This window comes from uncultured Algoriphagus sp., from assembly GCF_963974835.1.
Taxonomy (GTDB): Bacteria; Bacteroidota; Bacteroidia; order Cytophagales; family Cyclobacteriaceae; genus Algoriphagus.
In genome coordinates, this window is the sequence record NZ_CAXBET010000018.1 from 1 (window position 1) to 57,671 (window position 57,671).

Here is a 57,671-nt window from a genome sequence, read left to right on the forward strand (position 1 = left end):
TTTTTTTGACATCATGAAGAAAAATTCCAGAATAACTTTCCTACACTTACAGACTTAATGGGATACTACCTTTTTTCGAAATTGAATTGATTTTAACGATTATGAATAGCTTTTCACCACCCTATAATTCGTAAGGCAAGTAAGTTACGATCTGGACAGATGTAGGAATTTAGCAGTATGTCTTCAATAAAATTACAAAGCCAGCAAGTCGTCAAAACAATTTTTATCGCAATTCATTCCCTGTCATTTTTGTCATCTCAATCCACAGTAGCTTGATTCATCTCCCCAATTAGAAACCCGGCTGGAAAATTCTTACTGAAATTCCTCATCCAGTCCATCATGGCCTCATCGGCAGCTGTAATCTGAATAACCGTCTGTTTGATATGATTCAGGGAATCCTGATTTCCCATAGTTTCCATCTTGGAAACCAACTTCGATTTGAGCTTGCTTAATTGGCCCATCTTTGCCATCGCATCATCATGAACTCTGATAACTTCGGCTTTTAATTCGGCCATTTTCATCTCATCTTCAGATTTCTCAGTATGACAGGAGAAGCTAACAGTAACAATTGCCACAAAAAGAGGGACTAGCAGATTGAGTGATGGTTTATTTTTCATAAGATTTAAAATTCAAAAACTTCGGATTTCATTTTTTCTTTTTTCTTCAGATTAAAGGAAACGTGCGTCATCAGACGATTTCCTGCAAAAGCACGGTCATTTGCCAGGTTTTGGCTCATGGGCATTTGATAGTTTGCTCCAATGGAAAACTGGCCCATGTTGATCTCAACACCCAGTACATTGCTAAGAAGATTTCCCCCGGATTGATAGACATCGTATTGGTTGTATAATTTATCCTGAGGCTGGGTCTCATACAGGAGCCCCACATTGGGCGCTATGCGGATTTTCTCCTGGACATTGAATTTGTAATACACCAGTAAATTGCCGGTTAATTTATTTCCATAGCGGTAATCATACTGGTTTTCTGTATTGATTTTATAGCTTGTATTGAGATTAAGCCCTACATCCATCAATCGGACATCATAGGCAGCATTGACCATAAAATCTGTACTTCCTGATCCCAACTGAAAGTTATTGGGGGAATCCGGCATAAGTTGCTCCCCATCCTCATATTTACCGGTGGGAGCTTTAACTCCGGCCCCCAGCCACAGCGAGTGTGCCAAAAACTTGGAATCAGCTGTTGTGATCCTATTTTCAAAGAGCTTATAATTCAGCATAGCCAAGGCATCCCCCATACCTTCTTTCTTCCCAGTCACCTCCCCCTGCTCCAGTTCCCTGATATTGAAATTATAGGGTAAAATGGTCATGATTCTCCATCTGTTCCCAAAATTCCAGGCTCCCCAGACTTCTATACTTTGGTACGTCTCATCCGATGTCAAGGGTGTTCGGTTCCCAATTGGACCTAAGTGCGTGGTCAGTGATTTGGACTGATACCGGATACCGACGAACTTATCGCTGAAGTCGGGTAAAATCCCCAGATAATAACTGCCCACTCCGCAGCCACAGATATCACAAGCCCAAGAAACTGCAGGAATCAGCGCGAGCAATAAAATCGTTACTAATTTTTTCATTTTGTGTAAGAACTATTGATGATCGGCTCGGCCAGCAATGGATCGCTGACGAAGTCACTGTCGTTCAAAGTTTTCAGGAAGGCAATCAGATTTTCTTTTTCTTCCTCAGTCATTTTTACTCCTATTGTCCCATCCTCATTCCTGAAAACCGGGTCCAACGTTTCCGAATCTAACATCCCATTCCTGTAATGCTCGATTACCCTATCTAAAGTCAGAAACCTTCCATCATGCATGTAGGGGCCAGTGTATTGCCAGTTTCTCAGGCTAGGCACTTTGAATTTGTAGCGGTCATCTTTATTCAAAGTCACATCAAATCTCCCCTGGTCATCCACATGATTGGGAGTCAGTCCATTATTGCGATAAGTTTTATCTGTCAAAAGTGGCTCTGCATGGCAACTGGAGCAGTTATTTTGAAAGAATTGATATCCGGCCAATTCCTCTTCGTTAAAGGAATGTCCTGCCTCTTTTCCACGGATTTTATCATATTCAGCATTGCCACTTACCGCCATCAACATGTACTGGGATAATGCTTTGAAAAACCGGGCATCGGTGATCTCCTCGCTACCAAAAGCCTTTTTAAACAAGGCAGGATATTCCGGGTGTTCTCTTAGCTTGCGTAGTACATTGGGCACATTTTCGTCCATTTCCACCGGACTGGTGATCGCATTGATCGCTGCAAGATCCAGATCAAACACTCCTCCATCCCAAAAGAACTCTTCATTCCAGGCCATATTCATGATCGGCATGGGATTACGGATCCCTAATTGGTCGTCAATACCATGACTCACATCGTGCCCATGATGGGTGAAAGCTGCCGTCTGGATATGACAACTGCCACAGGATATGATATTGTTTCTAGAAAGTCGTGGTTCAAAAAACAGCTTTTTCCCTAACTCAAACCCTTCTTGGGTGACTTCATTTCGCGAGAAATCATAGGATGTCTCAGGAAATCCATCAGGCTGAACAAAGCCCCTAAAAGGGGCAGGTTCACCCTCCTCAGAGTGACAGGCTGTAAACACTGCCAAGAAACCAATAGTAATGGGCAGAGTCGATCTGATGTACCTTATTTTATTTGGCAACTGCATTTACAATCCGTCCTCTCCTTTACTGAAATTCTCTGTGTGGTCATGGGTAAACATCTCCAGGAAATTGTTGGCGATATTTGAGCTGTAATCACTGAACATGACATTGGGGTGCTCATTAATACTAAAAGTATGCTGCCCGTCAAAAATCTTCATAATATCTACGAAGAGATGGACATTGCTTCTCAGGCCTTCCCGAACCTGGCAAATCCCTCCGGTATTTAGATCTAATGTGATTTCCTTGATGTTGTTCAAAGTGGGTGCGCTGTAACCTCCAAAACCGCCTATATGATATTTAAACTGCTTGTTTCCCGTGGGATCTCCTTGCTGGTCATCCGAGATCAGTCCACAGTTACCTTCGAATTTCAGGATAATATAACCGCTGTTCCATCCCCAATACATCCCTCCTCCTCCATGTCCCTGTGACGGGTCAAATGAAAGGACCCCCGGACGATCCTCCACAGGCATGGTATTTCTCAGACTATCTACTCCGAGTACAAAGGAAATCCTCGTATAATCTCCTTCCGGTACAGTTACTTTGGTAAATCTGGTGTCCCTATTCTCCGCCTGTATCAAAAAGTAGCTTTCCTCCTGTGGTACTACATACTCTTCCCCTGTCTCGGTATAAAGCCTGATGTTGCTAATAAAGTATTGAAGGATGCGAATGGAGAATTTTTCACCCTTTGAATTGGTGTATTCGCGGGGAGTTAAACCAAAGGTCTCCTCCCCTACAATATTGTCAAATTCAATGGAAAACTCACCGGTCTTTTGCAGGTCCGGTCCCGGGTCATCCTCTATACATGCACTTACCAAAATTACTATCAAGCCCATTAGGGCCCCTATTTTCAATTTGAGAAAATTAGATTTCATATTTTTCATATTTTAATATGAGACAGACCAAGCTTTTTCATGGATAAAATCATGATCTGTCAAACTGTGGATAAAGGCTGTGAAGGCAGCCTTGTCTGATTGGGAAAGGGGAATACTTGCTTTTCCTTCCTTTTTGTAAACTAAATCACTGGTCGTGGATACATTCTGAACTCCATCTGAGTAATGATCCAAAATCTCATCGATCGTACTAAATCGGTCATTATGCATGTAAGGAGCACTTAGCATCACATTCCCAAGGAGGTAGTTTGAAAGCCACCATTTCCTTCAGCTTGTAAAACGCAAACTCATCAAAGGAAACCCACTATTAAAAGCTAATTGAATGTCATTGTATAATAAATAACATTAGCTAATTTAAATAAGACATACTTATTCCATCTACATAAATTATATATTTATGTATGGTGTTTTCTCCTAGTAATCCAGAAATAAAGTATACCTATAGGATCAATAAATAGAAGTAAAGTTAATCTAAGAGCCTACATTTATACAATGAACAACTAACCTTTAGGCAGTAGTAGATAACTATTGCAGGAATGAAATAGGCATAGATCAATATAGGATAGAAATATTAGACCTTTGGTGGCTTGATCACTTCACGGATCAACTGAAAAATAAAAGGCTCGATGTAAAAGGAAATATGCCTCAAAACAATTGTTGAGGGCGAAATGTCTATCATTTCACAGCTTTTCATTGGAATATAAACCCCAAAATCTGCCGTGAATTTGTATGTAGAGTTGGTTTCTTGTTTTTCTTTTTGAGCTTTCAATTTCTCAGCCAGATAGCATTTACCATCACAGTTCATCATAGGCTTATCCTTATTGACACAAAAATTTTCAATAATATACGCCTTATTAAGCTCATAACTACCCTGAATCACAGAATACACCATGCTATTGAGCAGCAAAGTGAAACACATAAAAGTATGTATCAGGATTTTCATTTCGTCACAAAAATAAACAACGGAATCCCGATAACAAAAGAAAAATATATAAATAATAAGTTTATTATATAATTAGAGTTGCACTAAAACAATTTGGAACATAGTGTTATTGCCTCCTTATCAAATAAACTATTTTCAACCTGAGACAAACCAATATTTCCGGCAGCCAGGATCACTTCATAGTCAGGTCCCTCTTTGTCCAAATGAATTTTTACATGACCTGAAAAAGATTGTATTTTTTCATAAGTAAGCTCTGAACCGTCTGACAATTCACTCAAAATAGTCGTGCTTTTCAAACTGGCACTGTTGACAGGTTGAAGAACCAAAGCGATAGGTGTATCAGGAGAATTATAGGATCCAAAATGCAAGTGAGTCAAATATTCCGTTTGTCCGTTTCCTTTGGTACCATCCAGTTGAATTACAAACTCCAATAAGCCATCCGCAAGCTCGTTTACAGTCAACACGCCTGAAAAATCAAAATCACTGGCCTGATACAGCTCATAACTAATACTGTTCTTTGGGACTTCTGGGTTTTCTATAGTGCATCCAGAGAAATACATCAAAATGAAAAGTAAGGAAAGTGTGGATTTCATACGAAGAAGAATTAACTGAAATTTAATATACATTAATCAATTTGGGCAATCCGACCTGATGCATTTATGAAAGTTTTCACCTTTGGAAGAATCGAGTCCATCGATGATTTCACTTCATAAAATTTATCTGTAGTTTTACCAGTTAGAACATACTCTTCCATATTTTTACTTAGTCATAACGTCTATTTCAGCATAGCCCGCTGAATTGTTATTCTGGGTATTCTTTAATGCAGTAAGCTTAATATATCTAGCCTGTACAGGTGCGAATTCCTTGCTTTGCCAAAGCGGGTTGTTATTGATATTGGAAAATTCCCCCTGGCTCACACTCTTCCAATTTTTGCTGTCAAGAGATATGTAGAATTCATATTCAGTGATAATTCCACTGGACCATAGTCTTTGATCTGGCAGATACCTGAACCCGATAAGTTCTTCCTCTTTACCCAGGTCTATCACAATATCCACAGGTAGCTGTTTATCCTCTGCATGGTGCCAATAAGTATTTGGATCTCCATCGATGACCTGGGCTACATTCCCATCCAAATCACTTACTACTTTCCAGTCTTTTCTTGAAATATCGAAGCTTTCGGCTGTCACTGGACTGCTTTTCTGCGTAGTTGGATCATAGCTCATTGCAGCCACTTCCACTTTGCCTTCGCCTGTAGAAATCAAGCCTGTGTATGCCTGGGAATTTGTAGTGGGAACAGATCCGTCCAAGGTGTAGTAAATCGTGGATTCCTCATCTGCTGGAATGATTCGTATATCACCCGACTGTTCCCGGATAATACCCGGGAGACGTCAAAATCTGAGGCGCATTGAACACTCCAATGTTGGAAATAATGGGATTGCTTTTGGAATCTGTGATGGTAAATCGAAGCTGGGTAGCTTCTACGGTCGGGAACTGAAGGATTCTCTTATAGCCAATCGTAGTCTGGCTGTCCAATTCCTTCCATTCCCCACCCACCATCGCTTCTATGGTAAATGACTTGACGCGCTGACCCAGTGGAATGTATTCCTGGGCCATGAAGCGGTTAAATGTGGTCGGCTCATCAAAAGTAATTGTCAATGAAGCTGATTTTACCCCATCATCAGTAGCCCAATAAGTAAACTTATCCCCATCTAAAGCCTTGGAGGCATCATATTTATTACTTCCTCCTCTTACATTGGTCGCCTCAGCACTGGCATTTATGGCAAGGTCCTCGTCAAATACTTCCTTGACGGCCTGGGCAAAAGCCAGCACGTTTTTTTCGTCTGTCTCATGAATCAAACCGTTTGGCATGATCGCGAAATTGAGCAGCAAGGTGCCGTTTCTCCCGATGGAATTGTAATAAGTATCCATCAACTCAGGTAAAGTTTTCACTTTGGAATCCTCTCGGACATGATAAAACCACTCCGGACGGATGGAAGTATTGACTTCCCCTGGAACCCATGCATTACCGTTTTCCACCCCATGTCGCAACATTTCCTCAGGCACATCTCCGAGTGAGTCCAGCAAACTCCAGTTGGTCTCTCCTACATAACCTGATTCTGTACCTACCCAACGGAGATCGGCACGTTTTCCGCCATCATTCCAAATGACAATATTCGGCTGAAGCTCGCGTACCAGCTTATAGGTATTCCCCCAATCGTAATAAGTAGTCCTGTCTATTTTTCTGGTTTCATTTGCGCCTCCATAATAGCCAGAACCACCATTGGCCCCATCAAACCAAATCTCAAAAATATCCCCATAATTGGTAAGGAGCTCGGTCAGTTGGTTTCTGAAATAAGTGATGTATTCCGGCTTTCCATAATCTGCAAAATTTCTGTCCCAGGGAGAAAGGTAAACTCCGAATTTCAAGCCATACTCCTTACATGCATCTGCCAGTTCACGTACGATATCGCCTTTTCCGTCTTTGTACGGTGAGGCTGTCATATCATAATCGGTGTATTCAGATGGCCAAAGGCAAAAACCACTATGGTGCTTTGCCGTCAAAATCAATCCGCTCATTCCAGCCTCTTTTGCAATTCTTGCCCATTGGCGCACGTCCAGATTTTCCGGGTTGAAGATGGCGGGATCTTCATTGCCGAATCCCCATGACATATCGGTGTAAGTATTGACTGAAAAATGGATAAATCCATAATATTCCATCTCCTGCCAATTCATCTGGTTCTCGTTTGGTACCGGCCCATACGGCTCAGGAGCTTTAACCTCTTCACATGATGTAAAAATTATACTTAATACTACTAAAAGACTGAAAATTAATCGTTTGTTATACATTTTTACTAGTTGATTTGCTGTATTAAATTATCTCCTATGAACTGTAAAATTCAAATCATCACTTCAGTTAAACCACTTCCTGGAAACATGATTTTTATAATTACACCTATTTCTTAATTCCTGAAAAAAATGCATGAATTTCCTTTCCGTTAACCATTATATTTCCAATACTATAATTATTCATCTTCATAGATAAATCAAAAACAATATATTAAAAAAGACCTGATATAATCAGGGCAAACGTTTGACCACCAACAAAAACCAATGGGGATTTAATAGAAAATCCAATATTGAAATAGAGACTTAGCTATCAGCTTCATGGCAAAACGATTATATCTGAAGTCACACCTGTTTTTAGTATTCTTTATGAAGTTACACCTTGAAAAGGAAAGCTACGGGCATTAAGAATAGGGTCAAAACGAATTACCATCCAAAAACAGATCAAACTTTTCCCGGAATTGAGGAGCCACGGTAATCCTCTGATCTCCAAAAATAATCTGATGGCGTTCAACTTCCCGGATCATTTGGAGGTTGACAATAAAAGATCGATGGACCCTCATAAACATATCGGAGGGTAATTCTTCCTCCAGTTTTTTCAATGAAATCAAGGTAATGATTGGCAAAATCTTATCTACAAGATGAATTTTTACATAATCCTTCATCCCTTCGAAATACCTAATTTCATTCAGAAAAATACGGATGTGCTTATAATCAGATTTGACAAAAAGTGATAGTTCTTTGGAGACAAGAGGTTTTGAGTCCTCTTCAGCCGTTTTTTCCAATTTGTAGATTAGGTCTTTTGCTTTGGTTACGGCAGAAAGAAACTCAGAATAATTAAAAGGTTTCAGGAGATAATCAACCGCATTTACCTTATAACCTTCCAAAGCGTATTGCTCAAAAGCGGTAGTAAACACGATCCATATATTTTCAGGAAGAATTTTGGATAGATCAATTCCTGTCAATTCCGGCATTTGAATATCCAAAAACAAGATATCTACTTCCGGATCACTATGCAGAAAGTCAATTACCTCAAAGCCATTCTTACAGGACTTCTTGAGATTAAGAAATCCTGTCTTCTTAATGTACGACTCCAGCAGATTTAGCGCCATAGGCTCATCATCTACTATCAAACAGTTGATTGCTCTCATTGTTCCAAATCGATTTTCAGCATTAACCTGGCTACATACTGGTCGTTTTCAACTCCATTAAAGTAGGTAAAATGATCTCCATATAAGAGAAAAAGCCGCTTTCTTAGATTTTCAATTCCGATTCCCGATCCACTTAGATCCTGTTGGTTTTTCGCAAAATTGGAGTTTCTTGCTTCAAAAAAAACATGGCCATAGTCGATTTTCAGATCAAAAAAAATATAAGATTCAGCCTTGGCACTTACTCCATGTTTAAATGCATTTTCAACAATGGAAATAAACAATAGCGGAGGCAATTTGATGTCTGGAATGTCTGGTGGGAATGTGACTTGAACCTTCACATTCTCCTGCAGTCTGATCTCCATCAATTCAATATATTTTTCGAGAAAGTCTATTTCTCCTTTCAGTGAAACGAATTCCCTTTCACTGCTTTTCAATAAATAGCGCATCAACTTACTCAGGGAATGAATAGATTCTTTTGCTTTATCGGGATCCAAATCCACCAAGGAATAAATATTATTCAGTGAATTGAAAAAGAAATGTGGTTGCAGCTGGTATTTAAGATAATTCAAATCCGATTGAAGTTTGGTATTCATAGCTTCCTTCTCCAACAGCCTAACCTGTGCAACTTCCCTTGAGGAAAGTATACCTATGGCGAAAACTACAGGAACGATATTTATCAGAAAATCAATCAGTTTGACAAACTCCATTGGAGGTGCCTCTTTCGGAATGATCTCCATTGCTCTCTCAGGAAATAAAAAAGGCATCAAAACATCGAACTTTAATACCACTATAAAGCCTACCAAAAGTACATTCACTACCCAAAACTTGATTTTATAACCTTTGAAAAGCCATTGATCTACAAGTTTGAGATAATTTGTATAAAACAATCCCGCTAAAACCAGCAACTGCAGATGGTACCAAGGATTGATAAATAAATCTCGCCAACTCCACCCTGAATTTGAGAAAAAAACAGACGGCAATGCCAACAGGACTATCCAAATAAGGATATGTATAGAAACCTCGGATCTAAATGGCTTGATATTTTTACTCATATCTCAAGGAAACGATCGGGTCTGAAGCTGCAGCCTTTCTGGCAGGGTACCAGCCAAAAAACACTCCAGTTACCGTACAAACAACAAAGGAAATGATTAAGGAAAAGCTACTGATTTCTATTGGCCAGCCTAATGCATTTCCAACGAAGATGGAAGCTGAAATACCAAATAGAACCCCAAGCAATCCTCCTCCCACACTAATTAAAACTGATTCAATCAAAAATTGAAGCAGGATAAAGCGACTTTTGGCCCCGATTGCCATTCTAAGTCCAATTTCTTTTGTCCTTTCTTTTACTGACACATACATGATATTCATAATTCCGATTCCCCCTACCAATAAAGAAATTCCTGCAATGGCTACCAATAAAACCGTTAACATTTCACTGGTGGAACTGAAGGTATTCAACATTTCCTGCTGGGAGCTCACATTAAAGTCATTATCCTCTGTAAGCGGAATTTTATGTGTATTTTCCAGTATGCCTGTAATTTCATTTACTGCTTCATCAGCATCCTGCTCACTGATGGAGCTGGCCACAATCGACTGAAGGTAATCCTGAGCCAATATTCTTTTCTGAACTGTGGTGTAAGGGGCAAGGATAATATCATCCTGATCTTGCCCAAAGGTATTCTCACCTTTCTCTTTCAAGACACCAATTATCCGAAAGGGAATACTTTTAAACCGGATCATTTTCCCGATTGGATCTTCTCCATCCGGGAAAAGTTCTTTCTGGATGGTCTTACCAATCAATGCGACTTTTGCTGATGACCTTACCTCATCATCTGCAAACATTCCGCCATCCTCCAGATCCCAATCCCTAATGGAAAGGTATTCAGGAGATACCCCATAGATGGTAGTAGGCCAATTGTTTGCACCCGCAATCGCCTGACCTGATCCATTTACCAGGGGTGAAACATATTTCACTTTTTTTGCTTTTTGCGAAATAGCTTGAGCATCACTTAGCTTCAGAGACTGCATTTCGGACTGGTCCATAACACCTCCAAACATCTGAGAACCTGGCCTGATGTTGATCATATTAGCCCCCATGGATGAAATACTGTCCTGGATACTTTTTTTAGATCCTTCGCCGATTGCCAACATGGCAATGACAGAAGCCACACCAATAATTATCCCCAGCATGGTCAAAAGCGTTCTTGTTTTGTTTAACAAAACTGCCCTCCAGGCTACTTTCAACAAATTAGTTAAGCTCATACGATTTATATTTAATTCTCTACGGGAAGTAATTTCAACTCGTTAGAGGCAAACAATCTATCTATGACTGCTTCGTCTCTAATTATATTTCCATCCTTTAATTGAATGGTCCTTTTGCTAAATCTTGCTATATCATTTTCATGCGTTACAAAGCCTATAGTAATTCCTTTTTCATTGAGTGATTGAAAAAGCTCCATTACCTCATAGGAAGTTCTGGTATCCAAATTCCCTGTAGCCTCATCAGCCAAAAGTATCACTGGCTGATTGACCAAGGATCTTGCAATTGCAACACGTTGTTGTTGGCCTCCTGACAATTGACTGGGGACATGGTCCATTCTTGACTCCAAACCAACCATCCTTAATGCTTCAATTGCTCTTTCTTTTCTTTCCTTTGATGAAACTTTTGGATTATAAATAAGAGGCAATTCCACATTTTCCAATGCAGAAGTTCTTGCCAATAAATTGTAAGACTGAAATACAAACCCAATTTTCGTATTTCTGATATCTGCCAATTGGTCTTTGGACAAATCCCTTACCTGGCTTCCATCCAATTCATAAATACCCGATGATGGTTGATCCAAGCAGCCCAAAATATTCAAAAGGGTTGATTTTCCTGATCCACTGGTTCCCATTATTGTCACAAACTCGCCTTTTTTTATCTCCAAACTGACTCCTTTTAATGCTCTGACAACTTCCTCCCCCATTTTGAATTCGCGCTTGAGGTTTTTGATTTTTATAATTACATCATTCATGGCTGACTAATTTTAATTTGCCTTTTTGTTTTGTGAAGGTGGTTTAGGCATAAAAGGACTTCCTCCTTGACCTGAGGCATCCCTCTGCTCTTCCCTGCTCAAATCAGTAATGACTTCATCTCCCAAATCCAATCCACTAAGAATCTGAACATGGATTCCATCTGACATGCCAGTCTCAACTGTTTTGGGTTGTAGCAAACCATTTTTATCCCTAAGCCAGACTTTTTCCATATTGGGATTTTGATTTGGATCTGAACCGGAAGGCATGGAATTTTCTTCAGCTGTAATTTCTTCCTGAATATAATACTGCTCCAGAATCAAGAGATCCGGATCAAATGATAATGCCTTTACTTTAATACTGGTTGTATTGGGGAGCTCCTGGGTATAAATCGTAATAGTGGCAGTAAGCCCAGGTTTTAATTTGTTTGCAGAATTATCAGCTTCCACAATTACCGTATATGTCACTACATTTGAAGTAACAGTAGCGCCAAGTCTTACTTGTTTTACTATCCCGTCAAATTCCTCATTGGGATAGGCATCCACTGTAAAAGTAACCCGTTGTCCTACTGCCACACCACCAATATCCGCTTCATCCACGTCTGCTTCAACCAACATTTTTGTCAGATCTTTGGCAATGGTAAACAACGTTGGAGTGTTGAAACTGGCAGCAACTGTTTGGCCTTCTTTGACATCTTTAGTCAAGATTACTCCATCAATAGGAGAATATATAGTGGCATAGCTCAAATTGGTTTTTGCTTGTTTTAAAGCAGTTTCCCTTTGTTGGGATACAGATTTTGAATTGTTATACTGGTATTCTGCTTGCTCAAAATCCTGTTTACTGATGACGCCCTCATCAAACATTTGCTTTTGTCTGTTATAATTCTGGGTATAATATTGAAGTTCATTCAAACTTGCCGCATAGCTAGCCTGCGCACTTGTAACCGATTCGATCAAAAGTGTCTTATCCAACTCGGCAAGGAGCTGACCTTTTTTTACTTCAGAATTATAATCCACATAAATGGATTTGACCTGACCAGATACTTGGGTACCTACCTCAATCTCATCCAAAGGCTCAACGGTTCCTGTAGCGGTAACTACAGTGGCCAAGTGCTCGGAAGTTACAGCAGTAGTTTCCAGTTTGATTCTCGATGAAGAGGAAGATGACAGCGCATTAATCCCCCAGAAAGCAGCAGCTAAAGCCGCTAACGAAAATATTCCGATTTTTACTTTTTTATTCATGGTTTCAAATGTTCAAAGGTTGACCCTGGTAGAAGTCTAAGAGATAACTGTATAGGAGCAAGAGGTATTTAGATTGGAGGTATGACTCCTCAGCGGTGAGGTATTGATTTCGGCTGACTGCCAATTCTGTTGCTGTCAATCCTCCCAAATCATATTGTTTTTCAGCCAATTCAAAGGAAACCAAAGCATTGTCTCTTGCTATTTCAGCCGATTGTAACTGCGCTTTGTTTGCGGTGGCGTTTTGCCATGCTGTTTCAATTTTGGAAAACAGGTTTTTTTCGGCTCCGATTTTATCCAGTTCATTAGATTGCAACCTAATCCTTGCCTGGGCTACATTGGTCTTGTTTTGCTTTTTTGAAAATATTGGGACCGAAAGATTCACAGAAATCTGTCTACTGAAATTCCCATTGATCTGGTCCACATAATCAGATGACAATGTATTGGTATATCCCGTGCTCAATCTTCCTCCCAATGACAGTGATGGCAAGTAATTGGACTTCGCAATTTTGATATCGGTTTGAATGGCCTCCCCCTCTTTTTCCCAGATTTTCAAATCAGGTAGAAAGTAGGTGGCATTGGAAAAAACTTCATACTTATCAGGGATGGTTCTAGCTGTAGCATCTAAGGAAATTATTTTGATTTCAAAATCCACCATGGGGTCCAGTTCCAATAACTGCTTAAGAGCCAATACCTGCTGGGCATATTGGGACTGGGCACTCACCACCAGATAATTACTATTAGCCGCCTGGGTTTCAAGGTCCATCAACTCTTTTCTGGAAATGGCACCACTCTCAAATCTCTTTTTAGACTGCTCCACTTGAAATTGAAAAGACTCTAAATTTTTAATGGCTACTTCTATTCCCTCGTAATTGTATAATGCCCTCAAATAGGCTTCGATTACACTTAATTGTATGCTATTTTGTGATTCTTCCAGATACAACTGGCTTTGATCTTCCAGTATTTTACTTTTTTGAATTTGCAGATTCAATTCATTCCCTTGGTATAGAATCATTTCCATTGATAAACCCATACTATTGGAAAAAACATTCTGATTGACAAATTCACTTGTAATAGGGTCAATGGTCTGTCCATAAACACTACTTCCTGAAACAGTCCCAAATAAACTTGGGAGTTTATTGTTTTTGGATTGGGAGGTACTCAGTTGGTTGTTTTCCACATTGTATTTGGACTTACCAACATTGATATTATTGGCAACAGCATAATCAAGACATTGCTGAAGGTTCCATTTATCCGATGAGACATCCTGCCCAAAAACCTCCAAAGCTTGGCTTAAAAGCAATAAACTCAGAATTACTATTTGTCTTATGAATTTCATTTCGGTAGCTTTTTATTAATCGCTTACCCAAAACTTTGAAATCCAGACCCGCTTTAAAAATGAAATAGAAGAACCTACCGATAAATCGGACAAACGGGCTTGTTTTTCCGATGAACCAATATCAAATCTTGGCTCCTATTAAAAATATAATGTAGAAAAGGTTGATTTTAATAATTAATGATTGGACAGGAAGATCCCGGTTTTAATCGAATTAATCCCCTTACTTATAATTTCACCAAGTGATAATCTTGCCCAGAAATAGTTTTGAAGGTTATAACCCGGGAAAAGTCATCTCTATTTTGAGCTAAGTTACTACCATTCCCATCTATGATTTTCATACCTGAAGGAAGTAAAAAGTTACAGTACAAGCCCTTCAATGAGTGGATTTTTGCTTCAGAAACTTCTCCATCCTTCCAGCTATAATCTACCACAAATGCTCCTCTAGCATGCATTCCTCTAACTGACCCTTCCTGCCAACTTTCAGCGCTTGGCAAAGCAGGAATTAGCCTGATGACTTCATCCTCTCCATGACTTTGAAACAACATTTCTACTATTCCTGCTGTACCACCAAAATTCCCATCAATTTGAAATGGAGGGTGTGCACAAAATAGATTCCCATAAGTTCCACCATCACTCATCACAATCTTGGTTCCATCTCCTCCCACCGGCTGAAGCAATTTTTTAAATAGTACCAGAGCATGATCACCATCGCCTAGTCTAGCCCAAAAATTAATTTTCCATGCCCTACTCCAACCTGTACCATCATCCCCTCGCTGCTTCAGTGTTTCAGTCACCGCCGCTGCCAACTCAGGTGTCGACCAAGGAGTGATCTCGTCATAAGGATGGAGTCCATACAAATGTGAAACATGTCGGTGCTGGGGATCGCCGTCTTTCCAATCATCCAACCACTCATTTAGATCACCGTTTTCTCCAATTCTATTCGGAGCTAACTGAGCTCTTTTTTCAGCTAAAGTAGTGGCAAACTCTTGATCTATTCCCAAAATTTTTGCCGCAGCAATGGTGTTTCCAAAGAGCTCCCTACTTATCTGCATATCCATCGTAGGCCCCATACAGGTGTGCCCTTTATAACCGTTTGGTTTAATGTAAGAATGTTCAGGGGAATTGGATGGTGCCGTGACCAAATAATGATGCTCAAGCTCCTCAATAAGAATAGACGACAAAAACTCAGAGGCTCCTTTCAACACTGGATAATACGTCTTTAAAAAGGCAGTATCTTGGGTAAAGCGAAAATGTTCCCAAATGTGTTCAGTCATCCAGGCACCTCCAGTCATAGTAGAACCCCAGCTCGCTCCTTCTCCGGGAGAAGTAAAATACCATGGATTGCTAATTACATGCGCCACCCAGCCTGGAGCGTCGTAGTATGCTTTGGCTGTTTTTTGCCCATTTTCTACCAAACTGGAAGTGAATCGATGCATGGGTTCTGCCAGATCACCATAACCCAGAGGCTCTGCCAACCAATAGTTCATTTGAATATTGATATCCAAGTGATAATCACCATTCCATGGTGCCTGGTACTCTGGCCCCCAAATCCCCTGGAGGTTTGCCGGTAATTGTCCCGGCTGTGAGGAAGAGATTAGCAGGTATTTCCCAAAATTGTAATAAAGCACAGGCAGCTGAGCATCTTCATTTCCTTCTGAATAGCGTTTTAGTCTTTCTGGTGTAGATAGTTCAGAAATGGCTTTATCCTCAGCAACCAATTCGAAACTATTCCTGTAAAAAAACTCCTGAAAGGACTGGATATGTCTTTCTCTCGCTGTAGCTAAGGCTAAATCATTTATTGTTTTCGAAACTTCTTTTACAGGATCTCCAATAGGCTTTCCAGGATCATCAATGTTATAATCCGTAGCTGCAGCAATTACCACGTAACAGACATCAGCTCCTATCACTTCAATCTGTCCCCCGTAATTTTTGATTACCCCACCTTCATTAACAACTTTGAGCATCGTGGCGTACTTCATCCCAGCCAGCTTCTTATTTGGCAGTTGACCTTTCATAACCAACACATCATTTCCTTCCGAAACCACTGTGGCATATTCTTTTCTGTCCAAGCCAATATCAAAACTCAACTTACCTCTCCTGGACGCAGAAAACTTAATAACCATCACGTCATCCACAATGCTGGAGAATGCTTCCTGTGTGTATTCAACTCCATCCCTAACCCAACTGGTAGTAACAATAGCCTTCTGCAAATCCAATATTCTGGAATAATCCTTATAAGCAGTCAATGTATCCTGCCAAGTAATGAGAAGGTCTCCCAGTGTTTGGTAACTTCCGTAATGTTCATTGGCACCATTGCCATATCCAGAGCCTACTCCTTTACTGACAAAATGCTCCTGCAACAAAGACTCGGCTTCCTTGTTATTTCCATTTTGCAATAGCTTTTGAATTTCCTCTAGGTACTCGTATGCATCCTCACGATCTGCATCCTGAACACCCCCAGACCAAAGTGTCTTCTCATTAAGAATCACCCGGTCACGATTAGGATTTCCAAAAATCATTCCCCCAAGATGCCCATTACCAATTGGTAAAGATTCCAGATGGTTAACAGCAGGCTTTTTAAAATATAATGACTTGTCTGTTGTTTGTGCCCCGCAAAATTGGTTCGCAGTTACTAGGTATATCAATGAAACAAAACTGCACCTTTGAAGAAATTCCCTGATCATTGTTACTTACTTTTTCTGAATTAAAATTATTCGATAGCTCGTTTTATTAAATAGCATAGAGCTTTCATGCCTTTGTTAATTTACTACTGTCGAGATTTCAAAAGTTTCCCCATCGTCTTTACTTTCAAAAACTGAGACAAGCAGCTTTACTTTTTTTATTTTTTCGTCAACAAACATATTTTACAATTGAAACTTTACCTCCGGAGAATTAATTATTCTGGAATGAATTACAGTTTTTGTTCCAGCGGTTCCCTGCTTTTGTTCTCCATTCCCAAGTTTAGCTTCATCCCATTTTCATTACGGAGATACAACGTACGCGTAGGGAAAGCAATGGAAATCCCCAGCTCCTCAAACTTCTGGTAGATTTGCAAATTAAAATCCTGCTGTATATCCATATAGGTATTAAAATCAGCACTGTTGATGATATAAACAATTTCAAAGTCCAGGCTAGAATCACCAAATGCTTTGAAATGTGCCCGGTCAAAATCCACACGCTTTTCTGATTCAACAATTCCCTTTAATATGCCTGGAATCATTTTCACCTGCTCTAGTGGGGTTTCATAGGTAACACCAACCCCAAACACTATTCTTCGGCGTTGCATTTTCTTATAATTATGGATTCGCGAACTCGTCATATCGCTATTGGAAAAAACCAGTTGCTCCCCTGAAAGGGTCTTGATGCGCGTGGTCTTGATGCCAATTTTGTCCACGATGCCATTCTTATCTTCGATCACCAAAAAGTCACCGACTTCAAAGGGGCGGTCAAAAAAGATCACAAAATAATTAAAGAGATCGCCAATGATATTTTGGGCAGCCAATGCAATCGCAATACCTCCTATTCCCATTCCGGCAATAATTGCCGAAACATCATAACCCAGGTTACCTATCATAAAAACCAATCCAGTAATCCAGATAAGTATATTGATGATCAATATTACACCTCCCATCTGCTTGACCTTTTCTTCTCCTCCCTCCTGTTTTCTGATGTAAGTCTGGAGTAGCATCACGATAATACTGGACACAAGCCTAATGGAATAATAGGTTATGATGACCACAAAAATCACTTCGAGAATTTTAGAAATCCTCTCCGGCCAGACAAGTGATTTTAGCCCGGCATAAATAATTGTGAAGTATACCATTGGCAAAACATACAGCCCAACGCTCTCTACAATAAAATCATCTATAGTTGTAGATGTTCTTGATGCGGCCTTTCTGATTCGCTTGAGAACTACATTCTTGAAAAGCCTTACCAGGATAAGGCCAATAACGATAGCCCCAAATGCGATCAGGTATGCCTTTCCTGTGTTACCGTAATACTCTCTTGTAAGTAAATCTTCCATGGTAGTTAGTTAAGTTGGTATATTTTACTTTGCTAAAAATTAATACCTAATTGATACTTGAGGGATTTGTTATTAATATATAATCCAAAGTAGATACCATTCCCAAAAGGGTGGCAGTATTGATTTAACTTTTAAAAAAGTGAAAGTCCAGAAAAAATGTTCCACTAAATCCAAGTTATCTGAACCAGTCCGAGCATAAATCCATTCAACTCGGAACGTTAAAGGTTAAGTATTTTCAGGCTAACCTCTTATTTTAGTGTCCATAACTATTAAAAATTGGCCCAAGCAATAACTTTAGACTTAAAAACGTGAAAAGGGTTCAGCACATTCAATCTTCTTGAATAGTGCATATGCGATAAAGCCCAGAGCCTTTTACCCAATTCCCTATAAAAAAAGCCTAGCTTGTTGTTCCAACTTATCTGTAGGAATAAAAATTAGAAAACTTAATAAGTGGTCAACTTAATACTTTGTCCATTATTAAACCTTTACCCGCATAATCAAGAACAATTTTACTCTATTCCGAAATCATAATTTGCAAATCTTATTTCAGTTGCTTGAACGTCATCAAAAATTATATCGGGCAGTCACCAATAAAATCCGGGTTTCCCGCTTTGCCCTGAAGTCCTGTGAAAAGGTGTTCGTAAGTGTTTCTCCGGCAAATCTCTCTGTATTGAAAACGTCTCTCACACTGAGCAGAATGCTTGCCTTTTCACTCAAGAACGATTTCTGAATACTGCTGTCCACAGAATACCTGGCAAGATCCCTACCCTGAGCTTCCACTTCCGGTGAGTCGTAATTACCTACCAGCTGGAAGTTGATTCCAAAGGGAAGTTTGAAATCCTGTGTAAGCTTTGCATTCCAGGAAAATCCTGAATTCGTAAAATCCTCCCCGATGTTGGATCCATCCACAGCAATTCTGAAAAGGGTAAGTCCACCATTTAAAGAATACCAATCATTAACTTCTGAAACGCCGATAAATTCCAAACCATAAGATTGGGAGGACAATAAATTCGCTGGCTGGGAATAGGATATACCGTTTTCCACCACGGTAATGAAATCCAGTTGTCCGTTGACTTTTCTATAAAACAGGTTAGTGGTAAAACTTGATTTATTAAAGTTTGCCAGATGCCCCACTTCAAATGAGTTGATCATCTCGGGTTCAAGATCAGGGTTTCCCCTACGGATGTTCAGGGAATCTGTAATGTCAGGAAAAGGGTTTAGCCTCCATGCTGTAGGCCTGTCAATTCTTCTGGAATAGGTAAACTTGAGAGAGTGAATCTCATTTAAATTATACATTCCCTGTACACTGGGAAAGAGGTTGAAATAGCGCTGTTGATTCTGCTCATCGGTATTTCGGAGATAGGTGTCGACTTTGGTATATTCCCCCCGCAATCCCAGCGCATATTCAAATTTCTCCTTCGCTGAGGAGAATATAGCATATCCTGCATGTATCTGATCCTGATAGAGAAACTGGTTGCTGATGGCAGGAACTTCTATAAAAGAGCCCGAAGTCTCCTCATACCTAAGATAGCGGTAGTCATTGTCAAATTTTCTGATATTGGATTTGAGTCCTGCCTCAAACTGACCTGTTTCCCATTGCTTAATGTAATCTGCCTGTAGTACTGTAATATTTCTTACTTCATCGGTAAAAGCCCGTTCCTGACCTGTAAGATTCACTGGGCTGGGCTCCAGTGTATTGCCAAAAATCTCAATGTTCTGGGTTTTGAACTGATTTCTGTACGAATGGCTAGCTGTAACGCGGAGTAGATGCCCGTCTTCATCAAAATTGTGCTCAAAAACCAGGGCGTTGTCAAATCCTTCGTCTGTTTCATCCTCGTTGTTCCGCCGTACATAATCATACGTGTTTTCCATGCCAGCAGGATCAAGACTACTAAGCTGGGAATATAGGGTATTCGTCTGGAATTGATGACCATATTGGTACACCCCCTCATAACTCAGTATATTATCCCCAAAGTAATAATCCGCCCCCATGTTGAGGTTATGGTTTTTCTCCCGCTCAGAACCATTGGTGCTTTGCTCCAGTTTCTCCTGATCTTCAAAAATCTCCCTTATCGAGCTTCGCTTGCTTACACCTTTCCAGTTTCGGTAATTATATCCACCAAACACATTGAATGATCCTGTGCGGTGATTGATTCTTCCTCCTACATTCGATCTACCTCTGGTTCCATAGGTTCCTTCCACACCTCCATGTGTGCCCAAATCCTGCCCTTTTTTCAAAATAATATCGATCACACCACCTTCTGCGGCTGCATCATATCTCGCATTTGGATTGTTGATGACCTTTATTTCCTCTACTGCACTGGCAGGTAACTGGTTCAGATTTTGGGTCATGGAAGAATTTCTTCCATTGATAAGAATATTCGTACCACTACTTCCTCTTAAAGAAATCGAACCATCTTCGGATACCGAAATGGATGGGGTATTTCGCAAAACATCCAGCAGGGTACCCCCGGCATTTGCAAGATTATTTTCAGGAGAAATGGTAATTCCTTCCAAACTTGCCCTTACTGGCATTTTACTCGTCTGTACCACTACTTCCTCCAATTTCTCTGCGTCACTTTTCATTTTCAGTTCTCCAAGGGAGAGACTTCCGTCCACATTAACATCCTCCACAACCATATCTTGGTAACCAATAAAAAATGCCTTTAGGACATAATTTCCTCTTTTGACTTCAAGTGAAAATTTACCGTTTTCGTCAGTATCCGAAAATATCACAGGATCTGCTGATGTCGTGGATTTGAACAAAGCTACCTGAACAAAACCCAGGGGTTCATTGCTTTCTCCGTCCTTCAGAGTTCCTGTAAGCTGATATTCCTGAGTCAAGCCTAGTAAAGGGATACAAAAAAATAAAAGAAAGACGGGGATTTTTGCCAGTGGTTTCATCGGATACTTAGTTGGTTTTAGTATAAGACTAACAAAACAATCTATACCAATTTTGAAGTACCTATCTAAACCAAATTTTAATGGTATGGTTTGGTCTTTCAAAGGTATAAATCAGACTAAAGCCATAATTCTTACATATCTGGTGTACAATGGCAAGTCCAAGGCCAGCTGAATCCTGATTGTCCCCGTCCTTTTTAAAGCGTTCCAGCATATCTTTGGGATCAAAAGAGGGAATTCTACCGGTATTTTTGATCTGAAGCATATTGCTTTCCAATAAAATTTCTATTTGTCCGTTTTCCAGATTATGCCTGATAGAATTGCTTAGGAGATTATGTATTAGAATATCAGCCACATAGGGATGCATTGACAGAAACACGCCTGGTTGAATATGCTTCCTGAGTTGGATATCATGAATTTGGATTACTTCTTCCAATCGGCTTAGCACCTTTTCGAGTTCCTCACTGAAATCCATGGGGGCGGGAGATTCAAATTCATCATTTTCCAGCTTTGCAAGAATGGATAGGGATTTTACAATTCTGCGGATGCGCTCATTGCTATCGAAAGCGGACTGGATCAGATCCGCCTGCTGTTCGTTAATGGATTCATTCATCAACAGTTCCAGTTTACCTCGCACTACTGCTGAAGGCGTCTGTATTTCATGGGAAAGGTTTTCGGAAAACTCCTTGATCTTACGGTAGTCGGTTAGCAGTTTTGTGGACATTTTTGACAAGAAGCTATTTAGCAAGTCGAATTCAAACACGCCACTTTTGGTAAACGCCAGTGGCGTGTTTTTCTGAAGTGTAAACAACTGTAGCTGACTTAGGCTTTGGTGGAAAGGGCGGAATATTTTTTTAGAGATAGCCCATAGAAAGCAACCAATAAATAGCAACTGGGCAAAAAAAACAGTGAGCATCGAGATCACGATGGTCTCTGTAATATCATCCGCCTCTACAACCAGGTTATAATAGGAGATGCGGTAATGTTTTCCGTTGATCTTGAAAGAACGGCTACCTTTCAACTGGGTCTCATTTCTGTTCATGGGATCATGATAGGCCAAGGTATCCCTGAGCCATAGCTCCTCCAAAGGTCGGTCCATGGATATTTCCTGGATCTGGAGTTTATCATAGCGCAGTTTGTCTACCGGAGCCCCTTGTGCAATCCTATCGGCATAAGATTCAATCTGCCTGTCCAGCTCCATACCCAATTCAAAATCGATCTCAGATCCAAGCTTCTCATAGATGACGATAGTGCCGATGAGCAGGGCTGCCAAAGTAATCCCCAAAAACCAAAGACTGATAATATTGATCAGTTTCATATGGCAGTTGTATCAAATTTATATCCCAAGCCATAGACGGTTCGTATGTAGTCCCTGCCACCGGCGGCTGAGACTTTCTTCCGCAGGTTTTTGACGTGCTGATAGACGAAGTCAAAATTTGAGAGATCATCCGTGTAATCACCCCAGAGATGATGTGCAATGGCATTTTTTCCCACTACTCTATCCTTGTTGGTAAGAAAGAAAAGAAGGAGATCGTATTCTTTTTTGGTAAGATCAAGCAATTGATTTTGAACCACTACCTGGTAACAAGAATTTACCACTGTGATTTCATTGAATGTCAATTCATCAAATCCTTTCATCTTGGTTCTTCTATAAATGGCTTTTAATCTGGCTAGAAGCTCAGCCAGATGGAATGGCTTTGACAGATAGTCATCTGCTCCCAAGTCCAATCCGTATAATTTATCGTCCAGTGATCCTTTGGCAGAGATTATCAATACACTGACATCGATTTTTTTTGATTTTATAAACTGTAGTAGTACCAGTCCATTTCCGTCGGGGAGCATCAAATCCAGTAGCACACAGTCGTAATTATAACATAGAATTTTATCCTGGGCTTCGAATAAATTAATTGCACTTTCGCATACAATTCCCTGATTGAGCAAGTAATTTTTTATATTCTCTGTTAACTCCGGATTATCTTCTACTAATAATACTTTCATTGCTGAATTTTTGCTAAAAAGCTCTTCTGTAGACAAAATATAAGAATATTGAATTTCATCTTACGTTTTCTACGGTCTTAGGCGTCAAGTATATGGACTTCTACTATTGCTGGTTTTGGTGGTTCGAAGTTTTAAGCTAACACACTATCAAAGTCTCCTAGTTGTCCAATTAGCATATCACAAGGTATACTGCGCTCAAAAGTTAATACAGCCTTTTGAAGCAAATCTGAAGTTGCTTTCTTTATTTAATGCATCGCATGCTTTTAAAAATAAGAGCTTCAGTTTTAAAAGATAAGTTTTCCGGAAAAGTATCACTATTTAATACTCCGCTCGATCAACCCTCTGTTTGAACCTTACCGGATAAAGGCGAAGGAGGTACGGGAAATCTAGAAGTTTGAATACTCCATGATCCGGGAATTGCCCACCGAAACCCTGATCCTGCAACAGATCCGGATTGGGAATAGTGGAGATCAATAGGAAGCAGGAGGATTTGAAAAATTGATACAGGAAAAAACTACACTTAAATATCCGATCAAAAACATTAGAATAAGTTGAAATCAATACATCAAGCTACATCTTTGGAGCATATTAGTTACAGTATGAAAAGATTACGTATTCTTTATACAAGAAAAATATCCAAAGGAACATTTGCAGGAGATATCAGCCACATTGGAGGTGTAAACGGAGGGGAACTACTTGAAAAATATGGAGTTGAGCTATTTCCTGATTTACCAGAGGTTAGGTTTTATAATCAAAAAGACATCAGCGGATTTACTACTGACAATTTTGAGTTTGAAACAGAAATAAAATCCGGGTTTTCACATGGAAAGGCGGCTTGTCAGCGGGTGGACATTTACCTGCAAGGCAAAGAGGTTATTTTGATCCTGCCAATTTCAAGACCCGAATGCGTGGGTGAATTGTTTCTTGCAGCTTTTGGAGTAGGCGTATCCAGTCAATCTGAAGACCTGAGTGGATTTGGTAGTGATCTGAATGATTGGGTTACGGTAAAAGTGACCTGTATTGACAAACAAATCAGTTTTTTCACCAATGATAAGCTAACCTTTGAGACAGAAATCCCAAATAATCCTGTGGATATTGTGGGTGTGCAATATCGTTTTGAAGATCCTGGAGCTATTTGAAATACCCGATTGAAATCGGGAGAAAAGGAAGTACTTTTTAATTGATCTCTAGGTTTAGGGGTAGCATTTATTATACTTCAAATCGAATGAGACTTTTCTGCCAACCTATTTTTGAATTGGCACGTTGAAAAACTAAACCACTCAGACCTAATCAATTAATTTTCAGCAATCCACAACATGATTTTGACATGGGAAAATTTAAGCATTTAGTAATATTACCTCTTCTATCTACATTCTTTTTTATTGGCCAACATTCAACCGCACAGGGCTATAGTTACCCTTATGCCTACATTTCGATAACAGACAGAACATTTTCAGATAAGCTGAATGTAAAAGTTGATTTAGGCGACAGTTCAGATCAACTAATTGAAGGGAAAAGGCTTTCGGAATTTTTATCCGAAAAGACTTCCTATGCCTCCGTCTTAAATTATATGTCAGGTCTTGGGTTTGAACTTGTTGAAACAATATCGGAAACTCACCAGAAAGATGGCGACGGAGGCACTTCTGCCATTATTTTCATTATGAGAAAAAAAGGGTAGAAACCTGTCAAAAGATTAATTTTTCACTATCAATTTATGCTCAAGGTTTAGATTTTAAAGAATTGTTCAATTCAATTCCTTTCCAATTCTTCAATTAAAACTATGAGACTAATCTTTATACTGGCACTTTTCTTAGCCAATACCAGGCATTTTGGTGAAGTTGATTATCACCTCTAAAATTGTAATAAAGAGGTTAAACACTAATTAAAAACAGTAGGTAATTAGTAATGGATATTTCATTTTTTGTAATCCTTATATGATCTTGGAATCATTTTCCAATAAAGAATAAACCTCGATTAATAGGGTTTATTCCTGACCAAAATAAAATCTGATTAACCTATTAATACATGCTTATTTCAATCTAATGCACGCCTGATTTCCATACTAATTTCACAAAAATAATCCTTTGACTACTCCGATCTTAATGAATTAATAGGATTACTATGGGCAGTCCACAGTACACGAGCACTTACTGTAGCCAGGGCCAGTATACCTGCAAGTATGCCTGCTACTGCAAACATCCACCATTGAAGGGAAATTTTATAGGCAAAATCAAGGAGCCAGATATTCATCAAATACCCAGCAATAGGTGATGCTATCAGCAATGAAACCAGCACCAGTTTGAGATAGTCTATGGAAAATATTCGAACAATACTGGCTGCGGATGCACCTAAAACCTTCCTCACCCCTATTTCTTTCACCCGCTGCTCAGTCGCATGTACTACCAACCCAAAGACTCCCAAACTTGCCAAAAACAGCATAAGACCAGTGAAAATAGTAAACAGCTGAGCTTGTCGATGCTCTTTGTCATATTGCCTCTTCACCAAATCATCCACCCATTCAAATTTGAATGGTTTAACGTCATAAAACTCCTTCCAAATCGCCCCAATAGCATTGAGTGTTTGAGGTTCCGTGCCATCTTGGACTTTTATTAAAATCGAAGCATAATTAAATTCATTTTTTGCCATGATTACGGTTGGCTTGATAGGATCTCTCAAAGAAATACTGTGAAAATCATCTATTACTCCTATTGGAATTTCTTCCAAATTGGCTACTGCTCCTCCTAAATCATTTACTTCCAGAAGCTCCGCCGTATTTTGGGTCATTAGAATTACCGGGGAAATCTTATCAGTGACATCACTATCCTCCACAGAACGTAATGTGTTTTGAACGTTGTCCCTTTGCTCAAAACCCCTTCCCTCTTTAATTTCCATTCCCATGACTTTTGGCAGATCAATATCCCCAATAATGTAATGTACCGGGATGACTTGATCTGGATCTTTTGGATTTTGAATTCTTTTTGTCATAGATGCAGACCCTTTGGTAGGCACCCAGTTACTGAGACTCACTTCTTCTACACCAGCAATCTTTTGGATTTGCTGTTTTAGCTCAGCGGATTTTCCCTCTGTCGCAAAGGAAGAAATACTAAGTATGTGGGAAGGGTCGTACCCAAGATCCTTATTCTCCATAAAACGCATCTGAGACCAAACAGTCACTGTACCTATCAAAACCAGTATGGCAAAAACAAACTGGGTAGCCACCAAACCTTTTCGAACAAACGAGGTAGAGATACTCCCCTTCCTGCCAAAGCTGTTTTTCAAAGCATTACCTACCGGAAAACCAGCCACCATCCAGGCAGGATAAACTCCTGCCAAAATTCCCAATAGTATGACACAGGTAGCAAACCCCAGCAAAAGGGGGATATTTTCGAATAGTTTTATTTCCAGCTGGTGCCCTAGGAGTCTTTCCACCTGTACTAAGCCCAATGCATATAAGGTACTGGCCAAAATGGCTGCAATCAGGAAGAACAGCAGGCTTTCGTATAAAAACTGTGAAATCAATTGCCTCTTGCCAGCACCCAATACTTTTCTCACACCAATCTCCCTGAATCTCTTGATGGATCTGGCAGCACTGAGGTTGACAAAATTGATAAAGGCAATCGTCAGCAATAAAATGGCAACTCCGGAAAACAAATACACAGTGGAAGGGCTCCCTTTGATTTCCTGACTAGCAAAGTCTGATTTGAGATAAATATCCTCAAGCGGTTGAAATTCATAAGTATTTACACGCTGCTTAACATCCTCAGAGGCATCTGTAATGTAATCCTTATACCATTGATTCACTTTTTTTGTAAAAGCCGGAATAGAAGTCTGAGAGGAAACCAGAATCAGTTGTTCATCAAAATAGCCCCAACCCTCCCTGCTTAATGGCATATCCGAAGGTTTGGAAATCTGAATCCCGTCAGCTCTCAAATAGGTGTTTGAGGGTATGTCTGCGATAATACCTGTAATCAAAAATGGCCTGGAATCAGACAGATAAGGAGACACTAGCTGGATTTCTTTCCCTAAAGGCGATTCATTAGGAAAATGAGAATCCACAAATGATTGGGTTACCACCAAATTTCCAATTCCAGGCCTATAGCGTTCAGGGGCTCCCTGTAAAATATTAAAATCAAGCATCTCCCAAACATTTGTATCTGCAAGAATCAAGTCCATCTCAATTACATCCGTACTGTTTGCAGTCAAACGGAAATTGTAATTCCCTTTGGATATGCTCCCTGATGATTCGACTTCCGGGAAATTTTCTCGTAGTGTAGCCGCCAAGTTCACGAATGAGGACTCCGACTTGCCCTCCATCCCTTCTGAAGTTTCCACGGTCAGAATACGGTAAATTCGGTCCTTTTTTGCCCAGAAACTGTCATATGAAATTTCATCCAACACCACAGTTGCCACCAATAAGCAAGAAGTCAAGCCGATCGTCAACCCAAAAATATTGATGAAAGAATAAGTTTTGTCAACAACTAAATTCCGCCAGGCGATTTTGAGATAATTCCTCCACATCATAGTGTATGTTCTGTTTGAAATCGGGGTATAAAGTTCCCAGAAGACTATTCAAATTTCCATTTCTATGCCATCATAAATATCCTAATAACCACGATAGAGGTTCATTATTATAGGATGGATAAAAATTTAGCGAACAAAATTGTTCGCTTTTGGGCAATTAAATTGGCACAAACATCGAAACTACCAAGGTATAAGAAAACTAACTAAAATTTACATCAAATTTTGGATCCATTAAAAGTTAGTAATCACTACTTAATAAGAAGACTTAATTTGTAGGTCCGAACATGCGGTTCCATTGTTTCTGGCAATGGTAGGAATTTGTAATTGAACTTTTTATCCTAAGTAAGCCCCAATTGACTTTATGGGCTCACCTAGTCCCATAACCTTTACTTATTCAGTTCCGTCAAGTGCGCATTACTACTTTGGAGTAGCCGTATCATCCTATAGCAATGGAATCTCTCTTTCAATTTTAATTTGTTCCAAAAACGTTTCGTCGTGTGACACCACTATCAAAGTACCTTCATATTCATTAATAGCCGCAGTCAATATTTCAATATTCTGAATATCCAGATTATTGGTTGGTTCATCCAAGATTATGATATCAGGGGATGAGCTATATACAGTTATACCACATAGAAGTAAACGCATTCTTTCTCCCCCACTTAGCGCAAGACAGGGTTTGTCCCAATCTTCCTTTGTAAACAAAAATCTGTTCAGCCTACTTTTTATTTGATGCTCCTGTAGGGATGACTCATTGAATTGTTGGACCTGATTGTAAACATTCAACGAGTTATCGATTAGGGAATACTCTTGATCAATATAAACTGACTTATTCTCAGCATGGTAAACTGTTCCGGAAGTTGGCACTAGAACACCTAAAATCAAGTTGATTAGCGTTGTTTTTCCCGAGCCATTTTTACCTTTAATGGCTATACGCTCTCCACTAGTAACCTGGAATTTCAGATTTTTTTTCCAGAGTGGCTTAGTCCCATAATTGAAATTGATATCGGTTGCTGAAAAAAGAATCTTGCCTTTATGCAATTGCGAATTATCAAAACCAAAAGTCATTTTATCAATTCCAGGAACAGCTTCCCGCAAGGATTTTAGATCCTGAGAGATCCCTCCAATTTTCTCGGCATGGACACTTTTTAATTTGGAGGTACTATTTTCTGCTTTGTTCCTTAGGGTATTCATCATGATCCTGGATACCCCGGCTTTTTCCTGCTTCCCTTTTCCCCGGCTATCCAGTTTTTGTTGGCGTTCCGCAGTTTCCCTTTCTTTCTCTTTGGCTTTTCGCAGGGCCTTTTCTTTACTTTGGATATCAAGACTCAGTGCTTTCTTTTCAATCTGTTTTTGCTCTACATAAAAGTCATAATTCCCGCCATATAATTTTACCCCACTCCGACTCAATTCACCCACATTATCCAATAGATTTAACAATTTCCTGTCATGGCTGACGATGATCAGTGTGCTTCTAGTGGTGCTGATAAAATCGTAAAGCAATTCCCTGCCTGATAAATCCAAATGATTACTGGGTTCATCAAGAAGAATCAACTTAGATTCATGAATTGAAATACCGGCAAGAAAGACCTTCGTTTTTTGACCACCGCTGAGCGATTGAAGTGACATATTCAAATCCAGTTCACCAAGCCCCCAATGAGTCAATGCCTCCTTGCAACGATCTTCTATTGTCCAATCATCATTTAGAATAGTAAACCAATCCTCTGAGGTATCACCATCCAGAATTCGTTGTAAGGCATTCAATTTATCCTCGACACGCAAAGCTCGGGCAATCGTCTGATGATTGAATTGACCGAAAACCTGAGGAATATAATAAGGAGTAATGTCACTACTGAACTGACCCTCGTAAGGCTGAATTTCTTTCGCTAAGATTTTCAGCAAAGTGGATTTTCCAGATCCGTTATTGCCTATCAAGGCAATTTTTTCATAGGTATTTACTGATAAATTAATGTCAGCAAACAATAAGTCTTTATTGGGAAGTAGATAGGAAAGGTGTTGTACAGTCAACATAATTTCTTTCTTTAAAGAGTAAACAATCAGACAAACTGCTTGGCAGTTTGCTGTCTTTAAATGTTCTGAAAGAAATTAAATTTCACATAGAGGGTCTATGGATTTCCTGTTTTTACGAATGCAAATGTATAAATATATTTTTTTAGTGTAAAGTCAGTGGCGATTCTGTCAATTTCCTTTCTTTACCTCCTTTCAAATCTAAAATTGAAACTTTAGTCATATCTCTAAGAAATTACTTGCTTCATACTGAAGTTTTTAATAAAACTCTCAATACAAACACCGGTCACCAAACATCCTTCTTTTCTCTAAATCTCCCACTTTACAGTAAACACGCCATACCTAGGCTGAACCAAATAAGAATAGGTACTGATCAGATTCTCTGTAAAACTATCTCTTCGAATAGAGCGAGTATCCAAAATATTCCAAACGGTTAATCTAAATTCCCAAGGACTGGACTTCCCCTGATAGCTCAAGAAAGCATTGAAGAAATCAAAGTCAGAGGTTGTGCCAGAGGCCTTATTCATGTAGGCATTATAGGTATAATCAGCATTCAACTTTAACCCCTTCCAGATATCCCAATCCACTTCAATTTTTGGGCTATGCGTGCTTAACGTATTAGTAGCGTTGGTGGATTTATAGAAATTCTGATTCCAGGTATATCCCAAATCTACTTCCACAGTCTTCATAAACGTGCTGGTGAATTTCATGAAATATGAGTGAGCAAACTGGCTATTATTAATCAGGTTTTGGTCTACAAAGCTATTGGTAGAATAGGTATTCCAGTTTCCTCCTCCGGAGATTTTAAATGACTGAAACCGCTTGTCTGCCTGCAAACTTCCAGTTAGCGTCTCATTGACTGGATCAATATTCTGAATACTCATGATTCGATTGATCCCTGCAAAATTGGTAGTATTCACCAAGTCGTGATGCTTTCTCGACCAACTCAAATTTCCGAAAAGATTAAGTGAGGAAAAGAAATTAAAGTGATTGTAATTAAGTGTCTGAGTGTAATAAAGGCCATTATCCAGCTGCCTGTTTCCTCTGAAAATCGAATTGTAATCCGATACCACCAATCCTTGCGCAAGCTTCTCAATATCCATGAAATTCGCTTGGCTGCTGAATCGGTAAGTCAGCGAACGGTTAGACTTAATACTCCATTTGGCGTACATTCCCGGAAGTAGAAGAACCTTATCATTGCTCAGTTCATCCTCCATTTGAATATCATTCCAAGCGTATCTATGAAGGTAAAGCGATGGGCTGATCACGACAGATTTCCATTTGGTTTTGTACGTCATTCCCAAATACAAATCCTGAAAATCAAATCGAGAGTCATTTTCAAATTCCCCCAAGTCCAAGTCATCGTTTGTCTCCGTCTGTTCTAAACTACTAATTAGCTCCTGTCTAGTGTCTGAATATCCCAAACTCCAGTTAATATGATTGGTTGGATTCAGAATATGATAGTAGTTGAATGCTCCTTCCAGCGTTCGGGTTTTGATATCCTGATTTTGCAGAAATCTATAAGTCTCCCGATCTACTACGGGTACAAAGTCATTGAATGGTTTCTGGTTTGTCGTCAAATCATAAAGCGGGTTGGTATATTTCTTTTCCCAATTCGCCTCCATGGAAAATACTCTCTTATCCGATGGAGCATGATACCACTCCCCTTTTTGCTGAACCGTGTATGGCTGCCGACTTTGGTAACTTTTGATTTGCTGGCGGATCTGTCCAAAATCAGAATCCTGAATATTCTCATTAGCTATATCAGCTAGCTTTCCAAAGATGCTATACTTGACATAGGTTTCTTCCTTAGGCGTAAAAGTCAAAGAATACTTCATCAACCCTGACTTATTCTCTACGGTACTAGCCGAAGTAAGCGTTTCCTCATTGAATTCATCATTTCTCAAATACGTTCGCTGGGATGAGGAACCCAGTTTATTCTTGGAAGCAGAACCAATGACAAAACCAGAGTGCCTCCATTTACTATTCGGGTTATAATTTAAGTTTACCGCAGCCAGGTCTGTTTTCAAATCCAATGCATTGTTCCGCTGAGCCATAGGAATCCCCAAGTCATCCGAACTCATACTTAAAGTAGATCCTGATTTGCCTGCAAGTCCTGCTAGACCCCCACTGAACCTAAAATAATCCTGAAGAGTAAAAGCGAGCTCACCAACATTGTTGGCATCTGCAATCAAGTTAAGGTTGACCTTTGGCGAGTAGTAAAAAGCATTTGCATGCCCGAGGTATCGCTCCTCTGGTCCTGCACCAGCCGTCAGGTCTCCAAATACCAAGTTCTTTTTCCCATCCTTCAGTTGGATGTTTAGCGCCAAAGTCTCGTCGTTATCTAACCCCCGAACTGGGGCAATTTCATTAAAGTTTTTTAGCACTTGGACTCTATCCACAGCATTTGCAGGGAGGTTTTTGGTAGCCAGTTTGGTGTCTCCATCAAAGAAGTTCTTGCCGTCCACCATGACCTTATCTACTTTTTTACCTTGGACCTTTACCTCTCCATTGTCATCCACTTCGAATCCAGGTAGCTTTTCCAGCACATCCTTGAGCTTTCGCTCAGTGCCAGTAGTGAATGCATCCGTTTTGTAGGTTAGTGTGTCGCCTTTCATCGTGATCGGCAACTCTGTCACCACCTCCACCTGATCCAGCATAGTTTCATCTTGGCTCAAGATGATTTTAAGAGGCTCCTGATCTGACCATTCGGTGATTGTTAATTCAAATTGCTTGTAACCTACAAATGAAACACGCAGCAAATATTCCGATCCAGGTGCAAGCCCGATCTTAAATCGTCCTTCTCCATTGGTAATACCAAATCCACCAATCTTCTGAGTAGTCTGATTTACCGCCACCACATTTGCGTAAGCAATTGGCTGATTCAAGCTATCAAGGACTTGACCGATCAGGTTTTTATTTTGAGCAAAAGATGGCAGGGCAATCAGGAGAAAAAATCCTATTGCAAAAAAACGCTTAAGAATTAACATGAGTGTAGCTTCCGAATTGTTTAATTCCCGATTTTGATAGTCATTCCTTCCCCTGACTTGCCTGAATAGCGTTTCATCATTTACTGCATCTTCTCTTCAGAAAGGGCTTCATAATCTTTGCTGCTGATCATTTCTCCCTTTTTTGGTATTTCAATTTTCACCGGCTCATTTGGATTCAATACGATACGCTCTGCGATGTAGGTCGTACCTCTGTTTTGTAATTCGAGGATTAGCCCAGGTAAACCCCAAAAATCATCAGGACCATGGCTAACTGGAATTTGCATGGTAAACCAAGCTGTTACATTCACAGTGTCTTTACTTGTCTCCATTTCATCTTTTCCCATGGAGAAAACCTTGCTATCAACTATTCTAGTATAGGTTGCTTTCTGACAGGTATAATCTCCAATTTGCTTGCTTTCTCCAGTCAACTCCCAATCGTACGTATTCAAACTGTCTTTCACCAAGAATCCTCTACCCATCAAATCTTCTTCTTTGATGTAACTCTGATCAGCCACATTCTTATAAAGTAGTCTATCCTGATTTCCTGTGCTTATCATAATACTTGCTCCACCGGAAGATGCAGTAGCTGGACCAGCTCCTAAACTTTCCACTTGCTTCCAGTTTGATTCAGTTTGAGAAAAAGTGAGCACATACTCACGCTCCATCTGCTTTTTCAATTGCTTCTGCAGATCTGCGATCACGTCTGGAGCCATTTTGGTGCTATCCATTGAAATCTTGAAACTGGAAGAGGATTTGTAAAAAGCTCTCCCGGTAAGACCTTGGGCAGTTGCAGTGAAAATAGAACCCATTAGGGCAAAGGCGAGAAATAGTATACGAATGTTCATAGCTTTAAAATTGTTGCTATAAACCAAATCAAACCAAACCTACCACTAGGTTAAGCACTGTTAACGTGTGTTAACATTCAGTTTTATATATTTCCTAGCATATACTTTAGCCTTGTGAAAAAGCTACAATTCAAGCGAATAGGAATTCTGATTGCCCTTACTTTGATGGTAAGTATAGGTGTACAGATCTATAGAAACGTCACTCAATTCAAAATAAACCAAACACAACTTGTTGCGGATATTCAACAAAGTCTGGACAATGCGCTGGAAATTTATTTTGCTGATTTGGCAAAAACAGATGTGATCACGTCAACTGAAAATAAAGGCTTCACATTAAGGCTAAAAACTTCAAACGAAAAAGGTCCAGAAATCTCTGCCGATGACTACTTTAAAAGATTTGGTGAAAGCAAAATCCTCGTTGAAGCGCTGGAAAAAATTGAGGGTGGCGATACTTCTGAAATTAGTTGGTTCGGGGAATTTGATACTACCAAAAATCTCAGACTACAAACTCGTATTGATACTTTTAATACGATCGATCCTGCCAAAATTCATAGTATAAATATTTTTCGAGGCCTCAATGCAGCTGATAGTATCAGCAATCTAAAAACCTTAACAAACCAAATCATCATTTCCATTACAAGGGATTCCCTGGATTTTGACAAAATCAGCACACTGGTTAGAGAGGAATTAGATAGAAAAGACATCTCCATTAATTATGGTCTCCTGCAGTACGAGCGTGACACCATAGCGGGTTCATTCAATTATCCTGCTTTGACAGAAATGCCATTTTCTACGGTGTCCAAATCCACATTTTTGCCCCGAGGCCAAAAGTTGGAAATGTACTTTGAGAACACAGCTCTCACAGTATTAAAGCGTGGAATGGTGGATATTTTGATGTCTATTACCTTTTTATTGATTATCGCTGGAGCTTTTTACTACCTCTACCAAACTATCAAAAACCAAAAGGAAATCGCCGAAATCAAGGAGGATCTGATCGGAAATATCACACACGAATTCAAAACTCCAATAGCCACTACGCTTTCAGCCATAGAAGGGATAGAGCAATTTAATCCCGAAAACAATCCTGAAAAAACGAAAAAGTACCTGGGAGTCTCCAAAGGGCAAATGCTTAAATTGAACTTGATGGTGGAGAAACTTTTGGAAACTGCTACGCTTAATTCTGAGCAATTGATACTAAAAAAAGAAGAAGTAGATCCAATTCCAGTTCTCAGATCCTTGGTTCAGAAGTTTCAAACACTGACTCCGGATAAAGAAATTGAGCTTTTGCTTCCTTCTCATATAACTCCTATTCTAGCTGATCCTTTTCACTTCGAAAATGTACTTTCGAACCTGCTTGATAATGCGCTCAAATACGGAGGAGATCAGGTGAGAATCACCTTAGATCAAGGTTCAAACACCCGTATCAGGATTTGGGATAATGGAGGAAATATTAGCCCAGATCAAAAAGAACGGGTTTTTGAACAGTTTTATAGAATCCCAAAAGGAAATCTGCACGATGTCAAGGGCTTTGGGATCGGGCTATATTATGTGAAGAAAATCATTGAAAAACATGAGGGAAGAATTGAATTGGAATCATCCGCAAACAACACCTCATTTATCACGATTTGGCCATGAGTAAGATAAAAATCCTTCTGGCAGAAGATGAAATGGCTTTGGGTATGATCATCCAGGAAAGTCTGGAAAGCCGGGAGTTTCAGGTCGCCCTTTGTGCTGATGGAAATCAGGCTTGGGAAAGCTACCAAAAGTCCAAACCCGACGTATTGGTGCTGGATGTAATGATGCCAAAGAAAGATGGTTTCACCCTTGCCGAGCAAATCCGAAAAACAGATCCCTACACTCCTATTATTTTCCTCACTTCCAAATCGCAAACAGAAGATGTGCTCAAGGGATTTGGTCTGGGCGCCAATGATTACGTTCGTAAACCTTTTAGTATGGAGGAATTGATCGTGAGGATCAAAGCTCAACTTAATCGGCAGCAACTCCGCAAAAACCAATCAGATTGGCTAAGTCTTGGGAAATATGAATTTCATCCAACTAAGCAGCTTTTAAAGCTAAATGAAGAGGAATGCCACCTCACCGCCCGAGAATCTCAACTCCTAAAAATCCTTTTGGAAAACGCCAATCAGATAACGGACAGAAGTTTGATTTTAACACAAATATGGGGATCGGACGATTTTTTCAACGCCCGAAGTATGGATGTATTTATCACTAAGCTGCGTAAAAAGCTTCAGGAAGACACCCAAATTCAAATTTTAAATGTGAGAGGATTTGGATATAAATTGGTGTGTTAATAGAAAATTAATAGATGATACTTGTGGCTTAAATAAGCAATTGACTCAAAAAGTTTATACATATAAAAGGATTGAAATAAAGATTTAACTAATTCAACTGCTTAGTAATCTACTATAAACATTATTGATATGTGACCAAACTGGTTTTTCACTCAAACAAGATTGATATTTTGGTTGCCTTTTGCCTTGGCCGCCGAAATGGTAAACTGTTCTGCTTCTTTTATTTTTTCGGGAGTAGTTTCAAAAGACATTAGCAACCTTATAATCTTTTCGGCTTCGCTCAATGTGGCTGGAGTCTAAGTACTAGTTGTTAGTTACTGGTTGTTAGTTATATCAAATTTAAAATGAGGTAGTTAAGAATTTAAATGGAAAGAGATCTGGGATTTTGAGAGCATGTCGTAGGTATGCAATGTGGGAAGCCTAGGGTTCCAACCCTATTAATTAAAGTATAATGGATTACCAGCCCTAGACCGATATTGTTCAACCGAGATGCGGCGTTTTGACAGCAAGATGGAAATGGGAATAATTTTGGTTTTTACCTGTGGAAATACTGATTTTCAGCCGTTCGTGAGACAAGAATGGTGGCGGAGATGTGTCAACCTAATTATGCATAAGCGATAAAGTCCAAAGTCGTTTACCCAATTCACTATAAAAAAGCCTAGTTTTTGGCCGCAGTCTCTTAATTCTTTTGACTGGATCAGGCTAAATTGAATAAATAGGATAAACAAATCAAATTTGTTTATCCTATTTTAGGTTCATCCTAATAACTCATCGAAATGAATGGGCAATTTATTTACGCGCTTGCCGGTAGCATGATAGATTGCATTTGTGATAGCTGCAGGTATGGCTACCATTCCCACTTCACCTACGCCTTTAATACCCAATTCATTGATAGCCTCATCGTTTTCATCCGCGAAAATGACATCGAGCTCATTGATATCTGCATGCACTGGAATATGGTATTCAGCGAGATTCTGGTTCATATATTTGCCAAGCTTTTCGTCTAGGATGGTTTCCTCATACAGCGCTTTACTAATGCCCCAGATCATGGAACCTAGGATTTGGCTTCTTGCTGTTTTAGGATTGATGATTTTACCTGCAGCCACCGCAGTAACCGCCCGGGTGACAGTGATAGTTTTCAGATCCTTGTCCACTTCCACTTCAACAAAGGATGCACTGTGGGTGGCTTTGCTGTACTTTCTAAGTTTCAAAAGGTGTGGTTTTCCCATTTGTGTGGTTTTGATCACCTTTCCTTTATTCGATGCTACAATATCTTTAAATGAAACTAATGCTGTCGAATCATTGATCATGCATATGTAGCCGTCCTTGAAAATAACGTCTTCATCTTTGACTCCCTTAAATGGAGAATCCTTCATGCTTTGAGCTTTCTTGAATAGCTTCTTTTTCAATTCTTTCACAGCAACTACAATAGCGTTACCAGTGGATGCTGTAGCTGCAGAACCTCCCTGAAACATGGAAAAAGGCTTTTTGCTATCTCCATATCCAAACTCCACATCTTCCATGGCCAAGCCCAACTCATCGGCAGCGATCTGTGTCATTACTGTAAAGCTCCCAGTACCTATATCTGTCACAGCGTTATTGACTAGCAGTTTTCCATTTTGGTCAATTATTGCTTCAACTCGGGCAGGAAACTGAAAGGCATCCCATATTCCAGTTGCCATTCCATATCCTACTAATTTATTTCCCCGCTGCATACTGCCTGGCTGCGGGTCTCTCTTATCCCAACCGAATTTTTTGGCGGCTTTGAGATAGCATTGCTTCAGTTCCTTGCTGGTATAGGGCTTTTGTGAGGATGGATCTATCTCACTGTAGTTCTTCAGACGAAGATCCAGCGGATCCATTTTTAGTTTATAGGCCAGTTCGTCCATAGCGCACTCAATCGCATGCATGCCTGTGCATCCGCCAGGGGCACGCATATCCAGCGGAGTGTACAAATCCAGCGGCGATAGTTTGTACTCAAATAAAGTGTTCTCTGCGGGGTATAGCATATGGCTCCATGTCACCAAAACTTCTGTATAATCCTCAAACTGGGAGGTTTCCCCTATAGCCGAGTGATTCATTGCCGTTAATTTCCCTTCTGCATCCGCACTGAAACGCACCGACTGATAGGTCTGCGGCCTATGCCCGAAGGAAAACATCTGCTTTCGATCAAGCGTTAGTCTCACGTTTCTTTTCAGCTCCAAAGAAGCCATGACGCAGAGAAATAACTGATACTGTGGGCGCAGTCCAGAGCCAAATCCCCCACCTACAAAGGGTGCTAGAACTCGCACATTCTTATATTTCAGCCCAAAAATATTCGCTACGTAAACCTGACTGTTGATAGTCCCCTGAGTCTTGTCATAGATAGTGAGTTTACCATCACCTTCATATATCGTGGTGGTGGCAAAAAGTTCCATGGAATTGTGGTGCTCCGTTCCATGCCAGTATTTTGAGGCTACCTTAAAAGGAGATTCGGAATAAGCTTGCTCAAAATTTCCCGTAGGGCTTGGCGGAGGCGGCTTTAAAGCAGTCGCCAATCCTTTTTTAGGCTTCCTTGCATTTTCAAGATTTGTTTCCAAACAGGTTTCAAAAACTTCTTCTTCATATTCAAACTTCACCAATGTGGCTGCATAGCGAGCTGTTTCGAAATCCTGCGCCACCACCAGCGCAATTGGCTGACCATTGTACTTGATCTCAGCAGAATCCAAAGGTTTGAATACAGAACCAGGAGGCGCATCCATATCCGCATATTTTATGTCAAACCAAGCTAGTTTAGGCCGATTTTCATGTGTAAATATCTCCTCCACCCCATCCAGCGCCTTAGCTGCCGAGGTGTCCACCGAGGTGATTTTACCCTTGGTGATAGAGCTGTTGATCACATATCCATAAAGTAAGTTCTCCGCATGATGCTCAGCCGCAAATTTTGCCGAGCCTGTTACTTTCATTCGTCCTTCCAGCCGATTAATTGCTTTTCCTACTGATGCTGACATATAATGCTGTTTAAGTTTTGGATTGATGGATTATTGATAATTCATAAGGAGGGTTTGGCTCCTGGCCTCTGGGACTCAGGATTCAAAGCCATCATACAGTTTCGGACGATGGCTTTCTTCGCCAATTCTATTTTGAAACGGTTGTGTTTGAAGCCCTGAGCTCCATCTAAAATGATTTCTGCAGCCGATTGGAAACTATCTACATCAGCAGTTTTGCCCTTCAGAAATTCTTCTGCCTCCTTCAAGCGCCATGGCTTATGGGCTACCCCGCCAAGGGCAATTCTCGCTTCAGCTATAATGCCGCCATCCAAATCCAATCCTGTAGCCACTGACACCAAGGCAAAAGCATAGGAATGACGATCTCTAAGTTTCAGGTATGAAAAATTTTCCGGGAAGCCCTTTTTAGGCAAGTTTATGGATGTAATAATTTCCCCGTGCTGAAGATTGTTGTCCCGCTCTGGGGAGTCATACGGAAGTCGGTGAAAATCTGCAAAAGCTAAGCTTCTTGCTCCATCTTTTCCGGAAATATTTACTGTAGCATCCAGTGCAGCCAATGCCACGCACATATCGGAAGGAAAAACGGCAATACAGCTTTCACTCCCTCCCAAGATGGCATGTATGCGGTTGTAACCCTCTATTGCAGAACAACCCGAACCTGGATTACGCTTGTTGCAAGGTGCATGTTCATCGTAAAAATAATAGCAGCGGGTTCGCTGCAACAAGTTTCCCCCATTAGTAGCCATATTCCGAATCTGGGCGGAAGCTCCAGCCAATATGGCTTTGGAAAGCAATGGATATCGCTTTTCGATAATCGGATTATATGCTGTGTCAGCATTGGTCACAAACGCTCCTATCTCTATTCCCCCATCTTCTTTTTCAATAATCTCGTGATGCTCGTGGATCTTGTTTAAATCCACCAGCAATTCCGGATGGGTAAGATTGTATTTAAACAGATCGATAAGGTTTGTTCCCCCTGCCACGAAAATCGAATTCTTGCCTTCAGAAACCCTTTTTACTGCATCCTCAACGCTCTTTGCTTGTATGTAATCAAATTTATTCATGGCCCTTTCCGTCTTTTACTTCCATAATTGCATCAATGATTCCCATGTTTGCGCCGCAGCGACAAAGATTGCCACTCATCAATTCTTTCACTTCCTCTCGGGTTTTTGCCTTTCCTTCATTGATCATCCCTATGGCACTGCATATCTGACCAGGGGTGCAATAGCCACATTGGAAAGCATCGTGCTCTATAAAAGCCTCTTGGAGTGGGTGTAATTTTTCTCCATCTGAAATTCCTTCAATGGTAGTAATGGAGGAATTATCCTTCATCACGGCCAAGGTCATGCAGCTGAGAATCCTTTTACCATCACAAAGCACCGTGCAAGCTCCACATTGTCCGTGGTCACAGCCTTTTTTGGTACCAGTTAGATGTAGCCTCTCACGCAAAGCATCCAGTAGGGAAACCCACGGCAAAACGTCAAGTTTATAGGGTTGATTGTTAATTGTAAAGTTGATAGCAGGCATAGGTAAATGCAATTAAAATATAAGGAAGAAGTGAATACTAGGAAAACACTATGCCACGAACAATAATACCTGTGTCAAGGCATCATCCGCCCTGGCGAAAGCTAACTTGTTTTGGAAATCAAAAGATGATTTAGAGAACGATAATGAATAGCTACCAACCTAAATAAAAATGCGTGGGAACTCCCAATAGTCACGGAATGACCAGATTATAGGCATTTTCCAAAGTGGTGGTCGCATGGTTACAAAATGAAGTGCTGATGATCAAGTGTAAACACTCACGACTGTTATTTGAGATAATTTGGTGAAACACATTTCAACCAATATTCCAAAATGACTTTCAATGTCTCCTTTAAATCTGGAAAACTTGATGGTTTTATAAAATAACCTTGTACAGATTTGGAATAGGCATCAACCACATGTCTCTGATCTGCACTTGTAGAAAAAAATAAAAATGGTAGTGACTTCAACCGAAGTTGATCATTCTGATGAATTTTTTCCCTTAATTCAATCCCATTTAGTATAGGCATATTGATATCAGAGAAAATAATAAATGGCTCGACTTCGGTTTCAGTCAAATATTTAATGGCTGTCTCCCCGTCCCAAAAAAAAATAACATCATTTGGATAATTCAAGGATTTGAACGCTTCTTGAAAAAAATTCTGATCGTCAATGTCGTCTTCAATTATAACTATCGGCCCTAGTGTATTCATATTTTTTTATATAGTTAATAATCTCAACTGGAATAGTAATTACTAAAAGAATGCCAGCATTGATCTATTTCACAATCGGATCAGGGAAGAGCATTGTATCTCAACATTATAAAAAATCAATCAATTCTTTACTGCATCAATCATCAGGTGATGAGCAATATTTTTGAAAAGTGCTTTGATCAAGGTCGAGCCTTTTGGCTAAATTTTTCTCTTAAAACACGGTTAAGATTTAAAACTTAAATAAAATTTCAAATCTTAACCGTGTATAAAACTCCTTAGAAATCAGAACTAAATATATCTCCTAAAAAATTTTTTTAGAAGTGAATGAAGTTTGATGATTCCAATATTACCCTAAAATAAGCTCCTGGGTATTTTGCCAATAGTAGTTTGCGCTAAAACCTATTTTACAAACCTCGATAGATAGGCTAAACTAGACGTCCAGCTGAGCCCTTGATAGCAGTTATTTGCCAAATCGGTATGCTGGGTCGTGAACATGGAATACATGTATTGTCCTTGTTGAAATTTGGCATACAGCTCATTTTCCCCTGCAGGGTCTTCCGTTCTTTGCTTTTTAATGTATGCAGCAAAATTATCCAGACTACTCAGTTGATTAATTTTATATTCTTCTCCACTCAACTCCTTCACCTCCTCGAAAATCTTTGCTGGGCTAATCTGAAAACTAGCAATTTGCAAATTTCTGGGTGCAGCATCGTCCAATGCAACTTCTGCTGTAAACGCAGCTGTATCATCCATGGTGGTAAAATCCAACTTCCAGTTCAACTTGTCTCCCCAGTAGCCAATACTTTTCTCCTTCACATTTAGAATAGGAGTGTTGTACATCAAGATATCAGGAAAGCACCCATTAAAAATAGAAGTTACTTGAATTGAGGTAGTATCAATATGTTTTCTGAAGGCTCTACGTAAATCAAAATTTCTGTTCTCGCCAGGTATCAATTGGGTATAATCAGTACAAAAGTCAGAAGGAATAAATCGAGGCACACCGGCCTTTAATGCCCCAGCTAAAATTTGTTTCTGCAAATCAATGATTACATCACCCAAACCTGCAACTGCAGATACTACACAAGTCACCCCTTCACAACCATTTGCAATTGCATCACTATCGCTCATGTCAATGATTACAATCTCAACTCCAATTGCCTTGAGAGATTCCATTTTTACAGAATCCGTAGAAGTACGTACGATAGCTCTTACGTGAGCTCCCTTTTTAATAAGTTCCCGGGAAATCCGATTCCCCAAATTACCTGTTGCTCCCGCAACTAAGATTATTTTCTCCATTTTTGATTTATTGGTTTTGAGCTAAAAAGGGAATACTAGTTTAAGTACCTGTTCGCGTTTCTCTTCAAACAAATAATGACCACTGTCCAATATACCTTCTACCTGAATATTTGTTGCTACATATGGCACCAATAATTGCTCTGGAAGTTCCATCACCTGATTGAATCCAATCCAACAGGCATAAGGCATATTGGCATCCATTAGTTTGCTAAATGTACCCGGAGTAGAAATCAATGGCATTTGCATCATTCCTTCGCTTGGATGTGCTCCATCCAAAACAATAGTCCATCATCAGCATCTTTAAAAGCGACTAATAGAAGTTAGTGAACTAGAAAAAATTAAAACTCACGTTTTAAATCAATATCATAAGAGAAAAAATCCGTAGCATAATATACCAGATTATACTCTACAGGTTTTTCCCCTTGATCCAAAACTATACGCTCCCGTTTCAACACAGGATCACCTTTTTTTATATTCAATGACTTTGCAATAGCACTAGATGCGGCCACTGCTTTAAGCCTTTCCTTGGATGTGGCCACCACGATATGAAATTCCCGCTCAAGCATTTCATAAAGGGGCTGATAGAAGTCTTCCTTGCCAGTCAGACCTATCCTGGGATGAAAAAATGAAATACTATACAGGTACTTGGCATCCTTGGCTCCCCTAACTCTTTGCATACAACAGACTTCGGTATCAAGAGAAATATTCAGTGCTTTGGAAGTTCCCTCATTCGGCAGTTCAAATCCGACCTTAACTGAGTATTCCACTACCTCAATACCCTTGTCCTTCATTTCCTTGGTAAATGAAATCCACTGATCCAACCTCGTTGAGATATTTTGACTGACGACTTTAGAACCTACTCCCCTCTTCCTTTCTACAAGACCTTCCTGAACTAGCTTGTCAATAGCTTGTCGCACCGTGTTTCTGGAGATTCCAAACCGTTTAGCCAGACTTTCTTCCTTGGGCAAAAAGGATTCACCGGAAGCATATTCCTTTATTCGTATGAGTTCTCTTAGGTATTTTTCTACCTGAACATGGTAAGGAATAGAACTTTTGAGATCTATTCTAAAATCTTTAATCTGCATGATTCAGTTTAATAATTATTCAACGCAAGAATAAACAAACTATATGTCAGCGATTGCCTAACACTTCTTCCAAGACACAATATTACGGTTAATTACGCTGTGCTCTTAACATCAAAATCGCTAGTTAGAAACCAAAAGTCAAATTATTTTCCATACTCTTTGAACTCCTAAAGCACTAAGTATTTTGGAAAATTGAATGACGAACCGTCTTATTAGAAAATTACAAAAATATTATCCAGCTATAAAGAAGAATCAGATCTTCCCAATACTTTATAAGCAAAGGAAATCAGGATTGCAGAGACAATCAAGACAACAAATCCTGCATTAACTGTAAAGTTCTTCTGGACCAATCCCATAACTAATGGAATAACTGCCCCACCGATGATTGCCATGGTCATGAGACCGGAAATTTCATTACTTCTCGTGGGTCTTTTATTGATGGTCAAAGCAAATATCAAAGGAAACAAATTGGCAGAGGCAAATCCAACCAAAACAATAGTTGTCAAAGTGACAAACAGGCTGGAGGAGAAAACCAATCCCAGAAAAAACAAAACCGTAAGCAGACTGGACCACTTCAGAAATTTCAGATGGCTCACTTTGTTAAGGACAATTGCTCCTAAAAACCTGCTCACCATCAAGGAGAAAAAGTACAGGCTAATCCCTAAAGAAGAATCTTCAAGGCTTAAACCATGGTTGGAAATAAGCAATCCTTGAATATTGGTATTCATCCCAACATCTATACCTACGGTAAGAAAAATCGATAGCACTATAAACGCGATCAAAGGATCGCCAAGCAATGCAAAACACTTACTGAAACTGGTGGCTTCTGCCTTAAACTTTTCATTTATTACAGTCTTGCTCAGCAATGCTGCTGTCAAAATGGATATCAGACCGTAGGTAAGAAACACATTCTTCCAATCCCCTGTGTATGACACCATAAATGCCACAATAAGCGGCCCCAATAAAGAACTGATCGCTTTCACAAATTGCGAGATACTTAAAAGGCTCGGGTATTTTTCCCCAGCCACCACTTCCCTCAACAGAGGATTTGACGATACCTGAATGAAGGTATTTCCTATTCCAAGCAACACAAAAGAAAACAGAAATACGGGATAAGTATAGTTGACAAAAGGCGTAAACATCCCCAGAGCAGTTGCAGCAATACCAATCAGAAGGACTTTCTTTTTCCCGATCTTATTCTGTAGCAGACTTACGGGAATCGATAGTATAAAAAACCATATAAAGACCATCGAAGGAATCAGCTGTGCCAAGGTGGGTGTCAGGTTAAAATCCTTCTGGACAAACCCCGTGGAAACTCCCACGATATCCACAAAACCCATCACGATATAGCTCAAGAGAATAGGGGCGATAGTTTTATAGTTTATCATGACTTTTTTCTGCTGCATTACATTTCCTTGATTACATCTGACAATTCCTGGTAGTATGAATCGTCTACCAATAATGCACCTCCGATCAATGCTGCATTATCCATCAAACCGGACTGGTGAACTTCATTTATCGGCAGTTCAGCTATCAGCTGATCTTTGAAATATTCAAAGGCATTGGAGATATTACCTCCTAAAACCAATACTTCTGCCCCGAATTTCTCAATAAACGGAGATAAAAATTTACCCAGTTTCTGGCCAAACAACTGAAAAGTTTTCCTCGCTAAAGGATCTTTTTTTGCGGCTTGAAATATTTCCAGCGCATTGGATGCCCGCTTTCCGCTCACTATATAATAAAGATGTATCAGTCCCCGTGTGGAGAATAAGTCATCAGCCATTACCCCTTCTACCAATTGATCATAAAGAAAGCCGCTTTTAGGCACAAGCGGATCTGAAAAAACCGGCTTTCGATGAACTATAAACGAAGCTCCCAATCCCGTCCCTAACGTGATAGCAAGACATCTTCTAAAAGGCTTAGCTTTGCCAATGGTAGAGACAGCGATGGCAAAAGCGGATGCATCATTGATAAATCTTACCTGGGAAGCGGGCATACTCAGCCGGCTAGCGAGTTCATTTTTGATATTCATGCCATATAAACATTCATACTTATTGACTCCTGTAATCCTGCTAATCCCTTCGTAATAGTCAAAAGGTCCCGGAATGGCTATTCCCACCCCGGTCACCTTATGCTGTGAAAAAGAAATGGTATTGCTAATTGCAGCAGACCAGGTATCCAATACTCTGCGAGCCTCCCAATTGGGATCTACGTGAAGTGTACTTCTAGAATCTAAAATCAGCTCCTTATCCATGCTGTCATATAAACATGCCGCAATATGACTTCCTCCTATATCCACTCCTACCTGTATCATATTAAACCAACTTGTAATTGTTGAAAATCTTTACTTAGAACTGTGCTCATTTTTTCCTTAGCAGTCTGTTTCAAAGCATCAATAGCATCCACCAATACTCTTCCGTTTCCATTGAACGTTCCCGATCCTCAGGATTCATTCTTTATTGAACCACTCATGATCTGTTCCTGTAAAGCTGTGGTTAATACACTGTCCACAAGAAGAAAAAGTAAAGCGTTTTTGCTCTGAAGTCTTTTTATTATATCGCTGAGTCTGATTTTTATCGTATGTACTTCCATTATTTGAGGTTAGCAGGCCAAATCCTTAACATATGAAATCACAACTTTTACCCGTTTTGACCCCAAGTTTTTCAGACTATAACTCTCTGTGGCTGCCGGAACGGCGAAAGTCTCCGCAAAATGGAATTTATTAGTTATACCAGCGGAAGTGTTCATTTCAAGGCTTTCTCCTTCTACCAACATCAATAAGTGACATTGTCCTGCCGTAGGGATGGTAACTTCAGAATCGAACTCATACCGAATCACCTCATAAAAATGTTCAGGGTGAGTGGGAAGTAGGATTTTTTCCCAATCGTCCCCACTGCCCATCACCTCTGGCTTTGAGATCAAGGTATCTTGAACAACCTGACCTTTTCTGGAGAAATCAAGATTCTCGAAGGCAAGGTCCACATTCAATGGTCTGGGTTCCCCGTTCAGATCCAACCGCTGCCAATCGTAGATTTTAAATGTATAGATGTAGGGGGTAGCACTGATTTCCAAAACCAAATTATCGGTTCCTGAGCAATGAATGGTTCCATTTGGTATCAGGTATAAGCCATGCTTTTCAGCCGGCAGCCTTTGCACAAACCGCTCCACGTTAATAGTGGATTTGGAGGCAATGGAGTTTTCCAATTCCTGTCTAAATTCTTCTGGGTCAATATCTTCCTGAAACCCAAGGTAAATGTGGGATTCAGGTTTGGTATCCATAATGTAATAAGTTTCATCCTGTGTGAAATCCTCTCCAAAATGTTCTCTTGCATAGTCCGTGGTGGGATGACACTGCACGGAAAGATTGCCCCCGTCAAAGGTGTCCAAGAAATCAAATCTGATCGGAAAATCATCCCCAAATCGCCTATATGCCTTGCCCAAAACCTTCTCTCCTGCCCTATACATTATCCAATCGAAAGACACTTCCAACAAAATATCCGAAGAAGAAAAAATCAAGCCGTTTTCCGGGACTATCATTTCAAAGGACCATGCATAATTAGGTTCGTTCAGTGGAAGACCGGGGATATTTTTAGACAGCCATTGCCCTCCCCATACCCCGGGCTCAAACCAGGGTCTCACGCGGAAATAAGATTCAGACATGGCATCCAAACCTGCTCTGAATACATCTCCACTCATCCATGTAGGACTAGCTGATCTTTGCTGGTCAACAATGAAATCGACATAGGGTAATAACCTTTTCTTCTCTTTGTTGCAGACCACCCAATCCACAAAGAAAAAATGCTTGTAAGCCTGCTTTGGATTTTTTAATTCATCAATGGCCAAATTAGTCACTGATCCAGCACGCATTCTGTACTGAAGCTCGTTTTTGGGAAGATCAAAATAGACCAAGCTTCCATCGATTCCGCACAATGACGCTCCGCAACCGTAAATAATAGTAGTTGCCTGAGGAAGCGAATCAAATTCGGATAAGAAATCCGATTGGAAATAATCCTTGATACAAAGATCCGTTTTCTTACCAAACACTGGGTCTTCATTTCCTAAGAAAGGGGCTGTAAGCTTCTCGAGCTCATCAACCTTCTTATAATAATAGGCACAATTGATCAAGTTAAATTCTACACCTATTTGTGAAAAATAGTCAGAGATTGCTGCCGCTACTTCACTCCAGTCTACACCAACATACCCATCCAAAATGATTATCCTACTTGTTTTAAGCTTATCAAAAAGACCTGTATACCCGGATTGAATCTTATTAGGCTCTAGCTGAAAAGCTGGAAATATATCGTAGGTATCTGTAGTTTTCTTTTGTTTGTGTAATGGGACCTGAGGTTGATTGCTTAATCTATTCATGATTTGATTTTATAAAAGCGCAATGCAGTAGCATTCACTTTTCCTTTTTTAACAAATGCTGGACATTTAAGGACGGGCATCACATCCGTCCTAGGTATTTAAAAACTAATTTTAATTGTTAGCGTACTCTGGGTTTTGTGTCATTGATGGATTGCTATGAAGCTGCTGCAGAGCAAACAAAATCATGTATAATGCTTTGATATTCCTATTGAAATAATTTCCTACACCACCGCATCTACAAAATCTATTTCCTCTGCAGTATCATTGATTGGTTTATGGAGTGGATGCATAGACATTATTTGCGATGTAATCCCGGGAAGGTGTTGTTTACAATCTCAATTGCATATTCATAGTAATTAATGAATTCTCCTGGTACCTGCTCCCTATCTTTCATTTTGTTAGAGGCAGAGACATTCCGCCTCCTGCTCCCGTGTCCTCTCTTTAACACAAAGTTTTTTCCATGGTTTTTATTTTAGGTTAAATGTTCATATGTTTAAACATTTAAACTTAAATCATAAGCATTTAGTAACAAAGCATATGCTTAATAAAATTTTGACAAGGCCAATAATTATAGAGGGATCTTACATAAGGCATTTTATGCCCTTTAATAAATATTACTGAGCCATCCAACCACCTTTATTTAAAATTAGTGACACAACCAGCTTAAAAAACTATTTTCGAAGTCATATGAAAAAACTAATTCAGATAAACTTTTTGCTTTTCGCCATTTTCATAACGCAGGTGAATGCCCAAGAACCAATTAAATCGGTTGATCCTCTTATTGGGACTGCTCATGCAAGATATTTCCATTTTGCCCCCGGAGCCATGCCGTTTGGAATGGCTAAGCCTTCACCCTCTACCAACGGAAGCCTTGGAAATAAAAGCGGATGGGAGGCCACTGGGTACGATTATAGGGATAGTACTATAGAGAATTTTCCAAATTTTCATGAGTTTCAGGTAGGCGGAGTAGCTCTCATGGCAACTACCGGCACGCTGCAGACTATTCCTGGAAAAGCCGATGAACCGAGCTCAGGATATCGTTCAAGTTTTGACAGGAAAGATGAAATTGCCGAAGCAGGCTATTATAGTGTCCTATTAAAAGACTATGGTGTTACCGCAGAACTTACCGCTACTGAAAGGGTAGCATTCCATCGCTATACATTTCCAAAAAACGAAGAATCGCATATTCTTTTTGATATTGGAAATATGATGGGAGAGAGTGGCAAAGTGAAGGATGCAGAAGTTAATATCAATTCTGACGGAACCGTGGAAGGTTATGTAATTACTGCACCAGTTTATGTGGAAAAGTATCAGGCTGGAGCTGATATCCGAATGTATTTCTATGCGGTGCCTAACAAGCAGGCTCAGAACATTGGGGTGTTTCAGGGAGAGAGTATCACAAAAGACGTAAGGACAATTAAAGGACCATCAAGCGGTGCATTTTTCACCTACTCTACCAAAGAAAATGAATCAATTGAAGTAAAAATCGGCTTATCCTATACATCCGTTGATGCCGCAAAAGAAAATTACCTAAGGGAAGCAGAGGGTTTGGATTTCGATTCTGCAAAGAAACTAAATCAGGAAACCTGGAACTCCATGTTAAGCAGGATAAATGTCGAGGGGGGTAAAGTAGAGGATAGAACTAAGTTTTACACTGGGCTGTATCATGCCCTGCTAGGAAGAGGGTTAGCAAGTGATATCTCGGGGACCTATCCAAAAAACGATGGATCTGTGGGACAGATATCATTGGCCAAAGATGGATCGTCAATCCATCACCATTACAATACCGATGCAATATGGGGTGCATTCTGGAATCTGACACAAGTTTGGACCATTGCCTATCCGGAGTATCTTTCCGAATTTGTTAACTCCCAGTTACTGGTATATAAGGACTCCGATTGGCTGGCTGACGGGATTGCCAATAGCAAATATGTATCCGGTGTAGGGACAAATTTTGTGAGTCTGGTAATTGCAAGTGCATACCTTCAGGGTATCAGGGATTTTGATGTGGAGCTCGGTTATGCTGCTGCTTTAAAAAATGAACTGGAAGGAAAAAATAGACCCCGAGGTGCGGGAAAACTTGATGTAGATCGATTTGTCAATAATGGCTATATAGCACATATAGATGAATCCGACGATGAGATCCAAGATTCATGGATGTTTTCTGCCTCGCATACTCTGGAATATTCCTTCAGTTCCTACGCTGTAGGACAATTTGCAAAGGCTATTGGAAAAACCGATGATTATGAAAAACTCAACAAACTTTCCAATGGATGGAAGCATCTATTTGATCCTCAACTTAAACTTATCAGACCCAAACTAGCAGATGGTAATTTTGTAGAAAACTTTATTCCCAGCCAAGCTTGGCGTGGATTTCAGGAGGGAAATTCCTATCAGTACACATTTTATGTTCCCCATGATGCCAAAGGGTTGATCAATGCGATAGGCAAAGATGAGTTTGTCACAAGACTGGACAGCATATTCATCAAAGCTGAACCTTTAGAATTTGGCGGTGGAAAGACTATTGACGCATTCAGTGGGCTGGAAGGCATGTACAATCAGGGCAATCAACCGAACCTTCATGTTGCCTGGATGTTTAATTACGCAGGTAAACCATCGTTAACACAGAAGTGGGTTCAGGAAATTTGCAATAAATTTTATGGAACGGAAGGGATTCATGGATATGGCTATGGGCAGGACGAAGACCAAGGTCAGTTGGGCGCATGGTATGTTCTAGGGGCTATCGGTTTATTTGATGTAGCAGGACTGACGGAACCTGATGCAAAAATGGGACTATCCTCACCACTGTTTGATAAAGTGACCATCTCTTTAAATCCTAAATATTACGATGGAAAAGAGTTTGTGATCAGGAAAACAGCCGATAAATCTACAGGTAAATACATCCAGAAAATCACACTAAATAACCAAAAGATTGTTGAACCTTTTATTCCGTTGAAAGCTATCACTACGGGTGGGTATTTGGAGATAGAAATGGGTGATAAAGCTAAAGATTCTTACGAATAGTATGTCTTGAAAAGAATTATCCGTTTTCAGATTTAGCAACCATCGGAGAAGATTTAAATAATCGAATAGTTAGAATAGTCATTTTAAATGGACCTTTAAACTCCAGTGGCTTCCGTATGGTTAAAACTGTATCAATTCCTTCTTCGTCCTTGTGGAATCAAACTGGATTGGTCTCCAAATCATTTATATCTTTTGATATTTTTCATCATAGATCGATATTTCTCTGTAGGTTCTATTTATTGCTAAATTGGAAACAATTAAAATTTCTCAACCTATTATTATAAAATCCATGAAAAGACACCTGATAAAAATTTTTGGTATAGTCACGGCAATGATAATCAACTATACTGCCTACTCGCAGTCTAATTTTAGCAGCAACTTAATCGGTTCGGGTGTGGTGGTATCTGACCTTGATCGTTCCTTAGACTTCTATATAAATGGAATAGGAATGGTAAAGGCATATAACTTTACCATCAATGAAGAATTTTCCAAACGTTCGGGTCTTTCGAACGGCGTCGCTGTTGAGGTAAGCGTCCTAAAATTGGAGAATAGCCCTAATGCGAATGAGTGGAAGCTAATGAGTTTTGGCAATAAGCAAACTGAGTCTAAACCGGACTATATCCAAGATGGTACAGGAGTCCAGTACATCACTATCAACGTTAAAGCCTTGAATCCTGTGATTAAACGATTAAAAGAACAAGGAGTGAAGTTATTGGGAAGTACCCCTACCCCATTAAATGAAAACTTACATTTTGTGTTGGTACAGGATCCTGATGGAATCTTTATTGAATTGATAGGGCCCTTGGAATAGGTATACAACCCGGCATAGAATTTACCATTTATTTCACATCCAAGACCAAATCAGCTTCAATCCATTTTATCCAGATAAAATTGAAAAGGTGATTTTTACATACTTCTTTGCAAATCCGTAAATCTAGAAATGCTTACAGAATTTACTTAAAGCAAAAATCCCCATTTTCAATTTCAACTTAGGTAAGTGTTATTCACACTTACTTTAATAAATCAATTCAATTTACTTCAGATGGTTTAATATCTCAGAAACTTCTACACGGTGTCTTTAATCTCCGCCTAAAGATTTTGCAAAAGAAACTGTAAAGTCTTTTTCGATGACAAATACTGCAGGAATTGGCAATTCTCTTGAATCGTCAGAATAGTGGGAGTCAAAATCCAATCCAAGCCCTGCCATAGTATTTACTGGTGCATCTGCATTCCTAAATACAGTAGTATATTTTCTTGCTACAATATTTCCATTATCGCTTAACACTTCAAAATTGAGTTCGTTTTTCTCTTTGATATTTAAAGACTCATCAGGAGTTTGAGGTGAGATTGCGACTAATTCCGCACCTAATTCATGAATCTCATCCATCGATTTCTGGTAGTGAGATAACTGTAAATTGCAGTATGGACACCAAGAGCCTCTGTAAAATGTTAAGACAACCTTTCCATTTTTTAGCAACTCTGACAATCTCACTGTCCTGCTTGTTGCATTCATAAGGGAAAAGTCCGGAGCTTGGTCACCCACTTGTATTTTCAATATAGAATCATACTTTTTTTCTAATCTCTTAGCATCTTTATCAAATACTTCAAGTGCTTGTTTTGGGAGCATAGTTCCTAAATTTTCACTTAATACTTTTAAGTTTTCTTGATAGGAATCTCTTTCGGTTTTCATTTTAGTTTGTTTATGTGAATTCAAAATTGACATTACAAAGGTGTCTCGACGCACAAACTTTAAAAATGAACTGGATTAAGAAATTGTGTTGAACTAGATTAAGTTTTTGAGGCGATTTCTCTTCTTATTTTGGAAAGGAATTCGGGTGTAAAACCTAAGTAAGAAGCAATAACTTTTTGTGGAACACGGTTCACCACATTTGGATACCGATTAAAAAATTCCAAGTAGCGCTCTTCTGCTGTCAAACTTAAATAGGATAAAGCCCTTTTTCTTGAAAAAGCGAATGCTATTTCAGTTTTAATTCTAAAATACTCGCTTAAGGCATGGATTTCTTTGCAAAGACCTTCCACGTCATCATAAGCCATTTGAAAAATTGTTGAATCTTCTAAAGCTTCAACAAATAATGTCGCAGGCGTCTGGGTAATGTAACTGCAAAAATCACTTATAAACCAATCCTCTACTGCGATCTGGATTGTATGCTCCTTTCCTTCGGCATCTACGAAATAGGACCGGAATGCTCCATCCACAATATAATTACGATATTGACAGACGTAATTTGGTTGGTCAATGAATTGACGTTTTTTGATTTTGGTAGTTCTAATTATAGCAATCAATTTGTCCGTTTCCTCTTCAGTTAAAGAAACGTATTGTCCAATATTTTCTAGTAAGCCTTCGTACTGTATCGATTTTTTCATTGTAATGAGGTTTAGCCTGTAACGAAAATCATGGGTAATTATGAGCTAAGCTCTTTGGACCGGCATAAAATCCCTGGTAAAAAAGCATCTTTAAGCATACAAAATCCCTCAATTGTTATTACAGGCTAAACCTATATTTGTGAATTGATTATTTTTTATAACCTGACTCAATAAGGCAGTTATATCAGAGCTGTGACCAGCCTCCATCCATCACTATTTCTGCCCCAAGCATGAAAGAAGACTCATCGCTGGCTAGAAACAAGTAACCTTTTGCCATCTCTTCTGCGTTGCCGACACGTTTTACAGGAACCCCATTTGCCAATTCCTCACGTAAGCCTTTAACCTGCTCTGGAGAAAGTCCAAGTCTTCCGTGGATGGGTGTTTCAACATGGCCAGGAGATAAGACATTTACCCTTATTTTACGGCCTAATAAATCCGCCGAAAGGTTACGGGCTAACGATCGAACCGCCGCTTTGCTTGCCGAATAAACAGAAGCATTTACAACACCTGCTTCAGCAGCAGCAGAACCGGTAATTACAATTGATGCTCCGTCATTCAGATAAGGTAAAGCTTTCTTAATGGTGAAAAATGTTCCCTTAAAATTAATGTCGACAATTTCATCAAAAAGTTCTTCTGTAAAGGCTGCAAGCGGTGCTCCTTTAAATATACCGGCGTTGACGACTAGCACATCAATCTTACCCAATTTTGACTCCACTTGCTGATAAGCCTCGTCCAGTGAGGATAAATTAAGTACGTCAGCTTTCACAGCGAGGGTATTTTCTCCTATTTGATAGGCAGCATCTTTAAGTGTATTCTCATCCCTGCCAGTAATCGCTACCCTTGCCCCTTCACTTGCAAAAAGCTCAGCTGTCGCTAAACCAATACCACTATTACCACCTATAATAAATGCAATTTTATTATTTAGTTTTCCCATTTTTATACTTTTAGATTTTTATAGTGGGGCAAAACTATCTGTAGATTTTATTACACACAAAAAGTGTGGTACATACAATCTAGTTCGTACCTTAGCATTATTAATAATTATATTCTATGCGAAAGTCAAATTCGACCAATTCATTAAATGAAGAGATTCTGGCAGAACATTGCGGAGTAACCTATGCCATGACCCTTTTAAGCGGACGATGGAAAATTAATATTTTATGGATGCTGAAAATAGGTGTAAATCGATACGGCTTAATGAAAAGGGAAATTGCCGGTATTTCAGAAAAAATGCTCACCCAGCGTTTAAAAGAGCTTGAGGATGACGGCTTAATTATTAGAAAAGACTACAAAACTGTACCGCCACGAGTGGAATACAGTTTAAGTGAAGTCGGTGAAAAATTATCTCCTATTTTAGGGCAGTTATCAGACTGGGGTGACATAACCAGACCAATTTTGAAGGAAAATATTTAGTTTCTTTAAAGATTTGAAGGTCAACATCTGAGGTCATACTAAAGATACGGGCCAAATTCAAAACTGATTAAACAGGGTCCGGGAATTGTCCTCTAACAATAATAAAAAATGCTCACGGGAATAGATGGTTCTACCCAATTCAACAATTCTTAATAGTTATAAAAACTTTTCAGGAATATCAAAAATCACGATTCCAGGATCTTCATCTGTAGTAATTCCAAATATTTGCCCTAACTCATCATCTACTATCATATCTGCCACAGATATATCCAAGTTTAATCATCCTACCACTTCACCGGAATGTGTGATGACATAGATGATCTTTGCGATCTCATTGGTTTCTCTTATTTGTTTATCTGTTACTCCGCCGTACAAAGCAAAAATATATTTTTCTCCAATGGAAACATCACCATAACCATAAGGATAATCACGATCGAAAATTACTGCCGACTTACTACCAGAATATTTAATTTTAAAATCCGGCACCTCCATTCGAGGACCATTTACTATATCAAAAGTCTTGGAATCATAATGAAATATTTCAATTCTATCCCGATAGTTATTTGCTTTTACAAATAGTCCTAATTTTCTATTTGCTTTAAGTCCACCTTTGTTGATTTCACCCAAATGATAACTTATATCCGGATCAGTATAATCAATCAAATGACCAGTGTCAGGTATTTCTTCCCAATTTCCATAGCCTGCGATTCTGCTTCCATCTTTCGTTGAGAATTCAACCAGTCTATTGGGATCATTTGTCATAATTCCAATAACGGTGGTATCGGTCGCATGGAACATTCTATACATTCCAAATAAACCTTCTTGCTGTTTATATTCACTGATTCCCAATCTTGAAGAATCACTGAGAGAAAAGTCTGTAAACTTTTTAGCCATGGCGCTATAAACGATAAAAGTGCTGTCAGAGAATCCTGGTTCTATTAGAGTAGCATCAGTGATTTCTAAGGGGCCCAAACCTGTCACTCCTTTTGGAAATTTATATTCTAAAGGATCTCGCTTTATAACATGTATTAGGGGTAATCCAGGCGATAAACGACTTCTTTCAGATACAATTAAATAATCCCCAACAATATTTAAACGCCTAGGCGTCAATAATTCTGGAAAATAAGTCTTCATTCCTTCCAGATTTAAAATATCTTCTTCTTCAAGATCAAATGCATTATTTTTTCCTGAGTTTGTACATCCAAGGAAAACGCTAAAAAAAATAAAAATGACAATAGCTGATCTTTTCATAAACTAAGGAATGAAAATATAAATTATCAAGTCTACTGGCTACTGTTTTGAAATATGTGCAAACGGTTTGCATATGGCTGGTGGCAGTATTACAACTGGCTTTAATTTATGGATTAGCTCGTTTATCACTTCGCTATATTATTTACCATCCTCATTTTTCAATTTCCCGTAGCTGTTATTATATGTTTTGCCTTTCCTCGGATACGTGAATTTTAACGCTGACCACGTGTGGTCTATGCTTAAACATTTACTTTCCACAAGCCCATAATCATATCCGATTTTAATCACTTATTTGATATTCAGGTCGGTATTCAACTTTCTGGATTTTGGCCAAGACAACCATAAAGAGCCTACCTCTTTTAAATGTTCCTTCAATTTTAAAAATTCCTTATGCATATCCTTTTGCGTAATTGTAAACAAATGAATATAGTCAAATTGCCCATTTAACTCCGATTCAATTTCAATTGGCGGAAGTTCGATTGCCTTAACTGAGCTTTCTGGTGCATTGATTAAAATGCTTCGCATGCCTTCCTTGATTCCCATTTTTTGTGCTACAGTTTTGGTAATATCTGTTCAACCAATTTTTTCTTTACAACTTTTAATCCGGATTGCTATTATAGCTCGTGGCCAACGGCCTACACATAACTTGGGGTAGTTTCGAAGCACTTTCCAGTAGACTGAAAATCTGACAATTTCGGTTTTTGCTTTAGGCAGACTTCGGAGAACAAAACTGTCGACCAGCATTGAATTTTATTAGAATCAAATGGCTGCAAGTTTGCGTATCTGCTGGCTTGACGTAGAAGTCATTTTAGCGGTTCGCTGTATTTTCAATTATTGTCTTCTACAATATCTGTTGCAGTTTTGTTACCTAGTTGTTCAGCTAAACCAATAAGCAATCCTTCTACTCCCCGAACGTAGCAGAGTCTATAAGCGTCACCAAACTGAACAACTTCATCAACGACTCTAGCTCCGTGTTTTTCAAGTCTGACCAAAAGTTCATCAAGGTTGTCAACCCTGAACATTACTCTTAGATAGCCAAGTGAATTTACAGGATTTGTTCTGTGGTCTGCAATTGTTTTTGGATGCAAGAACTGTGAAAGTTCAAGTCGTGAGTATCCGTCAGGAGTAACCATCATTGCTACCTCAACAGATTGGTTGCCAAGCCCAGTTACTCGCCCTGCCCATTCACCCTCAACCATCATTCTTCCTTCAAGTGTCAATCCAATTTCTAAGAAGAATTCAATTGCTTTATCAAGTGATTCTACGACAATGCCCACATTGTGCATTTCCATTAATTTGCTTTTTACCATATTCATCTTTCAATTGGCAGGTAACGGAGAAGGATTCGAGCTGTCGGGTCTGAGATCAGATTCACTTTGCCTTACAACCAAAGTTAATTACTTTCAAATTTAGCAGTATACACCCACTTGATAAGCAAGTATCGAAAGCTAGCTATACATTGTTATTTAAATTAAATCTGCTCTATTGATTTTCGGTACATTCGAAAGAATAAAAAAGGCAGAAATCCAAATGCAATTATAAATGTTCCTATAACAACTATTAAAGAACCGTATTGCATTCCGCTTGTTCTTAATATGATACCTAGACCAGCTAGAATGGCACCACTGAAGCCTAAAATGATTTTAAGTTTTTCAGATAAAGCTTTACCCAATGTCATTTTAAATCTGTTAATAGCGAGCATTGGCAAAAAGAGCAATAAAAAGCAAATCATACCATAAGTTAACATTTCTCCTCCACCCGTCCAGTTTAAATACTTAAATAACCACCCAAGAGTCATGCTCATAGAGGCTAAAAGACCAATTAAATACATAACCTTTTTCATAGTAATTATCTTTTCAGAGTTTAACAAATAAATAGTTTCCTTTTGAATTTCATCAAATCCATTGGGGCATATGTGATT

General features: G+C 39.5%; 48 protein-coding genes (1 of these 48 running past the window's edge). 7 read left to right on the forward strand and 41 right to left on the reverse strand.

Annotated features, from left to right (window positions below; genetic code table 11):
- Positions 1 to 257: 257 nt before the first annotated feature.
- From AACZ73_RS21125 to AACZ73_RS21220, 20 genes are all read right to left on the reverse strand, one after another.
- Positions 258 to 617, reverse strand: coding sequence for a hypothetical protein (locus tag AACZ73_RS21125; protein WP_339880828.1), 360 nt, complete (start codon positions 615 to 617; stop codon positions 258 to 260).
- A 5-nt stretch (positions 618 to 622) separates the two neighbouring features.
- Positions 623 to 1,588 (reverse strand): hypothetical protein, encoded by a 966-nt coding sequence (locus AACZ73_RS21130; protein ID WP_339880829.1) that lies wholly within the window; start codon positions 1,586 to 1,588, stop codon positions 623 to 625.
- Entirely contained in the window at positions 1,585 to 2,607 is a 1,023-nt protein-coding gene (locus AACZ73_RS21135; RefSeq protein ID WP_339880900.1) for a cytochrome c peroxidase, read from the reverse strand. The genes AACZ73_RS21130 and AACZ73_RS21135 overlap by 4 nt, the downstream gene beginning before the upstream one ends.
- Before the next feature lie 66 nt (positions 2,608 to 2,673).
- Positions 2,674 to 3,540: an MbnP family protein gene (locus AACZ73_RS21140; RefSeq protein WP_339880830.1), complete on the reverse strand. Its 867-nt coding sequence runs from the start codon at positions 3,538 to 3,540 to the stop codon at positions 2,674 to 2,676.
- 12 nt (positions 3,541 to 3,552) lie between these two features.
- A complete protein-coding gene (locus AACZ73_RS21145; protein WP_339880831.1) occupies positions 3,553 to 3,768 on the reverse strand; it encodes a hypothetical protein in 216 nt (71 codons plus the stop codon).
- 361 nt (positions 3,769 to 4,129) lie between these two features.
- Positions 4,130 to 4,501 carry a hypothetical protein gene (locus tag AACZ73_RS21150; RefSeq protein WP_339880832.1) on the reverse strand — a complete coding sequence of 124 codons (372 nt, stop codon included), beginning with the start codon at positions 4,499 to 4,501 and terminating at the stop codon, positions 4,130 to 4,132.
- Positions 4,502 to 4,584: 83 nt separating this feature from the next.
- On the reverse strand, positions 4,585 to 5,094 hold the full coding sequence (locus AACZ73_RS21155) for a hypothetical protein (RefSeq protein ID WP_339880833.1): 510 nt from the start codon (positions 5,092 to 5,094) through the stop codon (positions 4,585 to 4,587).
- A 165-nt stretch (positions 5,095 to 5,259) separates the two neighbouring features.
- Positions 5,260 to 5,808, reverse strand: coding sequence for a discoidin domain-containing protein (locus AACZ73_RS21160; protein WP_339880834.1), 549 nt, complete (start codon positions 5,806 to 5,808; stop codon positions 5,260 to 5,262).
- Between the two features lie 46 nt (positions 5,809 to 5,854).
- On the reverse strand, positions 5,855 to 7,234 hold the full coding sequence (locus AACZ73_RS21165) for an alpha-L-fucosidase (RefSeq protein WP_339880835.1): 1,380 nt from the start codon (positions 7,232 to 7,234) through the stop codon (positions 5,855 to 5,857).
- Between the two features lie 527 nt (positions 7,235 to 7,761).
- Positions 7,762 to 8,496, reverse strand: coding sequence for a LytTR family DNA-binding domain-containing protein (locus AACZ73_RS21170; RefSeq protein WP_339880836.1), 735 nt, complete (start codon positions 8,494 to 8,496; stop codon positions 7,762 to 7,764).
- Entirely contained in the window at positions 8,493 to 9,548 is a 1,056-nt protein-coding gene (locus tag AACZ73_RS21175; protein WP_339880837.1) for a histidine kinase, read from the reverse strand. Before AACZ73_RS21175 ends, AACZ73_RS21170 begins: the two co-directional genes overlap by 4 nt.
- Positions 9,541 to 10,758, reverse strand: coding sequence for an ABC transporter permease (locus tag AACZ73_RS21180; protein WP_339880838.1), 1,218 nt, complete (start codon positions 10,756 to 10,758; stop codon positions 9,541 to 9,543). Before AACZ73_RS21180 ends, AACZ73_RS21175 begins: the two co-directional genes overlap by 8 nt.
- A gap of 11 nt (positions 10,759 to 10,769) precedes the next feature.
- On the reverse strand, positions 10,770 to 11,510 hold the full coding sequence (locus AACZ73_RS21185) for an ABC transporter ATP-binding protein (RefSeq protein ID WP_339880839.1): 741 nt from the start codon (positions 11,508 to 11,510) through the stop codon (positions 10,770 to 10,772).
- Between the two features lie 12 nt (positions 11,511 to 11,522).
- The gene (locus tag AACZ73_RS21190) at positions 11,523 to 12,749 is read right to left on the reverse strand and encodes an efflux RND transporter periplasmic adaptor subunit (protein ID WP_339880840.1); all 1,227 of its coding nucleotides are present in this window, start codon (positions 12,747 to 12,749) and stop codon (positions 11,523 to 11,525) included.
- A gap of 4 nt (positions 12,750 to 12,753) precedes the next feature.
- Positions 12,754 to 14,085, reverse strand: a complete 1,332-nt coding sequence (locus AACZ73_RS21195; protein WP_339880841.1) for a TolC family protein — start codon at positions 14,083 to 14,085, stop codon at positions 12,754 to 12,756.
- 224 nt (positions 14,086 to 14,309) lie between these two features.
- The gene (locus AACZ73_RS21200; RefSeq protein WP_339880842.1) at positions 14,310 to 16,769 is read right to left on the reverse strand and encodes a glycoside hydrolase family 95 protein; all 2,460 of its coding nucleotides are present in this window, start codon (positions 16,767 to 16,769) and stop codon (positions 14,310 to 14,312) included.
- A gap of 227 nt (positions 16,770 to 16,996) precedes the next feature.
- Positions 16,997 to 18,109 (reverse strand): mechanosensitive ion channel family protein, encoded by a 1,113-nt coding sequence (locus AACZ73_RS21205; RefSeq protein ID WP_339880844.1) that lies wholly within the window; start codon positions 18,107 to 18,109, stop codon positions 16,997 to 16,999.
- Positions 18,110 to 18,673: 564 nt separating this feature from the next.
- A complete protein-coding gene (locus AACZ73_RS21210) occupies positions 18,674 to 21,013 on the reverse strand; it encodes a TonB-dependent receptor (RefSeq protein ID WP_339880845.1) in 2,340 nt (779 codons plus the stop codon).
- 61 nt (positions 21,014 to 21,074) lie between these two features.
- On the reverse strand, positions 21,075 to 22,328 hold the full coding sequence (locus tag AACZ73_RS21215) for a HAMP domain-containing sensor histidine kinase (protein ID WP_339880846.1): 1,254 nt from the start codon (positions 22,326 to 22,328) through the stop codon (positions 21,075 to 21,077).
- Positions 22,325 to 23,008, reverse strand: a complete 684-nt coding sequence (locus AACZ73_RS21220) for a response regulator transcription factor (protein WP_339880847.1) — start codon at positions 23,006 to 23,008, stop codon at positions 22,325 to 22,327. Before AACZ73_RS21220 ends, AACZ73_RS21215 begins: the two co-directional genes overlap by 4 nt.
- A gap of 599 nt (positions 23,009 to 23,607) precedes the next feature.
- Between AACZ73_RS21220 and AACZ73_RS21225 the strand changes: the two genes are divergently transcribed.
- Together AACZ73_RS21225 and AACZ73_RS21230 are read left to right on the forward strand one after the other, a co-directional pair.
- On the forward strand, positions 23,608 to 24,147 hold the full coding sequence (locus AACZ73_RS21225) for a hypothetical protein (RefSeq protein WP_339880849.1): 540 nt from the start codon (positions 23,608 to 23,610) through the stop codon (positions 24,145 to 24,147).
- Positions 24,148 to 24,335: 188 nt separating this feature from the next.
- Complete coding sequence (locus AACZ73_RS21230; RefSeq protein ID WP_339880851.1) at positions 24,336 to 24,686, forward strand: hypothetical protein; 351 nt, start codon at positions 24,336 to 24,338, stop codon at positions 24,684 to 24,686.
- 410 nt (positions 24,687 to 25,096) lie between these two features.
- Here the strand turns inward: AACZ73_RS21230 and AACZ73_RS21235 are convergent, their stop codons facing one another.
- From AACZ73_RS21235 to AACZ73_RS21250, 4 genes are all read right to left on the reverse strand, one after another.
- Positions 25,097 to 27,529, reverse strand: coding sequence for an FtsX-like permease family protein (locus tag AACZ73_RS21235; protein WP_339880853.1), 2,433 nt, complete (start codon positions 27,527 to 27,529; stop codon positions 25,097 to 25,099).
- A 441-nt stretch (positions 27,530 to 27,970) separates the two neighbouring features.
- Entirely contained in the window at positions 27,971 to 29,560 is a 1,590-nt protein-coding gene (locus AACZ73_RS21240) for an ABC-F family ATP-binding cassette domain-containing protein (protein WP_339880854.1), read from the reverse strand.
- 305 nt (positions 29,561 to 29,865) lie between these two features.
- The gene (locus tag AACZ73_RS21245) at positions 29,866 to 32,547 is read right to left on the reverse strand and encodes a carboxypeptidase-like regulatory domain-containing protein (protein WP_339880855.1); all 2,682 of its coding nucleotides are present in this window, start codon (positions 32,545 to 32,547) and stop codon (positions 29,866 to 29,868) included.
- 80 nt (positions 32,548 to 32,627) lie between these two features.
- Positions 32,628 to 33,392: a GLPGLI family protein gene (locus AACZ73_RS21250; RefSeq protein WP_339880856.1), complete on the reverse strand. Its 765-nt coding sequence runs from the start codon at positions 33,390 to 33,392 to the stop codon at positions 32,628 to 32,630.
- A gap of 114 nt (positions 33,393 to 33,506) precedes the next feature.
- On the opposite strand from AACZ73_RS21250, the gene AACZ73_RS21255 reads away from it, so the two are divergent.
- A complete protein-coding gene (locus AACZ73_RS21255; RefSeq protein WP_339880858.1) occupies positions 33,507 to 35,027 on the forward strand; it encodes a HAMP domain-containing sensor histidine kinase in 1,521 nt (506 codons plus the stop codon).
- The gene (locus tag AACZ73_RS21260; RefSeq protein WP_339880859.1) at positions 35,024 to 35,704 is read left to right on the forward strand and encodes a response regulator transcription factor; all 681 of its coding nucleotides are present in this window, start codon (positions 35,024 to 35,026) and stop codon (positions 35,702 to 35,704) included. Before AACZ73_RS21255 ends, AACZ73_RS21260 begins: the two co-directional genes overlap by 4 nt.
- Before the next feature lie 755 nt (positions 35,705 to 36,459).
- On the opposite strand, the gene AACZ73_RS21265 is transcribed toward AACZ73_RS21260, so the two are convergent.
- The 10 genes from AACZ73_RS21265 to AACZ73_RS21310 all read right to left on the reverse strand — a co-directional run bounded on the left by AACZ73_RS21265 (position 36,460) and on the right by AACZ73_RS21310 (position 47,677).
- The gene (locus AACZ73_RS21265) at positions 36,460 to 38,694 is read right to left on the reverse strand and encodes a xanthine dehydrogenase family protein molybdopterin-binding subunit (protein WP_339880860.1); all 2,235 of its coding nucleotides are present in this window, start codon (positions 38,692 to 38,694) and stop codon (positions 36,460 to 36,462) included.
- Between the two features lie 41 nt (positions 38,695 to 38,735).
- Entirely contained in the window at positions 38,736 to 39,755 is a 1,020-nt protein-coding gene (locus tag AACZ73_RS21270; protein ID WP_339880862.1) for a xanthine dehydrogenase family protein subunit M, read from the reverse strand.
- Positions 39,748 to 40,218 (reverse strand): (2Fe-2S)-binding protein, encoded by a 471-nt coding sequence (locus tag AACZ73_RS21275; RefSeq protein WP_339880863.1) that lies wholly within the window; start codon positions 40,216 to 40,218, stop codon positions 39,748 to 39,750. The genes AACZ73_RS21270 and AACZ73_RS21275 overlap by 8 nt, the downstream gene beginning before the upstream one ends.
- Before the next feature lie 284 nt (positions 40,219 to 40,502).
- Entirely contained in the window at positions 40,503 to 40,928 is a 426-nt protein-coding gene (locus AACZ73_RS21280) for a response regulator (RefSeq protein ID WP_339880865.1), read from the reverse strand.
- Positions 40,929 to 41,327: 399 nt separating this feature from the next.
- Positions 41,328 to 42,224, reverse strand: a complete 897-nt coding sequence (locus AACZ73_RS21285; protein WP_339880867.1) for an NmrA family NAD(P)-binding protein — start codon at positions 42,222 to 42,224, stop codon at positions 41,328 to 41,330.
- Positions 42,225 to 42,245: 21 nt separating this feature from the next.
- Positions 42,246 to 42,500 carry a hypothetical protein gene (locus AACZ73_RS21290; RefSeq protein WP_339880869.1) on the reverse strand — a complete coding sequence of 85 codons (255 nt, stop codon included), beginning with the start codon at positions 42,498 to 42,500 and terminating at the stop codon, positions 42,246 to 42,248.
- Between the two features lie 62 nt (positions 42,501 to 42,562).
- Positions 42,563 to 43,309: a GntR family transcriptional regulator gene (locus tag AACZ73_RS21295; RefSeq protein WP_339880870.1), complete on the reverse strand. Its 747-nt coding sequence runs from the start codon at positions 43,307 to 43,309 to the stop codon at positions 42,563 to 42,565.
- Positions 43,310 to 43,548: 239 nt separating this feature from the next.
- A complete protein-coding gene (locus AACZ73_RS21300; protein ID WP_339880871.1) occupies positions 43,549 to 44,715 on the reverse strand; it encodes an MFS transporter in 1,167 nt (388 codons plus the stop codon).
- Entirely contained in the window at positions 44,715 to 45,623 is a 909-nt protein-coding gene (locus AACZ73_RS21305; RefSeq protein ID WP_339880872.1) for an ROK family protein, read from the reverse strand. Before AACZ73_RS21305 ends, AACZ73_RS21300 begins: the two co-directional genes overlap by 1 nt.
- A gap of 287 nt (positions 45,624 to 45,910) precedes the next feature.
- Positions 45,911 to 47,677 (reverse strand): class I mannose-6-phosphate isomerase, encoded by a 1,767-nt coding sequence (locus tag AACZ73_RS21310; protein WP_339880874.1) that lies wholly within the window; start codon positions 47,675 to 47,677, stop codon positions 45,911 to 45,913.
- Positions 47,678 to 48,364: 687 nt separating this feature from the next.
- Between AACZ73_RS21310 and AACZ73_RS21315 the strand changes: the two genes are divergently transcribed.
- Positions 48,365 to 50,701, forward strand: a complete 2,337-nt coding sequence (locus tag AACZ73_RS21315) for a GH92 family glycosyl hydrolase (protein ID WP_339880876.1) — start codon at positions 48,365 to 48,367, stop codon at positions 50,699 to 50,701.
- A gap of 289 nt (positions 50,702 to 50,990) precedes the next feature.
- Positions 50,991 to 51,512 (forward strand): VOC family protein, encoded by a 522-nt coding sequence (locus AACZ73_RS21320; protein WP_339880878.1) that lies wholly within the window; start codon positions 50,991 to 50,993, stop codon positions 51,510 to 51,512.
- 267 nt (positions 51,513 to 51,779) lie between these two features.
- On the opposite strand, the gene AACZ73_RS21325 is transcribed toward AACZ73_RS21320, so the two are convergent.
- The 3 genes from AACZ73_RS21325 to AACZ73_RS21335 all read right to left on the reverse strand — a co-directional run bounded on the left by AACZ73_RS21325 (position 51,780) and on the right by AACZ73_RS21335 (position 54,020).
- A complete protein-coding gene (locus AACZ73_RS21325) occupies positions 51,780 to 52,391 on the reverse strand; it encodes a peroxiredoxin-like family protein (RefSeq protein ID WP_339880879.1) in 612 nt (203 codons plus the stop codon).
- A 98-nt stretch (positions 52,392 to 52,489) separates the two neighbouring features.
- Positions 52,490 to 53,086: a Crp/Fnr family transcriptional regulator gene (locus tag AACZ73_RS21330; RefSeq protein WP_339880880.1), complete on the reverse strand. Its 597-nt coding sequence runs from the start codon at positions 53,084 to 53,086 to the stop codon at positions 52,490 to 52,492.
- Positions 53,087 to 53,270: 184 nt separating this feature from the next.
- On the reverse strand, positions 53,271 to 54,020 hold the full coding sequence (locus AACZ73_RS21335) for an SDR family oxidoreductase (protein ID WP_339880882.1): 750 nt from the start codon (positions 54,018 to 54,020) through the stop codon (positions 53,271 to 53,273).
- Between the two features lie 116 nt (positions 54,021 to 54,136).
- On the opposite strand from AACZ73_RS21335, the gene AACZ73_RS21340 reads away from it, so the two are divergent.
- Positions 54,137 to 54,499 (forward strand): helix-turn-helix domain-containing protein, encoded by a 363-nt coding sequence (locus tag AACZ73_RS21340; protein WP_339880884.1) that lies wholly within the window; start codon positions 54,137 to 54,139, stop codon positions 54,497 to 54,499.
- Between the two features lie 279 nt (positions 54,500 to 54,778).
- Here the strand turns inward: AACZ73_RS21340 and AACZ73_RS21345 are convergent, their stop codons facing one another.
- The 4 genes from AACZ73_RS21345 to AACZ73_RS21360 form a co-directional block, all read right to left on the reverse strand.
- Complete coding sequence (locus AACZ73_RS21345; RefSeq protein ID WP_339880886.1) at positions 54,779 to 55,750, reverse strand: BF3164 family lipoprotein; 972 nt, start codon at positions 55,748 to 55,750, stop codon at positions 54,779 to 54,781.
- Positions 55,751 to 56,038: 288 nt separating this feature from the next.
- On the reverse strand, positions 56,039 to 56,293 hold the full coding sequence (locus AACZ73_RS21350; protein ID WP_339880888.1) for a hypothetical protein: 255 nt from the start codon (positions 56,291 to 56,293) through the stop codon (positions 56,039 to 56,041).
- 284 nt (positions 56,294 to 56,577) lie between these two features.
- Entirely contained in the window at positions 56,578 to 57,060 is a 483-nt protein-coding gene (locus tag AACZ73_RS21355; protein WP_339880889.1) for a VOC family protein, read from the reverse strand.
- A gap of 161 nt (positions 57,061 to 57,221) precedes the next feature.
- Positions 57,222 to 57,671 carry the 3' portion of a hypothetical protein gene (locus tag AACZ73_RS21360; protein ID WP_339880891.1) on the reverse strand. It continues 165 nt past the right edge of the window, so the window shows 450 of its 615 coding nt (coding positions 166–615); the start codon falls outside the window, past its right edge; the stop codon is at positions 57,222 to 57,224.

Excerpts from the sequence above, each read along its gene's own strand:
- AACZ73_RS21125 (WP_339880828.1), bottom strand. The coding sequence starts at position 617 with ATGAAAAATAAACCATCACTCAATCTGCTAGTCCCTCTTTTTGTGGCA.
- AACZ73_RS21130 (WP_339880829.1), bottom strand. The coding sequence starts at position 1,588 with ATGAAAAAATTAGTAACGATTTTATTGCTCGCGCTGATTCCTGCAGTT.
- AACZ73_RS21140 (WP_339880830.1), bottom strand. The coding sequence starts at position 3,540 with ATGAAATCTAATTTTCTCAAATTGAAAATAGGGGCCCTAATGGGCTTG.
- AACZ73_RS21145 (WP_339880831.1), bottom strand. The coding sequence starts at position 3,768 with ATGCATAATGACCGATTTAGTACGATCGATGAGATTTTGGATCATTAC.
- AACZ73_RS21150 (WP_339880832.1), bottom strand. The coding sequence starts at position 4,501 with ATGAAAATCCTGATACATACTTTTATGTGTTTCACTTTGCTGCTCAAT.
- AACZ73_RS21155 (WP_339880833.1), bottom strand. The coding sequence starts at position 5,094 with ATGAAATCCACACTTTCCTTACTTTTCATTTTGATGTATTTCTCTGGA.
- AACZ73_RS21165 (WP_339880835.1), bottom strand. The coding sequence starts at position 7,234 with ATGAATTGGCAGGAGATGGAATATTATGGATTTATCCATTTTTCAGTC.
- AACZ73_RS21170 (WP_339880836.1), bottom strand. The coding sequence starts at position 8,496 with ATGAGAGCAATCAACTGTTTGATAGTAGATGATGAGCCTATGGCGCTA.
- AACZ73_RS21175 (WP_339880837.1), bottom strand. The coding sequence starts at position 9,548 with ATGAGTAAAAATATCAAGCCATTTAGATCCGAGGTTTCTATACATATC.
- AACZ73_RS21180 (WP_339880838.1), bottom strand. The coding sequence starts at position 10,758 with ATGAGCTTAACTAATTTGTTGAAAGTAGCCTGGAGGGCAGTTTTGTTA.
- AACZ73_RS21185 (WP_339880839.1), bottom strand. The coding sequence starts at position 11,510 with ATGAATGATGTAATTATAAAAATCAAAAACCTCAAGCGCGAATTCAAA.
- AACZ73_RS21190 (WP_339880840.1), bottom strand. The coding sequence starts at position 12,749 with ATGAATAAAAAAGTAAAAATCGGAATATTTTCGTTAGCGGCTTTAGCT.
- AACZ73_RS21195 (WP_339880841.1), bottom strand. The coding sequence starts at position 14,085 with ATGAAATTCATAAGACAAATAGTAATTCTGAGTTTATTGCTTTTAAGC.
- AACZ73_RS21200 (WP_339880842.1), bottom strand. The coding sequence starts at position 16,769 with ATGATCAGGGAATTTCTTCAAAGGTGCAGTTTTGTTTCATTGATATAC.
- AACZ73_RS21205 (WP_339880844.1), bottom strand. The coding sequence starts at position 18,109 with ATGGAAGATTTACTTACAAGAGAGTATTACGGTAACACAGGAAAGGCA.
- AACZ73_RS21210 (WP_339880845.1), bottom strand. The coding sequence starts at position 21,013 with ATGAAACCACTGGCAAAAATCCCCGTCTTTCTTTTATTTTTTTGTATC.
- AACZ73_RS21215 (WP_339880846.1), bottom strand. The coding sequence starts at position 22,328 with ATGAAACTGATCAATATTATCAGTCTTTGGTTTTTGGGGATTACTTTG.
- AACZ73_RS21220 (WP_339880847.1), bottom strand. The coding sequence starts at position 23,008 with ATGAAAGTATTATTAGTAGAAGATAATCCGGAGTTAACAGAGAATATA.
- AACZ73_RS21225 (WP_339880849.1), top strand. The coding sequence starts at position 23,608 with ATGAAAAGATTACGTATTCTTTATACAAGAAAAATATCCAAAGGAACA.
- AACZ73_RS21230 (WP_339880851.1), top strand. The coding sequence starts at position 24,336 with ATGGGAAAATTTAAGCATTTAGTAATATTACCTCTTCTATCTACATTC.
- AACZ73_RS21235 (WP_339880853.1), bottom strand. The coding sequence starts at position 27,529 with ATGATGTGGAGGAATTATCTCAAAATCGCCTGGCGGAATTTAGTTGTT.
- AACZ73_RS21240 (WP_339880854.1), bottom strand. The coding sequence starts at position 29,560 with ATGTTGACTGTACAACACCTTTCCTATCTACTTCCCAATAAAGACTTA.
- AACZ73_RS21245 (WP_339880855.1), bottom strand. The coding sequence starts at position 32,547 with ATGTTAATTCTTAAGCGTTTTTTTGCAATAGGATTTTTTCTCCTGATT.
- AACZ73_RS21250 (WP_339880856.1), bottom strand. The coding sequence starts at position 33,392 with ATGAACATTCGTATACTATTTCTCGCCTTTGCCCTAATGGGTTCTATT.
- AACZ73_RS21260 (WP_339880859.1), top strand. The coding sequence starts at position 35,024 with ATGAGTAAGATAAAAATCCTTCTGGCAGAAGATGAAATGGCTTTGGGT.
- AACZ73_RS21265 (WP_339880860.1), bottom strand. The coding sequence starts at position 38,694 with ATGTCAGCATCAGTAGGAAAAGCAATTAATCGGCTGGAAGGACGAATG.
- AACZ73_RS21270 (WP_339880862.1), bottom strand. The coding sequence starts at position 39,755 with ATGAATAAATTTGATTACATACAAGCAAAGAGCGTTGAGGATGCAGTA.
- AACZ73_RS21275 (WP_339880863.1), bottom strand. The coding sequence starts at position 40,218 with ATGCCTGCTATCAACTTTACAATTAACAATCAACCCTATAAACTTGAC.
- AACZ73_RS21280 (WP_339880865.1), bottom strand. The coding sequence starts at position 40,928 with ATGAATACACTAGGGCCGATAGTTATAATTGAAGACGACATTGACGAT.
- AACZ73_RS21285 (WP_339880867.1), bottom strand. The coding sequence starts at position 42,224 with ATGGAGAAAATAATCTTAGTTGCGGGAGCAACAGGTAATTTGGGGAAT.
- AACZ73_RS21295 (WP_339880870.1), bottom strand. The coding sequence starts at position 43,309 with ATGCAGATTAAAGATTTTAGAATAGATCTCAAAAGTTCTATTCCTTAC.
- AACZ73_RS21300 (WP_339880871.1), bottom strand. The coding sequence starts at position 44,715 with ATGCAGCAGAAAAAAGTCATGATAAACTATAAAACTATCGCCCCTATT.
- AACZ73_RS21305 (WP_339880872.1), bottom strand. The coding sequence starts at position 45,623 with ATGATACAGGTAGGAGTGGATATAGGAGGAAGTCATATTGCGGCATGT.
- AACZ73_RS21310 (WP_339880874.1), bottom strand. The coding sequence starts at position 47,677 with ATGAATAGATTAAGCAATCAACCTCAGGTCCCATTACACAAACAAAAG.
- AACZ73_RS21315 (WP_339880876.1), top strand. The coding sequence starts at position 48,365 with ATGAAAAAACTAATTCAGATAAACTTTTTGCTTTTCGCCATTTTCATA.
- AACZ73_RS21320 (WP_339880878.1), top strand. The coding sequence starts at position 50,991 with ATGAAAAGACACCTGATAAAAATTTTTGGTATAGTCACGGCAATGATA.
- AACZ73_RS21325 (WP_339880879.1), bottom strand. The coding sequence starts at position 52,391 with ATGAAAACCGAAAGAGATTCCTATCAAGAAAACTTAAAAGTATTAAGT.
- AACZ73_RS21330 (WP_339880880.1), bottom strand. The coding sequence starts at position 53,086 with ATGAAAAAATCGATACAGTACGAAGGCTTACTAGAAAATATTGGACAA.
- AACZ73_RS21335 (WP_339880882.1), bottom strand. The coding sequence starts at position 54,020 with ATGGGAAAACTAAATAATAAAATTGCATTTATTATAGGTGGTAATAGT.
- AACZ73_RS21340 (WP_339880884.1), top strand. The coding sequence starts at position 54,137 with ATGCGAAAGTCAAATTCGACCAATTCATTAAATGAAGAGATTCTGGCA.
- AACZ73_RS21345 (WP_339880886.1), bottom strand. The coding sequence starts at position 55,750 with ATGAAAAGATCAGCTATTGTCATTTTTATTTTTTTTAGCGTTTTCCTT.
- AACZ73_RS21350 (WP_339880888.1), bottom strand. The coding sequence starts at position 56,293 with ATGGGAATCAAGGAAGGCATGCGAAGCATTTTAATCAATGCACCAGAA.
- AACZ73_RS21355 (WP_339880889.1), bottom strand. The coding sequence starts at position 57,060 with ATGGTAAAAAGCAAATTAATGGAAATGCACAATGTGGGCATTGTCGTA.